This window comes from Caballeronia sp. Lep1P3 (assembly GCF_022879595.1).
Classification (GTDB): Bacteria; Pseudomonadota; Gammaproteobacteria; order Burkholderiales; family Burkholderiaceae; genus Caballeronia.
Map to the genome: position 1 here is coordinate 2443648 of NZ_CP084265.1, position 56253 is coordinate 2499900.

A 56253-nucleotide genomic window follows, 5' to 3' on the forward strand; every position below is an offset into this window, starting at 1 on the left:
CAACCGGGGGCCTCGACGCTACCTGTCGTCGATGCAGTTGATAAGGCTCTGCAGGAACTCGAACCCCAACTGCCCGGCGGCGCACGCTTCGTGCGAATTTACAGCCAGAGGCACATTGTCGGCGTGGTCGCCTCGGATTTGACCAGGAATCTGGCCATTGGGGCCGTGCTCGCGGTTGGGGTCCTGTTCTGGATGCTTGGCGCGAGTCGCGGAATATGGGCGCTCGCGCTGAGCATTCCGTTGTCGCTGCTGCTCGGTATCGCAGGGCTGTACCTGATGGGACAGACGCTGAATCTGCTGACGTTCGGCGCCCTGTCAGTCGCGGTGGGCCTGCTTGCCGACGACGCCATCATCGTGCTGGAAAGCATCTACCATCGCTGGGAAGCTGGTGATGGCCGGTGGGAAGGCGTTGCTCATGGCTTGCGCGACATAGCCGGTCCAGACATTTCAGGGACGATGACGACCGTCGCGGTATTCCTGCCGCTTGTGTTCGTGGGAGGCCTCGCCGGACTTTTCTTCGTCCCGTTCTCTCTTGCAATGACAGTGAGTCTCATTGCGTCACTACTTATTTCGTTGAGTCTGATTCCGCTTGTGCTGGGATTCATCGGACCGCATATCGGGAAGCGCGTCACATCTGGTTCGCGTGCGGTCGCATGGCTCAAGAGCCGCAACTTGCGCCTGTTCGAAGTTGCGCTGCGTCATCCGCGTGTTTCGCTGTGGTCCTGCATCGCCATTTTCGTGGTCTCGGTGGCTGGGCTTGTGCTGGTGCCCGTCGATTTCCTGCCGCTTCCGAACGAGGCCGTGCTACTCGAAAGTTTTACGCTGCCGCCTGGAACTTCATTACATGACGCCCAGGACGCATCGGACCGCATCACGCAACGATTGATGGGCCTCCCGCCTGTCGCGCACGTGTTTTCCCGCGTCGGGTCTGCTTTGGGAACCTCATACACCGAGCCTGCCTATGCAGGCGAGATTCAGATTGCGCTAAAACCTGATGTGAACGCGAGCAGTCTCGACCGAGTCGGCAAGCAGGTTCTGGATGCTTCAAAGCTCCCGGCGGTCCAGACAGTCATTGGGACACCGACGCTCGAACGGGTGGGTGAAACGCTGTCCGGCCTGCCGCAACCGTTTGTCATCGATGTCTACGGCGATTCGATTGAAGCATTGCAGTCACTGTCGAACGAGGTTACGCGTCGGCTCTCAGGCGTATCCGACCTCTCGGACGTCTTCAACAACGATGCCTATCCCGTAACAGAGTTGCAAATCACGCCCAATCCCGATGGTCTCGCGCTCCACGGCATTACGCCGGCGGCGCTTTTTTCCCAGTTGCACATCCTTCTGGCGGGACAAACGGTCGCCACCGTTCCAGAAGGCAATGGTCACCTGGATGTGTTCGTGAGACTCGCCGACCCCACGCATCTGTCCATCGAGCAGCTCAACCAGCTTCCTGTAATGGCCAATAGGTGGGTTGCGTTGAAAGACGTGGCGTACGTCCGCATGGCGACCGGACCCAACGTCATACGGCATCTGAACGGACTGCGGGCGGTCGAGATTCTGGCGACGCCCACTGCGCCGCTCGGCCAGGTCATTTCAGCGTCAAAGAAGGCCCTCGCGACGCTTCCCTTACCGGCGGGATACGAGGTGAGGTTTGGTGGCCTGTATCCGCAACTCGAACATGCCGCGCTCAATGTTGGCGTGGCAGCCGTAGTTGCTCTCGCGCTGATGCTAGGTATCCTGACACTGCAGTTCGATGGCCTCCTCGTGCCCGGTCTGCTTCTGCTGCAGATGCCGTTGGCGTTCTCCGGGGGAGCTATTGCCCTGGTGGTGAGTGGTGTCGGTCTCAACGCCATCGGTTTGATTGCGTTTCTTACCCTGATTGGAGTGAGCCTGAACCACGGCATCGTCTTGCTGCAGTTGGTAAAGCGAAACGAAGCGCAGGGACTCCCGGTGGTCGAAGCCGTGCGCGGCGCTGTTGACGTGCGCTTCCGGCCGATTCTCCTGACTGTGCTGACAGCCTCACTGGGCCTGCTGCCGACCGCACTCGGTTTCGGTAAAGGCGCCGCCCCTGAACAGGGCCTGGCCATTGTTACGCTGGGCGGTCTGGTCTGGAGCGGTCTGCTAAGTACAAACCTGTTACCGGCGCTTTATGTGTATAGGCGTGAGAAGCAGCGTCGGAAGGTAACCTAGACCAGCTCAGGGCGGAACAACGTCCGATACCATCGGTAGCACTTCATATTGATTTAGCCCCGACGTGCGACCATACCGCCATCGAACCGGACGATTACAGAATCAAAAAGAATGCAGACTAACCTCAAGCCTCGCGCACGCACGCTCAGCCAGATTCCCCATGGCGTCTGGATGCTCGGCTTCGTCAGCATGTTCATGGACATCTCGTCGGAGATTATCCACAGCCTCCTACCGATGTTCCTCGTGACGAGCCTAGGGGCGAGCGCCATGATGGTTGGACTCATTGAAGGTGTCGCGGAAGCGACCGCGCCCATCGTGAAAATATTTTCCGGTGCATTGAGCGACTATCTTGGCAACAGGAAATGGCTCGCTGTCATTGGCTACGGCATGGGTGCGCTCAGCAAGCCGCTTTTTGCACTTGCGCCTACGGCGGGGATTGTCCTGACCGCGCGCGTTGTGGACCGGGTCGGGAAGGGTCTGCGGGGGGCGCCGCGCGACGCGCTAGTGGCGGATATCACTCCGCCGCATCTGCGCGGTGCCGCGTATGGCCTGCGCCAGTCGCTGGACACCGTCGGCGCCTTCATCGGTCCGTTGCTGGGCGTCGTTCTGATGCTGCTTTGGGCAAACGACTTCCGCAGGATATTCTGGGTGGCCGTGATTCCAGGCATCGCCGCCGTGACATTGCTTGTGTTCGGCGTGAGGGAGCCGGAGCGTCAGTCAGGTGCGAAACGCGTCAATCCGTTGAGGCTCGAAAACCTGAAGAAGCTCAGCAAGCCGTACTGGTGGGTTGTATTTGTCGGTGCGGCGTTCACACTCGCACGGTTCAGTGAGGCGTTTCTCGTCCTGCGCGCCATGCAGGGCGGCGTACCCGTGGCGCTGGTGCCGCTCGTCATGGTCGTGATGAACCTGGTGTATGCGGCCTCGGCTTACCCCTTTGGCAAGCTCGCTGACTCGATGAGTCACACCAGACTGCTAGCCATCGGTCTCGTCGTGCTGATTGTGTCGGATGTCGTGCTTGCGCACGGAAGTCACTGGCCAATCGTGCTGCTCGGCGTCGTTCTGTGGGGCCTGCACATGGGGCTCACACAAGGTCTGCTGGCGACCATGGTCGCGCAAGTGGCACCACCCGAACTGAAAGGGACAGCGTTTGGCTTCTTCAATCTCACGACCGGATTGGCAATGCTTGTGGCAAGCCTCGTCGCCGGCGAGCTCTGGGACCGGTTTGGAGCAGGCACAACGTTCTATGCAGGCGCTGGATTCTGTATCGCGACGCTGATTGCGCTCGTCGCGAGGACAACGACGTCTGGCGGTGAAGCATGAACTGGCCTTTGCTCTTCAAGCGCATCGGAATCCGCAACCTGCTCGTTGCTGGCGTACTAGCTGTCGGTGGTACGTGGCTTTTCCTTGGCGTGCTGGAGGATGTCGTTAGCGGGGACCCGCTTGTTACGGTCGACGTCAGGATTCACGCGGCGCTCCAATCTATCCGTTTCCCGCTACTCGACTCGATTATGGTCGCCGCCTCGGAACTGGGCGATGCTGCCGTCACCGTCCCGGTGATTCTCGTCGTCCTTGCGTGGCTCGTTTGGCAAAGGCGGCTGCGGAGCGCCACTTACTGGATACTGGCGACAATGCTTGCACAGGCCTTCGTCGTAACACTGAAGTTTGCCATGCGCCGTGCGCGACCGTCATCAATGTATGAGGGCCTGCAGGGATTTTCCTTTCCCAGTAATCATGCAACGCTGAGCGTGGTCACCTACGGTTTTCTGGCGTTTTTCGTTGCGCGCGCGTGGGGCAGCGCCGCACGGCTGCGTATTGCGACTGCCACCGCGCTGTTTATTCTCCTGATTTCGTTCTCGCGCCTTTATCTCGGCGTGCACTGGTTTTCTGATGTGCTCGCCGGAATCAGCTTCGGTGTGGCGTGGATAGCAACGGCAACTGTGCTACATCACGTAGGTGATGCAAGCCAAAGGGACGCTTCTTCACTCGGCGTGGCGTCCTTCGTCACGTTTGTCATCAGCGCGACGGTGCACATCATCATGCAACACGGTGTGGACATGGCCCTCTACGCCCCCGGGTAGCGTGTGTTGACAACCCTCTTGTTGTCACCGCTTGCGTCGATGCCAGAAGAGCGCATCGTGTGCAGTGCGATTCGAACGTGGTTAATGTCACGCTGAAAGGTTGAGCGTTCAATGCGAGGCGGGGCGCAGCCGTTGGTGAATCAGTCGTCATCGTCAGAGTGGCGATGGCGTTCCCATCCGCGGTGGCGGCCGTGGTCATGCCACCGGCGCCCGTCGCCGTAATCCTCGTCATAGCGGTATCCATAGCCATAGACCGGGGCGGGTGCGTAGACCACTGGCGGCGGAGCCTCGTACACAACAGGCGGCGCAGCATAAACTGACCCTGGCACGCCCAGAAACACGCCGATGTCCGCGTGCGCGAAAGCCGCGCTGGATACGCATGCAGCGGAAATGCCCACTGCCAGAAAAAGGGTAGCGCGTCTCATGGTGTTCTCCTGTCCTGCCCACTTCCGACGGACGCCAGACAATGGTGAAAGGATGCGGATTCTAGGTGTGGCGCGCGGCCGCAGGTGCGGCTGAAATGTCAATTCTGTAACCGGCAGTAACCTGCTTCGGATACTGCCGGTTCCGGCCGCGATTACGATGTGCTCAGCAAGTCGCCCGAGACATGGACGCGCTGTCCGACCTGAACCGGCGGCTGCGTCGAATAATTGAAATTCCGGTAGCTGCCGTCCTGCATTCTTACCTGCACCTGGTAGCTGGTCGCCTTACGCACCGCATGCTCGATGCCGTTACCCGCAAGTCCGCCGCCAACCGCTCCTGCAATCGTGGTCAGAACGCGACCGCGTCCTCCCCCGACCTGATTTCCCAACAGGCCACCAGCGACGGCTCCACCCACGGCTCCCAGCCCCGTTGTTGGTTCGGCTTCCTGAACTGTATTGACGGCGACAACTTCGCCTGCATTCGGGTCGACGGCGACCGGTCTTGGTGCGGGTTGTGCCGGGTTTTGATAGGTATTGTCGTTCTCATACCTCGGAGCCTGTTCGACCGTCGAGCTACGGTGATGATGGACGCGTGGTTGCGCTGACGCGTCCTCATGCGTGACGCGTTGCTCCGTGGCAGCTTGCGGTGAAGTCGCTGGGGCGCTCGAAACTTGAGCGGTCACTGGCGCAGTTGGCGTCGGAGGCGAGGTCGTTGCGCGTGACGTTGGCAGAATGCCCGTCATCGCCGCGATACCCGTAGCGCTGGCCAGGATGACGGCTACGGCAGCACCTGCAACCAGCGGATGGATACGGCTACGTTGCGGTGAACTGGAAGTCAGGTTGGTGCTCATGTCGCGCTCCGTTGAGTGTGTCAGCAAGAACGCCGCAGCCGACAGAACGGTGCACCGGGCCCGTGTGAGATTTGTAAGCAGGTGTAGCGCGTGCCGACGGTTTCCTGGTCAGGGCTCTCTTCGAAGCATCTACTCTGGCAGCATCCGGCGCTCAAGCCACCGCGCCGAACAGAGCGCCGACGCCTGATGACACGCCCATTGCCAGAGCACTCCAGAAGACCACGCGGATAACGCCCGGCCAAACTTTCGCCCCACCAGCTTTCGCTGCCAGGCCGCCCAGGAAAGCCAGGGAAACAAGGGCAGAGACTACGATAGCCGGCAGCAGTACCGAATCGGGCGCGACTGCAGCAACGATAGCCGGCAACGCGGCACCGACCGCAAAGCTGCCGGCAGAAGCCATTGCGGCTTGTAGAGGTCGCGCGGCCGTCACCTCGGAGATGCCAAGCTCATCGCGAGCATGAGCACCGAGAGCGTCATGCACCATCAGCTTTTCGGCAACCTGCCTGGCAAGCGGCAAATCCAGGCCCCTTCGCACATAGATGGCTGCTAGTTCCTGATGCTCGCGCGAGAAGTCGGTATCGAGCTCAGCCCGTTCCTGGGCCAGCGCCGCCTTCTCCGTGTCCGCCTGCGAGGAGACCGACACATATTCCCCTGTCGCCATCGACATGGCTCCCGCAGCTAACCCGGCCACGGCAGTAAGCACTATGCTTCCATGAGCAGTATGTGCGGAGGCTACACCAGCAACGAGGCTCGCCGTTGAAACAATCCCGTCATTGGCGCCCAGTACGGCGGCACGCAACCAGCTGATGGATTCGAGACGGTGCTGTTCCTTGTGTCGCCCTGGCATAGCTCCTCCACGTTTGAAATGTTAATTCACTGACCCACAACGATAGACGCAGAAGCAGCTTGCCTGTGTCGCGACGAGCGCGGCATCAGAGAGGTCTGCCTTGCACAGGTTCGCTTGGCTTATAGGGCATCGTGTGCGCAACAGTTTCCAACCCGTACACCGGGCTCGCCATGAATTCTAAATACGTCGAAGCCCGGCGAGTTGACTGCCACGAGTCAGGCCGTCGCCTTCGATGGCTGCACTTCCACCGTGAGATGCGACAATCCCTTGAAGCGTCCGAGCACCGAATGATAGAAGCGCGAGTCTCGCTCAGGCTCGCCGGTCGAAACCGACACCACCGCACTCATGTGGCCCGGTCCGACCCGCCAGACATGTAGGTCGACAACCTTGTCGCCACGGTCCTCGACGGCGTGACGCACGTTTTCCGCCATGCGCCGGTCCGGATTGATGTCGAGCAGAATTGCACCGGTGTCGCGCATAAGTCCGTAAGACCAGTTGGCTATCACCAGTGCCCCGATGATGCCCGCCAGCGGGTCCATCCAGAGCCAGCCGAAGGAGCGCGCCAGTACAAGACCCAGAATCGCCAGTACGGATACCGCCGCGTCCGCCATTACATGCATATAGGCGGAACGGATATTATGGTCCCTACTTACAGCCTCATGCGTATCGTGGTCGTGTGCATGCTCGGCGAACTCGACGTGGTGGTCACCATCAGGCAAACGCACAATGGCCTGGAATGAGTGCGGCTCCGGGATGTCATCTTTAGATTCCAGGTAGCCATCACGGTCCGCCATGGCAAAGACCTGACGCGCCCCATCTGGCCGGACGGTCGTGATAGTCGTCGTTGATGCGACCATGCGCGAGCCCGGTGATTCCTGCGTAATCCGGAAGACGGGCGGCACGCCGTCCTCAAAAATTGAGACGGCGAATACGCCGGAAGGGGCGACAATCTTCTGCCCTTCTTCTTCGTGAGCGTGGTCGTCATGGCCATGCCCATGTCCATGGTTATGGCCGTGGCTATGGCCGTGATGGTCGCCGCTCAGAAGCCAGACACTCGCGAGGTTGACCAGCAAGCCGACCACTGCGATGGGAATCGCCTCGCCGAAATGGATAGGAATCGGCGCAAGAAATCGGGAGACCGCCTCGTAACCAATCAGCAGGGCAATCATTGCCAGTACGATGGCGCTGGTAAATCCGGCCAGGTCGCCGAGCTTGCCCGTGCCGAACACGAAGCGCGAATCAGTGGCATGTCTGCGCGCGTATGTGTAGGCAAGTGCTGCAATCAGCATCGCGCCCGCATGCGTCGACATATGCAGTCCATCGGCGACGAGCGCAAGCGACCCGAACATACTGCCGCCAACGATTTCAACCAGCATCATGGCACTGCACAGCGCAATCACGGCCCACGTCTTTCGCTCGTTCTTTTCGTGACCAGCGCCAAGGAAGATGTGGTCGTGCCCTGCGCCGAACGCGGCGTCTTCGAAATCATTCATTTCCAACCCAGTTACTTGAAATAGCTGTGAACAACTTCGATGAGTTGTTCCATGGCGCTCTCGCCGTGTTCCCCGCCGTTTTCAGCATCGACAAGGTGGTTCCGGATGTGGTCTTCCAACACAACTGCCAACAGGCCGTTCATGGCTCCCCTACAACTCGTAATCCGCTGCAGGACGTCTGCGCAACCGTGTTCTTCCTCCAGTGCCCGCTCGATGGCTTCAACCTGCCCCTTGATACGGCGAACCCTGTTGAGAAGCTTATGTTTTTCCTGAACCGTGTGACTCATTGCGCTCTCTCCCTACCCCCACCGGGTATATTAGCGTCCACGTTACCATAGGGGGGTGGGGTATTGTCCGGGCCACCGCTCACGCGGTCAACTACCGAAGGGATACGGCGCAAAGGGCCAGCGCGCGGTGACCGCAGTACGCATCAATGCACACCGGGAGAAGCCGAAGTCCCAGCGCAAGTCGTGAGCCATCGAGGCCCGACATTGCCGCGTTCGTCGTCGACTTGAAAGCGGCCCTTGGCGCGCGGCAAAGCGACGAAGCCATCCGCTGCGGTAAGGCTGGAGACCCAAGGTCCCACGTATGCGAAAATGGCCATACCGTTGGCACAGCGAGCTCGCTGACTTCAAATGCATGGCTCGTCACCGGGAGCCATTCGGGACCGCCACTGTTGCGCCGGCTGTGACAGAGGGTGCATGAATCAGGCGATGGCTCGCAAACAGTGGCAGCAGCGAGAAGCAGGAAAGTGCAAATCGTGAGAAAACTTGGACTTGCGTTACTGACCGCGGCATTGGCGCCGGCGGCTTTCGGGGCCGGCACATATTCGGAAGTGTGGAATCCGCCTGAGGCGCGCGCGACTGCCCCGCATAGGGCCGGTACTCCACACAGGCTCGCAGTACGACGTCACGTGGCCTTGCACGCGAAGAAGCTCCATTCGCCGCGCGCGTTAGCAACTGCTCCACGGCTCGTGGCGAAGCAGGGCAACACGCAGAAGACCTTGCTGAAGGACGAACCGGACATGTCTGGGATTCCGCGGCAAACCACGCCGGAAGGCAACGTGCTTCGCGTGAGAGGCCACGCGGCATCCGTACAGGTTATCCGCTGATGCAGTCGCAAAGCTACCACGGCTACGATGTCTGGGGGCACGCCATCCCAGAGCAGGAGGGCATCCTGCAGCCGGAGCGCTATGCAGCGAGCGGAACCATCACGCTTGGCGGTAAGTTAATCCATGCTTCGGGTGTCCTTGGTCACTTTGGAAGTGAAGAGGAAGCCGAGCTAGCAGGCCTGGACTGGGCCCTCGCATGGGTCGATGCGCACACCTAGAGTCGCCGCCTGCTCTGCGCTCCGTAATGCGTTGTACCGTGCGAGGGTCGAGCTAGTTTCTCGCTGTGCATGAGGCTTCCTTTGAGCATCCGCAGGATGCGATTGCCTGACCCAAAAAGAGTCCCGTCCATAGAATGGCTTGAATGTCCGAAGAGACTCTTCGATGATACGAATGAGTAAAGACATATCTAGCGAATGAGGTTTTAACCTTTGTCTGGCGCCTTGGCTTTAGGTGAGCGCCATCTCTTTGCACTTCGGCTCGCCAATGCCCCGGACTTCGCGATAGCACAGCGCAGGAAGCTCGCCTACGGGGTTCCCTCGTGCATGGTCGCCCCCCAAAGGCAAAAAATGCAGAAAGCGTCGCGTGAACCTGGCTTAAACGCGCGTTCACCAGCATCCAGCGTCGGACAGATGTGTGAGGCAGTGCTGATAGATTTGTCGTGCAACGGGCGACCGGAAATCGAGGCGCAGGTTTTCGCAGAACAGCGCCTTCACCGATTTGAGCGTCACGGCGGAGCCTAGCGTCGTTTCCAGGTGTCGGGCGATATTGTGAGCGCGGGCAGAAAGCATCACCCGCTGCATGACGTCAGCTCCTCCGCCATTTGTACTGAGCCAAAGCATCGTCGACTCAACCACATGCTCGACGGACAGCCACTCGCCCGTCATGTGCCGCGCAAGTAGGTGCGATGCGACGAGGTAGGCGAGCAATTCGGCGCGAGCGCGCAGGTCCAGATTAAGTGGGTTGCTCATCGCGGAGACGTACCTCCGACACATCGATGTGACATTGTAGACCGGCCACTTGGCGCACGACCATCTTGCACGAAGAGCCAGACCATTGACGGTCGCCGTTCTCAAGCACCGGGCTTGCATTGCCGCGCGTGCAGCGCTTCCCTTGTATTTATAGCGCGACGCACGGCCAACGCTTCCTGTCTTCGGCAATCATCTATATGCGGGGTCCTTGCAATTATTGGCAGCGGAGAACTCGCTCGTCGTCCGTTCCATTCGCCAGATTGCCTTGCCCGCACGTTTCGGATGTTCCGCAAAGTACCGGTTGCGCTCTGAGAAATAACGGTCAATAGCCGCCTTCGCAGCATCGGTGGACGCATAGTCACTGTTGTGGATGATGGCGCGCGCCATCCCACTGAAGACTGACTCGATGACGTTGAGAAACTGGGCACTCGCAGGCAAAGGTGCGAGTTCAAGAATCGGCTGATGACGCAATTGCGCTGACTCATTGAGCTCAGCGATGAACGCCGACAGTTTCTTTGAAAGGTGCCATGAAGCGGCGTCCCACGAGAGATACAGCTTGTGCACATCACCGTACTTTTCGAGCAGGACAGTTGCCATGCGAATCATCTCGTCGGTGTTCTTGGCCCCGGAGTAGAAATGCGTCACCTGGTTGGACGAAAGTTCAAGCGCGGCCGTACAAATCAGACAACCCTTCGATTTCTGCCATTGTGGAACGCTCGGCTGAACATCAGGAGCAGTTAGTGCGCGCCCCGGCTTCATAGTGACGGAGAACGGCCCGAATTCGTCGATGGAGAAGAACCGTTCGTCGGGCTGGAGATTCGCTAGCGTCGACCGGATGTGGTCCAGCTTTTCCTGGTACTTCGAGTCGGTACTCGTGAGAATGACCTTGGCGGATTTCCAGCGATAGCCAGCGCGCCGCATTATAGAGCGGATGGCATCCTTACCAGCATGATGGCCTCGCTCTGCCAGAACGCGGCGCAGGTCGTCCATCTTCCATGTGGTTCGGTTAATGTCCGAAGCAGAGGGCGGCTCGTGCAGAAGCGTGAAGACTGCGCTCTGCAGCGCCTCGCTATCGTCAATGCGGGACCGACTCGCTTTCGCGAACAGCGATTCACATCCGCCAGCTTTGTACGCACGTAGGTAAGTGCTAACAGCCCCGCGGCTGATGGCCAGATGCGTTGCGATTTGACGCGCAGAAAAGCCGGCTTCGTGGGCGAGCGCGGTAAGGGATTTATGGCGCTGGCTTTTTCGCACCGGCAAAAGCATCGTCATCAGTTTGTCCTGTCGCACGCCGTCCCCGCCTTCGGGCGCATAGACGACACCCTGCTCGACCCGGTACATCCAGTTCTGCCATCGCTGCCGGCTTCGCGCCTCGGAATCTGTCGCCGGAGTTTCGATGCCCCACATGCGCAGTCGGCGCCCGACAGCTTCCTCGAACCTGTCATTGCCATCTGCCGCAAACATGTCACGCAAAAACCGCGCTGCCTGGCGTTCGGTGAGCGAACGTACGACGCGTTGAACGCAGGTCCACGGAGCGGTAATTGGCTGGTCGATGACAGGCTGTCGTTCGTTGACGCACTTCCGATGGTAGCCCGGAGGAAATTCGAGACGAACCATTTTGCGAACTGTGTTCCGGCTTATGGCTTCGGCATTGGCGACGTGCCGAACAGATTCACTCTTGATGAGGACGCGCGCGCGTATTCGCGTCCATTCTTTAGTGTCTGAATACATTAGCCGCTTCCTTGCAACGGACGAAACGCCGTACGTCACAATCTTGCGCCTTTGTCCTGCGCTACGTCTACGTCTACGCCGTACGTCACTCTACAGAGCGTTAAAATGAAAGAGCAAAGGGATAGATAGCGAACGGCCCCGACGTTTGCTCGCGCCCGCGTTTTCGAAGGCCAGGAACCGTCGGGCTGACCGCGATGCAGTGGCGGGAGCGGAAGATTGGCGCCGGTTGACAGCGTCTAGTGTCTTCCCCATCATCGGGCACAGCACGAGGAAATCCGCTCATTCCGCACGGCGCTGATGAGATGAACCAGACTGTCCAAAATTCCCGCCCCCGTTTTGTCACCCGGCGTTCGCCGGTGCATGGACGCGGGCTGTTCGCCAACCGCGCCCTCGCCGCTGGAGAACTCATCTGCGAATACAAAGGCGCGCGTGTCGGTTGGCGTGAAGTGCTGCGCCGGTGTGCCCGCGACACCTCAGAATCAGACCATACGTTTTACTTCGATTTGGGCTATGGCACCGTCATCGACGGCGGCGAAGGCGGCAATAACGCACGGTGTGGCTCAATCACGGATGCGTGCCGAATTGCGAAGCCGAAATCCTGGACGGCGAGTGTTTTTCCGCGCGCTGCGGGATATATCGCCGGGTGAAGAGCTGACCATCGACTACGCGCTGTTCGTCGAAGCCCGACACACCGCCGAAATCCGGGAGCGCTTCCGGTGTCACTGCGCCGCACCCGGCTGTCGTGGCACGATGCTGCAGAAACAAATAACCGGCCGCCGGGAGGCTGTGGGATGAATCAGCTCGCTGTACCTTGCACGCAACCACCTGACGACAACTGACCTGAATGGGTGACGCTCCCGCGACGAGTTCACGGGATTGCGCAGGACGTAGTGCACATAGACAATGTCCAACCGACTGCCATTATTCCGGTGCGGCTTTTCACCGACACGATGACCGTCAACTATGCGGATTCACTGGTCGCGATAATATTGCACAGATGTCTGCAGGCGGCATAAGCCGACAGCGACGATTAACCCAGTGCTCCCAGCAGCTTCATGAAGTTGCGCTTGGCGCGATACGTCTGCCGAACGGTCTCGAGTTCATCGGCAAACACAACCTGCTCGTTCAGCTCGGCCCGCAACTTCCCGATGGTGCGCACGATGCCGAACGCTTCGTCATATCGGGCGTTTCGTGTTCCGCTCTCCGCTGCGATTGGGAGCAGGCGGTGATACAGCGCAATAGCGTCGCGCGGATGGGTCTTACCGCGCACGGCCGCCATCGTTGCCCACATGTTTACCGCCACTGGACCTCCGCAAAACGCCTCCCACGCGGTCTCGCTGTCGCGCTCGGCAAGAAAGACCTTGACCAGTTCGGTGCGGCTCGGCGTTTGCCAGTGGCTGGGCTTTGCTTTGGTCGGCGCCTCTTCAGCGCGAACGAGACTCCATAGATGATTGAGCGCGCGCTCACGCGTCGCCTCAAGCCGGGCCGTGGTCCTGGCGACATCCATTAGCGCCGCAAACGCTTCCGCAACGGGGCGCATCTCGAAGCGTTGCCACGCGAATGCATCAGCTTTCGCGTATTCATTGCGACGCAGGTACTCTTGAATGCAGAAATCAAGCAGACGCTGGTCCAGGTTCTGTCCGGATTCCTTGAGACCGCGCTCGCCCCACGCAAGACCATCGTCGTGACGCCCGTGCTTTGCACAAAGCTCTGCGACCAGCAAAAAGCGGTAGGGACTCGACAGGTCCTTCGACCGAATGACAATCAGTGCATCGACATCACCGTCATTTTCCGCGAGCCTCTCCATCGCCCGCTCCAGTCGCATCCGCAGCGGGTCGAACGAGCTACGGAATTCTTTGCTCGGAGCCAGTGGCGGCAGCGCGTCCCACCCCCTCTCAACGAGTTCGCGGTACCTCCGCAGTCCGGTATCGCCTAACGGTTCGACATAAGCTGGCAATACGTCGTAGAACGTGTCCCATACTCCTTCGGTCTGGAAGTGAAAGAGGCGCTCGGCGAGCTTCGTTGGGTCTGGCCGGGTTTGCCGACACGCTTCCAGGTGTACGGCCGCTAGCTCAAGAATCCCTGGCATCACATCCCCGCCAGAATCGTCTATCTGTTCAAGACTCTTCTCCGCGCCGGAAATCGCCAACTCTGCGAGGTCGACCACCTGGGCAGCCTGAGGACCGCCGAGCCGCTGCCGCAGCATGTCCGCGAGCGACATCAGGCCATCGCCATATGCGCCGGCCTCTCGCCAGTCGAGAGGCCGCGAAACGCGCGTCGCCTGACGGACCGCTGTCTTCATGCTCGGCAGGTCACTGGCCGCCGCGGCGCGCGCAGCAAAGAGCAGTCTGTCGCGTAGCGCCATGTCGCGCTCGACTGCTTCCAGCAGGAGTTCGCGCAAGGAGCCTTCGTTCAGCGTCGCAACGTATTCCTGAATCTGCTCCTCGTACGTCTTGCGCTTCTTGCGGGGTTTCGCAGGCTCGACGTCGTTGGCGTGGAACACTTCCTCACCCGTGTTCTCCAGCCACGAAAGTGCGACTGCGACGGCATGCTTGCAGAACATGCCGTCCGCGCCGACCGGGCAGTCGCATTCGTACGTCAGCTCGCCGTCGTCACCTACGGCAAGCTCAACGCTGTACCGATGCGTGCCACGGACATTGGCTCGAAGGACGCCATCTCGCTCCTCGAGGCGCGATACGGCGCCCTCGTGGAAGTACGCCTTGCCGCGAGCGAACGCTTTCGTGTCCACGAGCGACTGGATTTCTTCGAGGGTAAGGACATCGTGAAGCGGAGAAGTGTTGGGCATCGTGCGCCTCTATCGACCTGTGCTACTGACCATTCTAGCCTGACAGCCAAAGCGTCCTTGTTGTAGAACGTCTATGCAGCACCGTGCGTGCTGGAGTCAACGGACGTCGTGTTTTCATCGGACAGTGATTGCGCGCGAAGAAAAAAGCCCTTGTTTTAAGGACTTTTCCGCTTGCGTTGACTGCGAACCGTTGATACGCTTGCCGCCAGCTTAAGTCGACGCATGTGTCGAGCGCTTCGCCTCGAGGTGTTTCGTCTTAAGCGGCTAACCATCCCAAAAAAGGAAACCACATGGCAACAAAGACCGCGAAAGCCCCGGCCAAAAAGGCTGCGACGAAGACCGTAGCGAAGAAGGCTACCGCACCGGTAAAGAAAGCTACTGCCGGGAGCAGCAGCCTGAAGCCGCTGAAGGACACGTTCACGAAGGCGTCGCTAGCGACCCACGTCGCTACGCAAGCAGGCGTCGAGCCGAAGCAGGCAAAGGCCGTCCTGGCAGCACTGGAAGACACTATTCTCGGCGCTGTTCACAAAAAGGGCGCCGGTGAGTTTACGCTGTCGGGCCTTCTTAAAATCGGTGTCCAGCAAGTGCCAGCAAAGAAGAGGCGCTTTGGCAAGGACCCATTCACGGGTGAAGACCGCTGGTTTGATGCCAAGCCGGCGACAGTGCGTTTGAAAGTGCGCCCGCTCAAAAAGCTGAAGGATGCGGCAGCTTAACGACTACGTCGCTGCTTACAGAAGCCCGCTTTCATGCGGGCTTTTTGATGGCATCTCCGACGTAACGCGGTCCGAGCTCGCTACGGTACCTGTGCCCCAATGGCAACCCAACGCCTGCGTGTTCCCCATTGCTGACTGAGCCTTCCGACGTCCGGGACTGCGGTAGGTCAAACGCATACCGCAGCATTGGGTTCACACCTATACTTTCGATGACTTCAACGAATTGAAGTGCGTACCAAATGTCGAATCTTGCCATCAGTTCGCTTCCGCAGGTACAGGCTCGTGCACATCTCATCGCCGACCGGATTGACCTCAAGAACTTCAAAATCACGGATTCACTCGCCACCACGCCTCTGACCGTAACGGTAGGGGGCACTGACGGCATCGCCGTTCTTTTCAGGTACGGCGTCGTCGTGCTTTTTGGTGTGTCGCTTGGTGATGAACAACGGTTTCTCTCCTCGTTAGCTCAGTTGCTGTACAACGCCTACCGGCGACCTCAGCTCGAAGAAATCGCCATCCAGAGCGGCAAGACGAACGTTGGTGTGCAAGGCGGTGCAGTCTGGCTCGACGCGCTGACGTTGGAAAAGGCTCAGGTGATAGCGGACAGCCTCAGTAAAAGCCTTGTGCTGTCGATGTACGAAGACAAGACCGCGAGCGAGTTCGATAGCATCATTCCGTTGGCATCGGAACTGGCAAGAACAGGAAAGGTGAGCGCGGACGCCAAAACGCTACTCTCAAAAATTGGCGGGATGCTCCTAATCGAACACCGCATGGTCGGCCGGGCTGAAATCGGTGACAAGCCGGAGACTCTTTGGGAACACCCGGAGCTCGGCGGCCTCTATGCACTATTGGAGGACGAATACGAACTGCACGAGCGACAAGCCGCGCTTGAACGCAAGCTGCAGCTCATTTCTGGAACTGCGCAAACCCTGGCAGAAATCGCGGAAACCAAGCACGTTCATCGCCTCGAATGGTATGTCATAGGGCTTATTGCCCTTGAAATCGTGATTGGTTTGGCGGACCTGGCGCATAAGTTCTTTTTCTGAGCCATCCACTTGTCTTTCTTCCGCCTTTCTTTCTTTGCGCGTTGAAAGAGTTAGGCCAAGCAATGCTATTCGCTCTGCTTAGCGAATCATGTTGACTTCGGTTTAAAGCAACACATAAAATTCGCGCATCTTCACAAAAGGGGCCGACGCCTTGGAATTCTGTAGTAGTCGACTTTCGAACAGTTTCGCTGCCTGACCGGCAGGACGCCCGCGCTCTCATTCTTAGCCGCCGTCTTGCCAGCAGGCAAACGGTGCGCGCCGCAGTTATCCATCCCGTGTACCTAGACTAGCGCCATTCAGTCGCAGCGATTACGCGCGCCCGTGCAGCACCGCGTTGCGCGCGTGAGCTCGCGGGGAGCGTTCGTTCCCTGTTGTAAGAGAAGCCGTGTCGCCCACCGGTCCATCAGACTGGCAGGGACGACTCGCGCAGGACGGCTCGCGAGACTAAGCCGGACCTCATCCAGTCTTGTGCGCATGCGATGCTCAGCCCGTTTCCAAACCAGGCGTGTCGCCGTCGGCACAACTCGAATCAGCAAACATGACTCTCGATTTCTCCCTCCGGCTGCTCGCCGCCTTTGTGTGTGGCGTGGTCATCGGCTTTGAGCGCCAGATGCGCCAGCGCACTGCCGGTCTGCGGACCATCACGCTTGTGGCTAGTGGCTCCTGCCTCTTCGTTACGCTCGGGGCACTGACCGGAAACGGAACCACGGGACTGACGCAGATTGCCGCTTATGTCGTCTCGGGCGTTGGCTTTCTAGGAGGCGGCGTCATCATGCGTGACAAAGGCTCGATACAAGGAATCAATACGGCCGCCACGCTCTGGTGTTCCGCTGCCGTCGGCGTCCTGTGCGGTTCAGGACATTTTGGGCCAGCGTTAGCCGGCACCGGCGTAGTGCTGCTCACCAACACCGTCCTGCGCGAAGTCAGCCGAGCCATCAACACGGCTCCGGTCTCGGCGGCGGACCTCGTGCGGCAATACACCATTACGGTGGTCTGCCGCGAAGCCGACGAAGTTCATATCCGGGCGGCCCTGTCGAACTCAATGTCTTCCGCGCCGCTGTCCTTCCAGAGCCTGACGAGCCGGGACTACGAGGATGACCCGCAGCGTATTGAGGTTACGGCGACATTGAAGCTCCATCCGAAAGACCAGCCCAAACTTGAACAGATTGCCAGTCGGCTGAGCATGGAAAAAAGCGTATCGAGCGTCAGCTGGGCAGGACTTGAAGCCGAACCGACGCCGGAGTGAGCATGACTTCGCGACTTCATCGATGGTCATGCTTGGACTCCGTTAAAAACTGGCAACTGAACGAGCACTCAGCGGTCACTTATGTCTGTTCTAGACGTCGGCATCTTTGGAGACTCGCGTAAGGTCTTCGAGTGCGCTGCGGCCGCACCCCCTTTGCTCTCAAGCGATAGGCTTCCACGTGTTCACGTGCAACGGTGTGTGCCGTCCGCATATGCGCTCGCGGGCAGGTTACCGTCGTGATTAGCTTGCGGACTTAAGTAGACGTCGCATTCGACGATGTCTGCCGTCGCAATAATCGCCGCCCCTCACTCACGTCCGCCCGGACATCTGACCGTCGCGCGCAGCATTACTCGCCTGCAGTGACTTTGTGAACGCGCTCCGCGAGCGCCACCGCCTCGCTTGGCGACATGGGCAGCGGCCCACGCGGCGCTACGTTCATGACCCAGTCGGCCAGCCGGCCCACTAGCGAGACATCGTCCGCGTTCACACCCTGCACCGCCAACGACTGCACCAACGATTCTAGCTGCGGAGAGCAGCAATAAATGGCATCAAAAGCGGCACGTACGCGCGTTGACTCGGTGAGCTCGCCATCGCGTGCGTCGGCAATCAGATTCTCGTATTGCATGTCGGCTCCAGTTTTGATTTAAGTTCCGCGAGCACCCCGGGCTTGCTCACACCGAGGAGGTAGGTCCTGCACACCAGGTTTTCGCGGCATCAAGCGGAGCAGTGAAGATAGTCATCATCTAGCGTGAGCGGGGAAGCGGGGTCGCGGCACAGCACCTCATCCCGTTTCTCATCTCAGAGCCCAGGCGGTTCCGTGTCTTCAGTCTGGCTGTCGAGATATCGTCTTGCCCTTTCGTCCCACTCTCGCCGGTAACGCATGACGGACCCATTATCGACGATGTACTCACCGTCGTCGCCGAGCGCGCCGTGAAGGTCTCCGTTTTCCAGCAGACGTCTAACGTGGGACCGGCTCACGAATAGCAACCTCGCGACTTCGGCGATGGTCATACGTAGCCTCCACTACAGGCACCACAGAAGCGCACTCGGCAGTCACCCTTGTTTGCCATAGATGCCCGCTTCCTGCGAAACGCGTGCGAGTTCTTCGAGCGCCTTGCGACCACGCCGTTTTGCATTCAAGCGGTACGCCTCCGCATCCCGCCGGGCGACCGTGTGTGTGCCATCCGTATTCGCGCTTGCGGGCAGCTTGCCGTCGCGGATTAGCTTCACTACATACTTTGGCGTCACGTTCAACAACGCTGCGACTTCGGCGACGGTCATCGGTTGGCTCATGTCTCCTCCAATAGGAACAGTGGGCGAACCGGCGCGATTAGCGCCTTTGAGCCCTGTGACAATGCCTTCGAGCGACATGGCATGCATCGCAGGCGTCAAGCCGTAAGCTGCTACCAGTCCAACAGCGTCCGCAACCGCTCAATGAGCCAATCTGGCTCGACAACGCTAGTCCATCCTTTACATCCGACGGCTTGCTTTATCCGTTGCAGAGTTACCGCTCGCGAACGGAAATTTTCAAGCTAGATGTCGCCTCAGCGATTCAATTCAGGGGGCTTTTTGCTCCTGTTGATGGGGGTGTGAGATGGGTTCAGAGTTGTTGGTCTGATCGGGATTGAGATAGACCGTGTGTACGCGCTTCCAGTTTCGCGTAGGGCCTTTCCATCGTAGCGGATTGCGCTGCCTTGCCGCCTCATAGAGCGTCGCGCGACGATCCAGAATCTGCTGGTCTAGGTTGGCGTGCCGCTCTGCCGGCGTGACGAAGCGGATCGCGCTGTGACGATGCTGGTGGTTGTACCAGCGCACCAGCCCGGTGACCCAGGTGCGTGCGGCAAACAGGGTGTCAAACGCCTGCAAAGGAAAGGCCGGTCGGTACTTCAGTGTTTTGAACAGCGATTCCGAATACGGATTGTCGTTGCTCACGCCCGGTCGACTCAATGACGGCATGACACCCAAAGCCTGCAGGGTGGCGAGCATCGTCGCACCTTTCATCGGACTACCGTTATCCGAATGCAGAATCACCTGGTCGGGCTGTATCGCTTCGCGTGCGCAAAGGTCCCTGAGGACTTCGCTGGCCAGCACGCTGCTTTCCTCCGCATAGACCTGCCAGCCGACGATCATCCGGCTGAATACGTCCATGAACAGATAGAGATAGAAATACTGCCCACGAACCGTCGTCGGCAAGTAGGTGATGTCCCAGCTAAACAGCTGATTGGGCGCGTCGGCACATAACGCGCGTGGCTTGCTGCGGGCGCGGGCCGGTCGTTCACTGCGCCGGTGGGCGAGCTGCTTCTCTTCGCGCAGCACCCGGTAAAACGTCGATTCAGAGGCGATGTAGCGGCCCTGGTCGGCCAGGCGCGGCACGATCTGGCTCGGCGGCAGATGACCGAATTCGACAGAGTTGGCCACCGCCAGCAGTTCAGCGCGCTCCTCGGTCGACAACTTGTGAACAGCATCATGACGGCATAACGTGCGCCCATCCACTGCTTCAGGACCGCCGCCTTGCCAGCGCTGCACGGTGCGCGCGCTTAGCCCGAGCACGGCACATGCGCGGGCCTGACGAGCCCCGGCTGTCGTCGCCTCACCGATCAGCTCCCGCAATGTCGCGCGCTCTTCGGGGGAGCTCATTCGTCCTCGTCCCCGAACAGCGCCTGATACTTTTTTGAAAGTACCAGCAACGCGGCCGCCTCCGCTAACGCCTTTTCCTTGCGTTTCAGTTCGCGCTGCAATTGCTCATTAGCATGTTTCAGCTCGCGCAGCTCTGGAGCGTTTGCACGTGCGCTGCCCGCGGTGCCGGCCGAGCAGAACTGGGCGCGCCACTGGTCCAGATGATGGGCAAACAGACCCCGTTCGCGACACCACGCGTTCAGTGGCTCGTCGCTCAGTCCATGGCTCTGCTGCAATGCCAGCAGGCGCTCTTCCAAAGACCATTCTTCCGGGCGCCGTGCATCGACTGGCCCCGGGTTGCGGTTTGCGGCGTTAGACACCCGGATCCACTTCCTCAAGGTTAATACGTTCATATTCAGTTCCGAGGCAACCGTTTCTACGGACCGGTTGCCTCGTTGCAGGACCTTTGCCAGCGCCTGCTCCCTGAATTCAACAGAATACGTCTGTTTGGCCTTCAACCTGCACCTCCGAGTTCTTCAAACTAAGAAAATTCAGAGGCGACATCTATTGTGACGCAGGGGGCGAATGATGCGGATACTTCGCTGCATCTTTCTGAGCCTTTGCCACGAGCTGCTGCGCGAGGTCCTCACATACCGCCCGTCGCTCGTGCCGTTCATCGTCCGTCTGCTCAGCGATAAACTTGCCGTCAATGAGGCGCGCGGCCAGTTTGCGCTCCAGACAGCGACGCTAGTGTCACGTCTCGAGGGAAGTCATCAGGCACGTGTGGCATTGGTGAGATAAGCGATGACGCGCTTTGCGATGTCGATAAGGCTACGGTGATTGCCCGCAGGCATGGTCTCTGTCCTCAGCGTCGTGCCGGACGCCGCAACGACGCAAATGCGAATATCTTCCCCGTCGACGGAAATCTGCACGCAGGCCTCGGGCGTCAGCGCCGCATCTCCAGTTGTTTGCCGCTCGATGAAGAGGGTGAAAGGCCGAGAGTTTGGGTACGGACCGAGCGGCCAGTGATATCCGTACGCGTGCAGCGCCTCGGACGCGCGCTCCCACAACGGACGGTGCGGGTCGATTTCCGCGCTCGCTGTGTGCAAAGGAAAGACGTCAATCGGCTTCGTCTCGTGCACACCGTCATAAAGTCTCGCGGCGGTCCGCGACCATTCAGCGGCCCAAGCCTCAGCGACTCGCTCGAGCACCTTGTAATCACCGTCATCGTCAAGCATCTCGAGCGGAGTGCGGTGGTCAAGAGTGCCGTTCTGTGTCGTCAAAAAATCGAGGCGGCTCAGCGGCGGCGCCGGCATGATGATTTGGCAGATTGCTTGCAGACGCTTACGGTTCAGGGACGGGTCGGACAAGAATGCGGGGACGTATTGAACTCCGTCGACCTCGACTGCAAAGACGCTGTAGTTGTCTAGCAGCTGCGTAAGTCGCTTCTCAGTCACGCCGGTGCGCTTACGGAAGTCAGTCGTCGATAATAGTTCTCCGTTTGCAACCATCTCACGACGACCTTCGAGCGCTTGCTGCCAAAGGTGCTCGCGCAAGATGTCACCGGCAACGTCTTCGTCGGCATCTAGGTACGCGTGGCGCACGATTTGTTCGATGCGGCCAATGACCTCGTCGGGCAACGGCTGATACCTGGCTCGGTCTGTTGCTGGGAGCCGGAACTTGTTTGCAGCGATTCTGCGGAATAGCGCTGACGCCACAAACTGGGGCAAATCGAATTCGGAATCAATGCGACGCATCGCGATGTCCCAACCGGTGCTAGCCATGCTGCGCCTCGTGCACCGCTGACATGATAACCCGAGCGATGCGCAGTGGTTCGTCGTCGGTGAATACGGGACGGACGGAGTTGCGCGGCCGGATTGCGATAATCGGCGAGCGCATGATGATGTGCGGTAGCGTGAGCTGCGTCGTGCGTGCTGTTGGCAAGTGCAAATCTGCGCCGGCGTCGTGCTTGGCAATCGTCTCTTCGCCCTCGAGGAGGTCATTGTCCGTAGGCACGCCCTCGAGTTCAAACTCCGCGACGCGAACGGGCTTATGGTTACAGACAGGGGCTTTTCCAGCGACCCGCTCTTGCTCCTCTTCTGCGGCCACCTTGTGAACAGCTTCATCCCGTTGTGCGTGCGCCGTCGCTACAACCGCCGAACGCATAGCTTCGACCTTAGCTTCTCGCTCAGCGTCGATTTTTGCGTCCAGCTGCGCGATGTAGCGGATTTCCACTGATTGCAAACGCTCTGTCTGACGGAAAATGGCGTTGCCAGCAATAGTTGCGAGCGTCGCGAGCCAAGTCCGGTCGGTGACCCGGCGGACGAAGCCCTCGCGGGTATCTTCTTCGGCGTTGTCAGACACTCCCATCGCAGCTGTGAAGAGGTTTTTCATCTCGGCCGCGTCCAGCGGGCTGTGCGCCGAGAGCCATGCGCGCAGCAACGCCGGGGTGAACGCGTGCAGCACATCTGTATCCAGGTCGACCATTGCGAGGATGTCGTCGAAGGTGTAAGTGACAAATTCGACAGCGTCGAACGTGTATTCAGTGGTCGTCATTGGAGCACCGCGGTAGAACAATTTATCAAATGTATACGGCGACGCCTTTAAACCTGCGTCGTGTAGCGAGACGAGCCAGAATGCGCGGCTCGCGGCGAGCTTCATGTGGGCAACCTCCACCCGTCGCCTGAGGCCGCCAATGAAGACGTATTCACAACCCAGTCGAACTGGAATGCTTCGCCGTATTCGAAGGCGAGCGGTACGAAAGCACTGCGCTGCGCTCCAGAATCGCGCTCCTTTTTCCAGTTGCGCACGAACGCTGACACACGGTCGTAGCTACCGTCATATGCGACGGTGCGCAAATCCTCATACATGTGAGTCGGGGAGCGTCGCTCTCGCCTCGTACGCTTGGCGTCGGCGACCAGCCACAGCCGCAGTTGTTCGGACCGCGGGTCGACGACGCTGTTGTTGACGCATTTAGCGTATTCCGGCTCGCCAGTCGACGCCTCGCGCAGCCACCGCCCGATAGTGTTTCTCGAAAGGCCCGTCTTTCTTCCAATGTCCCGAAGCGGGACGCCATCGCGGAAATGCATACGCCGAATCTTGGCCAACATGCTCGCGGTTTCCGGCATGCGTCAAGGGACTGTCGACGTGTCCTACGTTGGAGAGGAGCTACGAAGCGGCGACTGGGAGACTTTTGCTTATATCCTGCGGTTTGCTGCCGCCGTGCCGCTTGGCCAGCGCCTGCCCCTGATTCGCGTCGTCGAAATGCTGAAGGCCATGGGCCGCGGCACCAGCACGCCTGACCGGAAACATTTGGCGAGGCAGCTCCAACGCCTGCGCAATGCCGAGCTGCGCGTTTGGACGAATGACGTCGCGATTGTGGAAAGTTGGAAGGCACTGTTCCCGAATGAGCCGCTGTTCAAACGAGGCGATATCCCGGGCGTTCGGACCAGCTGCAAGCTGCTCGGGGACCTGGTCGAAGCCAAGACCGAAAAGGGCAACACCGTTGAATTTACGACGGAGCTCAGCCGCTACGTCCGTGCATTTTTCGGTCAAAAGCTGTCGAGTTGGTATTCGGAAAGCATGTACCAGCGGCTCACCGGCGACCTCGCAAAACGTCTTTTTCTGTTTTATCAGTCGCACGATGGTCGCTTCGACTTCACTTTTGATGAGCTGGTCGAGTACCTCGGCGCAAGCACGGACCGCGAGCAGTTCCGTCGTTCACTTAGGCAAGCGCACGACAAACTGACCGAAGCCTGCTTTTTGAAGGGGTGGTCGCTCAAGGATTCGGCCCGGCGCAACGGCCAGATGGCTTATGTGCTGCAAGGCCTCACTATCGGAAAAAGAGACCAGGGTCGACGACAAAGAATACGACCTCAACTAAGCACGAAGCGCCCCCATGCGACGTTGACTGTGGGTGCTACTTACGGCAACTACCACGAGCAAACCGACGGCTCCGGTAAAGATATATCCCGCGACGTCTGCTTCTTCTCCGTTCGACCATCAGCTTTAGCATCAAGATGGCGAAGGCATCAAAAGCACCGTCGATGCCCATTGCACTACGCTATGCAGTAACCACGACTATTCAAGAAAACTTGTTTTTTCCGGGGAGCCGCTCATCGACGCGGTCCGAACCGGTGTGACGAACCTCGTGCACGTTGGTGGCCGCACTGACTTGCCGACGACTATCGAGACTGCAAGTATGGTTCCAGCGGCATTCGTGGTGTACGTCGGCTTCGCTCGCGGCAGAGCGATGCCCAGGTGCAGCGCGAAGCGCGCAATATTGGACCGTCGCCGTTCTTGTTCGCTAGGCGACGTGGCGGTCATGCTGCGGCGCGCGCAAGATAATATGCTTCTAGCCCAGGTCAACGCCGAGTTGCTTGGTCTTCGCCCCGACGGCTGCAAGCCGCTCCTGCTATATGAGAGCCCAACGGGCAGGCTGTTTTCTACCTCAAATATCAGCTGGAGGTCCGCTCAAGGCATCCCGTGACCGGGCGAAATACACCAAGCTGAGCAAATTATTTGCTCCCCGGCGCGTCGAAATACGTATGTACTTATCCGTGTACCAACGCGTGTATTTACCTGTGTATTGACCGAGAAGAAATCTCCGCAGCATCATCGACTTGACCCCTTCTTAACATATAACAGATAACTGTTAGCAAGGGGTGGCCATAGGCCACCCCTAAGCGTACCCGGCCACAGTTTAGACTCCGCATCGTGCCGTAGCGCTATGTCAACGGCGCGTCCGCGCTGAGCGTTCCTCTCGAGCCCCGTATTGGTGATTAACGCGCCACGGCAAGCGGCAACTAGACGCAGTGACTTTCCCTTCCTGCGCTTTTCATGCCGTTCACTCCTGCCACCGCGACGTCGTCCGCCGGTATCGACATGCTGTCCTCGTGGGAGCGTTTTGTACTTTCCCACTACAAATACGCCACGTATCTGGACAATCGGCGCCGGTCACGCGATACCCAGCAACATCGGCATCCACCGTCTGACGCTCGACTAAAGTAAAGCGCAGCCCCCGCACGACCTTACTCGATGCTACCGCGAGGTCTTGCCCGCCCTTCCTGCCGGTCTTTCTCAGACGGAATTCGCTGCGCTCGTGCACTTCTCTTTCAGCACCAGGGTCACCGCTTTCGGCATCGACGCCCCTCCAGAAGCTGAGCGGCAGCGACCCCGCGGGAGCAATTGCGGAGTTCGCCCGTTGCAACAATGCGGGCGGCGTTTGTCACAGGGCTCATGACGCGGCGAGCTGCCGAGTGCAACCCGTTCCAATCCGAAGACTACGCGCTCAAGTAGTGATGTGTATTTCGCCCGGGTCCGAGATTCGAATCAATCCGCTCGATGCGTTGTGCAAAAAACTGGTTCTTTGCATCGCCTGTTGAGCCCCCTGTTTATTGGGCATCTAACAGGGGGCTATCACAGGCCCGCCATCGTCTCAGCCTTGCCGCGCAATGAGTTCCGGCCATTCGGTGCGCATTCCACTCCGCCCGTTTCGCCGGGGAGCCACTTCGCCGGAATCCACCCGGAAAACTTGAGGGCTGGGCGCCCGTCCGTGCTTTCATTTAGGCCCCTCGCATGCCATGTATTTTGCGCGGACTCCGATTTCTAGCAGGACCCAAAGTCCCTCGGGAATGACTTAAAACTGCTCGCTATATGTCGTATGCGGAACTCACCCGCCCCGCCTCTGCTATCCATCCACACAACAAAGGTCCACCATGTCCGCTGCCGCTACCATCGAACTCGCAAAGCATTTGCCCGTCGTTTTGAACGACGGTTCACGTACCTCTGTGAGCATCCCCGCCTCTGTCTATCACGCTTTCATGATTCAAGTTAGCGGCGACCGAGCTCAATTTAATGAGCACCTCAAGGCAGCCGCGTTGATTGCGCGTCCGCGCCCGGGTGTGTCGCGCTCGTTAGCTATCCGGTTCGCTTTGGAAACAGTGCTAGGAGAAGTAACTGCAACGGCGCGGGCTGAAGCCTAAACAACCGGCTACATCAATAACGGAGGCTCCCTCTGACAACAAAAAATGCTATATCGATGTGCTCACTGTGAAGGCCGACCGTACGTCCGGCGTGTACCTTCAAGGCGGAGTTAAAGAAGAGGCGGTGTACCTGCCGCTCACCCAGAAGGCGCCCGCCGGCTCCCGGACGACCTCGCGAAAGCGGCGCAAGCCTTCGACGCGCGGAGACAAGCTACTTACTGACGCGCTCCGCGCTATTAACACCTGCCGCTCTTCGAGCGGCTTTTTTGTTGGCAGCGAGCGGGGCTCGCTGTGGTATTGCGGCGTGTCGGTATGCGCCGGCGGAGTGCGCGGCAGCGCCGCAAAACCATCGCTCGCCCTAGAGATAGCCGCGAGTACCCGGAAAACCCATTTTCCGTACCCCGTGGCGCGGTATCCCGCCGGGGCGCAGGCACAAGGCAAAAGTCTTTGACGCGCAGGCTTCCGTTCAACGGCAACCCCACCCCATGCAAATCCCTGTGACGCGCAGGCTTTGGTCGAGCACCCCCGCTTGAGCCCTGAGCCCGCTTACGGTGTTCTCCGTTTTTGCAATCACAATGGGTCGCAGAACTCTTGCCTGCGCACGACGGAGTTACTTCCTTTGCCCACATCTATATTGATATCAAAGCCGTTGGCGGAGCCTTGCCTGCGCACGAAGGACTCTTTTGAATGCGCTTCGCTGCGAACAGATGCGGCGCACGTCGAGTGCGCAGTCAAGACTCTTTGCAGGAGCGTGGAGACGCAGGCGGGGTGCTGCCAATTGCATGCAAGGGGTGACTTGATACGCGCTGGCATGTCTCGGTCAAAAGTAGCCAGATAGCGGCCCGGTGGGCCACACTTGATAGCAGATGGGAACCCGGCACTCCCGCGCCAGTCGCGCGCTCGCGCCCACGAGCTGCTCAAGCAGCTCGCACGTGCCAAGGTCGATGAGATGCAGTGGGTGTGGGGAGCCGTGTATGGCTGGTGCACGAGTCGTGTACCGCCCTTGTGCAGTGAGTGCCCAGAATATTATTTAGAGCGTTCACTCTAAAAAGCAGAGAAAAGGTTGGAATTCGGGCAAAAGGCGGGGGCTGTTTTTTTCGGGTTCGCTATAGGATGTACACCCGAAGCGAGCAGCACATGAGCAAAGGGTGAAAACAACCACTCTCACGGAGGCTCTCATGCCCGCTCTCAAAAAATTCACAGTTGTCGACCCGACCGAACGCCTGAACGTAAGTCTGAAACTCTCGACCCGTACTTCGATTGAGCAATACCGCGTGTTCTATCAGCAAGCGTACGAGACGCCAGTGGAACGTGGCGAACTCATCGAAGAAGTCCTGCGTTGTTTCTTCGAAGCGGACGGCGATTTTCTCAAGTTCCTGAAGCGCATGACGGCGGCGGACAAGGCCTCAGTCGACAAGGCACTAGGAATCGAGGGCGGCACGTACACTCCGCGTCGCATGAACGGGGGCATCAGCGACACGCTCATAGAGGAGCACGTGTAACCTTTCCCTCACCGCCCGATGCACTGCCCCGCCACCCGGCGGGGTTTGTCTTTTACTCTTCCTCTGTTTGACTGGAGAGCCAAGCTTTGGCCGCAGCGAGTTGCCGCTCCTTGTACGTCAGCACGTCCGCTCGCCGGACGCGTTGCTCTCCGTCCACGCACTGGACTGCGAGCAAATCACGGCTGGCAATCAACTCTCGCACGTGTGGCCGCGTCACAAAAAGCAGTTCTGCTGCCTCTGCAATGGAGATGAACTCGTCGGTGGTCATCGCTCCGCTCCACGGTGTAATCTCGTCACCCAATAATGTACTGCCCGCCGGGTACACTACGCGCATCAAAATCGAAGCGGATAACCTTTCGTGGCAGACGGCTTGATAACCATTGGGGCAGCGGTCATTGCCGCGAGCGGGGCGCTTGCGGTTGCGTACGCCAGCAATTTTCTTGCGGAGCAGTATCGTCGACACTTAGACAGCACCTCGTGGGCTAGCGCTCTCGCGGGTGAACTCGAGTCGCATGCCAGTGCGTTCTACCTGCTAAAGGCCGGGCTGCACGGGATGGTGCTGACCGCGAGACAAGGCAAGCCACTTCCCCTGTACAGCATGCCGATGCCCACGGACCCAATTTTTGACAGCGCGCCTGCCAAGGTGGGAGTCCTCGGCCCTGAACTAGCCGGTGAATGTGCTTACTCGTACGAGCAGTTGCGCGCGTTCCGAATCGGTATGCAGGTCATCGCCGAGCATCAGGAAAAGATGGACCCTGACCAGATAGCTAACCGCCTGCTTTATCTGCTGCAAGTCATCGAAACCAATGAGCAGCGGCTGACCACGTTGATTCAAGCACTTTACGCATACTCAAGCGTGCGCTTTACCGAAACGCCGTCAATGGGCTGGTGGCGCACCGTGCGCCTCCGGGTCAGCGGGCGGCGTTAGTCGTCGCCCTCGTCTTCTTCATCTGCGGACGAGGGAGCGCCTGTCGTCAACTCGAACTCGAACATCTCGGCGCCCAGCCGGTCTGCCGCGAGGTCGTTCTCGTCAGGCTCCGGAGCGAGCACGTCGAGTGCTCGCGTATCGAGCATTGCATCGACCTCTTCCAGCGTCACGGTCTGCTGACGAACGTCGGCGTGCTCGTCAAGCACCACCTGCTTGACCTTTTCCGACATCGGCAACTCCCCGGCCAGCTGCCTGATGATGCTGCAGTACGCTTCCGCGTATCGGCGAAGCATTCGAGTGCTCGCCTTCGTGTAATAGCCTGTTGCCGGCGCGTCACGCATCGCGACCTTGACGCGGTGGTTCAAGAAACGTTGCGTGATGAGCGTGGTGCCGAAAAAAGATTCGGTGAAAGTTGCGCGCGTGCGACGGAATACGTACGTCGACAAGTGCGTCCCAATCTGCTTACCGATTTTCTGGTATGTCCCGCGCACGTTGTCCATCGGTCGACTCGCGTCGACACGATTCGGAAAAATGTAGGGGCTCTTGTCGTGATAAAGAGCGTGCCGACGACGGAGCACGTTTTCGATAAGCCACACTGGTAGCGGGTAATCGACAGCAGGTCCGTTTTTGAAGCCCTCGGCTTTTTCCGCGATGCGGTACACGCACTTTTCCAGGTCGAGATACTTCCACTCCATAAAGCGGATTGCTCGATGTCGGAAGCCCGTAAAAAGGAGCGTGAACATGGCATCCCGCGGCAACGGCCGTGCGTCCTGAACGGCGTACCAAACCTGCTTAATCTCGCTCGCCTCTAGCACCGCCTTTTTGTGCACCTGGGGTGGCGCAGAGACACGCACGTAGTGCCACGGATTGGGGATGATGTGGTTGTATTCAAATATGGCCTGGAGGTATCGCTTCATCAAGTTTGCTTGCGAAGGAACACCCTGCTTGTCTTTGCCGCCATTGCGAAAAACGTCTTCATATATGAACCGGCACTCTTCGTAGCCAAAAGAATTCATTAGCCGGTCAAGGTACGGACCGAAATACGCGTTTATGCACTTTTTCATCGACTTGACCGTCTCATCGCTGAGACTGTCGATTTTCACGTACTCGCCCAGTGCCCACCGCACGGTCTTCGCTGCATGTGCGGTCTTGCCGGTGCGATGCGCTGACAGCCACCGCTCGGCGAGTTCGCGTGCCGCTTTCGCGGTGTAGCCGCCCGGCCCTGCCCGCCCAATCTTTTCCTGCGTCTGCTTCGGCTTTTTCAGCTTCCCGCTCTCGTCATACTCCGGCACACCGGACTTCGCTTCGGCGATGAACGTCTTCAGCCCGGTCTTTGACACGCGCAGTGCGAAACCGACCAGCTCATTGTCGCGATATATGTAGCTCGTTTGCTCGCAATCCGGCGGAAAAATCGCGCGCTCGACGAAAGTCTCGTTGATGTCATGAAATCTGCCGACCGGAACTACCTTTTTGCGACCCATGGTGGGAGAGCTGAGATTAAAGAGGCGTTCAGTTTATCAGCCAAAATCTCCTGCGTCCACGCCTCGGGCGGTGTGCGCGTTTTATTTCTTCTCAGCCTTCTCAGCATATTCTCAGCGAGGACCTGGGCATGTACCTCAAAAACTTTGCCCAACGTATAAACATCTCCCGCGTTGAACACTGGCCAAATGCTTAATGACTCTTATTTTTTACATGAAATCAGACACTTATATTCTCGCATTTTGATAACGCATCTCAACGAAAACACTGTCAAATTAGACGCAGGAGACTCAAAATCCCCCGCCGCAAGGCGTGCCGGTTCGATTCCGGCCCTGGGCACCAGAGATTCATGCAAAAAAGCCGCTCCTCGGAGCGGCTTTTTTGCGTTTGGGCGCTCGGCTGCGTCGAACGGTTCGGCCAGAACGACAGTGTGTAGTACATCGAAGCGCTTTGCACTGAGCCGAGCCGCGCAGAGCCGCAACTTCGTCGCAGAACGAAGAATGATGAAAGTGTCCGATCGTGCTGGCAACGGCGGCTATCGCCCGGGCAAAATTCGACTTCACGCGAAAAATGCGTTCGTTCGGTCAAAAGCAAGCCGCCAGAGCGTTTCGCCCGACGAGATGGTTGCGCGAATGTGCGTAATCGCGTAAACGTGTTTCATCGCGCATCGAAAAAATGGGTTGCCAGCGACGCTGGAAATCCCGGCGCCGGGAGCGCACACGAGGACGCTTGCCCGCGCGACAGCCGAAGCTCGGCTGTTGATGGACTGACGGTGTCGCGATTTTGCTCTGCGCGTTGCGCGAGCCATAATTCGAAACGGGTGCGACATGATGCAATCCCAACGTTCGCTGTCGCCGGATGCCGTTATTTGCCGCCGCTGTCACGCCATCTCGCCGGCCGACGAGGAAATCTGTCCATACTGCGGAGCCGACCGTCAGGGCGCGCTCTCCACGCGCGTGACGGACGCCGCCGCTATCGCGCCGTACCGCGACCCGCGACATCTCGTCGATCTGCGCGATTCCGGCTGGCTCACGCGGCTCGCCCGGCGCAAGACGATCGACGCATATCCCACCCTGCCCGAACCGTCCGACGCGCATCGCGAGAACGCGCCGGAGCCGAAGCCGAAACTCAATCGCAAGCGATTCGTCGTGATTGCGAGCGGCGCGGTCGTCGCCGTCGTGGCGGGCGGCTATCTGGTCGAACAGTCGAGCGTGGATTCCGGTGCGACGAGGGGAGTCACCGCGACCGGCGCGATAGGCAACCGCACGCCGGCGATACAGGGGCGCGGCGGCGCGACCGGCGACGAAGCCGCCGCGAATGCGCTGGCGCAAGCGCCACTGGCTGCATCGTCCGCGCTGCGTTCGACCGACGCGCTGCCGATGGCCTCGACTCAAGGCTCGCTGGACGTTACGAAACCGAAGTCGACGGAAAAAGAACGCGCTGCCACCGCCGCAGTCGCCACGCGGTCGAACGGCGACACGGTTGCCGGACCGGTTGTTTCACAGGCGCCGTCGCTTGCGGTTCAGTCTGCGGCTGCGGTTGTCGCACAGAACTTTGCGCCGGACAGGAGTCGGGAAGCGTCCGCGGCGGTTCAATTGAAGGAACCATCGAAAGGCGCATCGGGATCGTTGGCGGCGAGTGGCGCGTCTGGGGCGCAAAGCCTCGCGAGCGCGAGCAAGCGGGAGGCATTCGCGACGGCCCGATTGCCAGATTCATTGAAAGGCGCGTCGGGCGCGAGCGGCGCGTCTGGGGCACAAAGCCTCGCGAGCGCCGGCAATCGTGAAGCATTCACGGTGGTTCACTCGCCCAATTCATCGAAGAACGCGACTGAATCGTCGGCGGCGAGCGGCGGGTCTGCTGCACAAAGCCTCGCGAGCGCCGGCAAGCGGGAGGCGTTCGTGGCGGCTCAATTGCCCGATTCATTGAAGCCCGCGTCGGAATCGTTGGCGACGAATGGCGCGTCTGGGGCGCAAAGCCTCGCGAGCGCGAGCAAGCGGGAGGCATTCGCGACGGCCCGATTGCCAGATTCATTGAAAGGCGCGTCGGACGCAAGCGGCGCGTCTGGGGCACAAAGCCTCGCGAGCGCCGGCAATCGTGAAGCATTCACAGTGGTTCACTCGCCCAATTTATCGAAGAACGCGACTGAATCGTCGGCGGCGAATGGCGCGTCTGCTGCACAAAGCCTTGCGAGTGCCAGCAAGCGGGAAGCGTCCACGGCGGCTCAATCGCCGGAACCATCGAAAGCCGCGTCCGAATCGTCGGCGGCTCGCGGCGCGTCTGCGGGACGAAGCCTCGCGAGCGCAAGCAAGCAGGAAGCGTTCACGGCGGCTCGCTCGCCCGATTCATCGAAAAACGCGTCCGAATCGTCGGTGGCGAGCGGCGCGTCTGCTGCACAAAGCCTCGCGAGCGCCAGCAAGCGGGAAGCGTCCACGGCGGTTCGCTCGCCAGATTCATTGAAAGCCGCGTCTGAATCATCGGCGGGGAGCACCGCGTCTGCTGCACAAAACCTCGCAAGCGCCACTAACCGGAACGCGTCCGCGGCGGTTCGCCCGTCCGAATCGAAGTCCGCATCGAAGGCAATAGAGCCATCGAACGCGTCGGCTACCAGCGTAGCGGGCGGCGCGGCACCCGCCACCCAACGCATCGCGAGCGCCGCGCCGTCAGGCAAGGCGTCACCGGCAACGCCGAAAGACACGCCGAAGTCATCGACGGCAAGCGCCCCGCCTCAACGCGCGACGCCGGCCGTATCACGCGGCATCGTCGCGGTTCGGCAGGCGCTTGCGAGTCACGACCTCGCCGCCGCCCGCCGCCACTTGCGCGGCCTGAGCGCCAGCCAGCCGCACAATCCCGAAATTCAGCAACTCGCCGCCGATGTCACCCGCGAGGAGCGCGCGCGCGATGCAGCGATGACCACCGCGCGCACCTGCGCGGTCAGCCGCGATCCGACATGCGCCGTGCGCAACGCACGCCACGCGGTCGCGCTCGATCCTCGCAATGCGCAGGCGCAGGCGCTGCTGCGCCACACGATGTCCGCGCAAAACGACGTCAACACCACGTATTTCCGTCAAACCAGCGCGATGCCCGCGCCGCCCGTTCCGTCGATGACATTCGACGGCCGCTGGAGCGTCGCGACAAGGCACCCGCCCGCGAACAACCGCAACGACTCGTCGCGGTTCACGATTTTCGGCTGGGGCGTGCCGACGGTGTCGAAAGGACGCGGAGACGCGCATTAGGCAGCGCGCGGTGACGGCGCATCGGCAAGCGGGACGCCTCGCGTCATCGCCTTGCTAGAATGCGCGCCTCAACTCCGCTCATCCGATGGACCTCGAAACCCTCCTCTTCTCCCAAGGCTTCGGGTCGCGCCGCCAATGTCGCGGCCTCGTCGCCGAAGGCCGCGTGCGTATCGGCGGCGAGCCTTGCACCGATCCCCGCGCCGACATCCCGCTGCTCACGCCGCCGCCCGCGTTCGAAGTCGACGGCCACGCGTGGACGTATCGCGAAAAGGCGTATGTCGCGCTGAACAAGCCGGCGGGCTACGAATGCTCGCGCGATCCGCAGCATCATCTGAGCGTGTTTCATCTACTTCCGCCGCAGCTTGGCGAACGCGGCGTGCAGTCGGTCGGGCGGCTCGATCAGGACACGACTGGCCTGCTTCTCCTTTCCGACGACGGCGCCTTCGTCCACGCGTTCACTTCGCCAAAACGCAAAGTGCCGAAGGTGTATCTCGCGACCGTGCGCCATCCACTCGACGACGATCAGCTCGCGCGCCTGCGCGAAGGCGTGCTCCTGCACGGCGAAACGAAACCGAGCGCGGCGCTCGCCGCCCATCGGCGCGACGAGCGGCTGCTGGAACTCACCGTCCTCGAAGGCAAGTATCACCAGGTCAAGCGGATGGTCGCGGCGGCGGGAAACCGCGTGGAGAAGCTGCATCGCGAGCGCATCGGCGGATATGCGCTGCCCGCATCGCTCGCAGAAGGCGAATGGCGCTGGCTCGACGAGAACGACCTCGCCGCGCTGCGCATGAAAGACGGTCGCGCCGAGTAAGCGAGTAACCGACCAAAGCGCCGGGAACACCCGCGCGCTGCGCCGCAGCATGCGTTCTGCGCGCGGCGCTCATATACTCGTCTTACGGAACCCAAAATCACTAAAAAAAAGCAGGAGGCGTCATGGTTTCCCACTCGAGCGTCGCGCTGATCGCGTTCGTGGCATTGAGCGCGTTCTTTATCGGGGTGCTGGGCGTCGTCATGCACCGGCGTCACAAATATTCGCCGAACCTCATCGGCGCGTTGATCGGCGCGCTGCTGTGCTTCGTCCTGCTGGAGACGATTCCGTCGCTGATTTAGCGTGACGTCGGCGCCGTGCGCGTCCGAAGGAATTCGTCGATGGTCGGATAACGAAGCACGTAGCGCAGTTCGCGCTTCAGCCGCGCGTTGCAGAGACGGCGCGATTCGCGCATGAACGAGAGCGTGACCGGTTCGAGGCGCGCTTCGGCTTCCTCTCGCGCGATGCGCGGTACGCGCGGCAATCCGAACGCGTCGGCGACGCGATCGAAATAGTCGGCCATGCGCAAGTCCGTATCGTCCGATGCGTTCACCACGCGCTGCGGCCGTCCCCGCGCGAGCGCGCGAACGAGAATCGCGGCGAGATCGTCGGCGTGAATGTGGTTCGTATAGACGTCGTCGCGTTCGATGAGCGCGGGCATCGCCCGTTCGATGCGCGCAAGCGGCAGCCGGTTGTCTGCGTAGATGCCGGGAATGCGGACGATGGACACGCGCCAGCCGCTTTGCACGCCCGCGCGCCGCAATTGTCTTTCCGCCGACACGCGCCGCTGCGCCCGCCCGTTCTGCGGCCGCGCGGGCCGCGTCTCGTCGATGAGCGCGCCGCCGCAATCGCCGTAGACGCCTGTGGTGCTTGCATAGACGAAGCGCAGCGGGACATCGCGCGATGTGGTTCGCGATGTGGTTCGCGATGTGGCTCGCGATGTGGTTCGCGATGTGGCTCGATTAAGGCCCTCGGGTACAATGAAAGGCAATGCACGCCGCGTCCGGTGCTTGCCAACGGCAGCCTGAACGCCCCGCGCGACCGACCGGCGGCGCGCACGCAATGCAGCGAGCAAGGCCCGCGTGCGCAGGTCCGAATCGCCGTCGCGCTGAGGCGGCGCGAGATGGATCACGCGTTCGGCGATGCCCGCGAGCCTGCGCAAGCTGCGGCGCACGTCGAGATCGCCGGCGACCGGCAGCGCGCCCGCCGCGCGCAGTTGCTCCGCGCGTTCGGGATGATGCGTGAGCGCGATCACGCGCGGCGCCGCCGCCCGCGCATGCAAGAGCGGCAGCGCGCGCAGCCCGACATCGCCGCAACCGACGATCAGCACGCGCGCGCGGCGCAGGATTCGAGTGGCGATCATCCGATGCATTGTATCCGCCGCTCACGAGGCGCGTTCCGCGCGTCATCGGGAAAACACCTTCACACCATCGCACGATATCGATCTATGGCATTCAACGTAACGCTCCGGCAAAGCGGCCGGCAGTTTCAGGTGGAACCCGACGAACCGGTGCTGACCGCGGCGCTGCGCCAGGGCATCGGCCTGCCCTACGGCTGCAAGAACGGCGCATGCGGCTCGTGCAAGGGCGCGGTCGTCGAGGGCGAAGTCGAGCAGGCGCCGCATTCCTCGTCGGCGCTCTCCAACGACGAAAAAACCCGCGGCATGGCGCTCTTCTGCTGCGCGACTGCGCAGAGCGACCTGACCATCGACGTGCGCGAAGTCGCGGGCGTCGGCGACGTGCAGGTCAAGAAGCTGCCCTGCCGCGTCAATGCGATGCAGCGCAAGGCCGACGACGTCATCGAACTGAAGCTGCAGTTGCCCGCCAACGAGCGTCTGCAATATCTCGCGGGCCAGTACATCGAGTTCATTCTGAAGGACGGCAAGCGCCGCAGCTATTCGATGGCGAGCCCGCCGCATCACGAAGGCCCGCTCGAACTGCATATCCGCCACATGCCGGGCGGCGCGTTCACGGACCACGTCTTCGGCGCGATGAAAGAGCGCGACATCCTGCGCTTCGAAGGTCCGCTCGGCACCTTCTTTCTGCGCGACGAATCCGACAAGCCGATCGTGCTGCTCGCATCGGGTACGGGCTTCGCGCCGATCAAGGCGATCATCGAGCATGCGGTGTTCAAGAACCTCAATCGCCCGATGACGCTCTACTGGGGCGGCCGCCGCAAGAAAGACCTGTACATGATGGACCTCGCCGAGCAATGGGCGAAGGAAGTGCCGAACTTCAAGTTCGTCCCTGTGCTCTCGGAGCCGGATTTGCACGACGGATGGACGGGGCGCACGGGCTTCGTTCATCGCGCTGTCATCGAGGATCTGCCAGACTTGAGCGCGTATCAGGTCTACGCGTGCGGCGCGCCGGTGATGGTGGAATCGGCGCAGCGCGATTTCACGCAGCATCACCGCTTGCCGGAGGACGAGTTCTACGCGGATTCGTTCACGAGCGCAGCCGATCTCGCGCATCCGGTCTGACGCGCCGAACCGCGATGCCGCCGGCGCGACGAGAAATTCGCCCCGGCGGTTTACACGCGGGAACGTCATAACGTATCCTTCGCGAATGATCCGAATCCTGAACGCACTTCGACGCCGCCGCTCGCCGCTTCCCTAGGGATGCCGCTGGCTCGTCATGCATTCGCGCTCGTTATGTTCGGTTCAAGCGCCAAGAATGAAGCCACGGAAATACCGTGGCTTTTTGTTTTTTGCGCGTCGTTTTTTCACCTGAGTCATCGTCCCGGAGCCCGCTGTCATGAATTTCAATGAGTACCCCGTCGATTCGCTGATGTACATCACGAACCGCCCCGAGATCGTGTTCACGCACGGCAAGGGTTCCTGGCTCCACGACAACACGGGCAAGCGCTATCTCGACTTCATTCAGGGCTGGGCGGTCAACTCGCTCGGCCATTGCAACGACGGCATGATCGAGGCGCTGGACAAGCAGGCGCGCACGCTCATCAATCCGTCGCCGGCCTTTTACAACGAGCCGATGGCGAAGCTCGCGGGTCTTCTCACGAAGCACAGCTGCTTCGACAAGGTCTTCTTCGCCAACAGCGGCGCGGAGGCGAATGAAGGCGCGATCAAGCTCGCGCGCAAGTGGGGCCGCAAGTTCCGCAACGGCGCATACGAGATCATCACCTTCGATCACAGCTTCCACGGCCGCACGCTCGCGACCATGTCCGCGAGCGGCAAGGCTGGCTGGGACACCATTTACGCGCCGCAGGTGCCGGGCTTTCCGAAGGCGGACCTGAACGATATCGCGTCGGTCGAGAAGCTCATCAACGAGAAGACGGTCGCCGTGATGCTGGAGCCGATTCAGGGCGAAGGCGGCGTGATTCCCGCGACGCGCGAGTTCATGCAGCAACTGCGCGCGCTCACGAAGCGGCACAACCTGCTTCTGATCGTCGATGAAGTGCAGAGCGGCTGCGGCCGCGCGGGAACGCTCTTCGCGTATGAACTGTCGGGCGTGGACCCGGACATCATGACGCTCGGCAAGGGCATCGGCGGTGGCGTGCCGCTCGCGGCGTTGCTGTCGACGGCCGATGTCGCGTGCTTCGAAGCGGGCGATCAGGGCGGCACGTACAACGGCAATCCGCTGATGACGGCGGTCGGCTATTCGGTGATTTCGCAACTGACCGCGCCGGGCTTCCTCGAGGGCGTGCGCGAGAGCGGCGAATATCTGCGCTCGGAATTGCTGAAGCTGTCGGACGAGCGCGGCTTCAACGGCGAGCGTGGCGAGGGCCTTCTGCGCGCGTTGCTGCTCGATAGCGACAAGGGACCGCAGATCGTCGAGAAGGCGCGTCTCATGCAGCCCGACGGGCTGTTGTTGAACGCGGCGCGTCCTAACCTGCTGCGCTTCATGCCGGCGTTGAACGTGACCAAGGACGAAATCGATCTGATGCTTTCGATGCTGCGATCGGTGCTCGATTCGCTGTGATTTTCCGCGCGTGCGATGCGGCTATCGTGGTGCTGTGATTTGCCGTATTTTGTTTTGTTCGTTTTTTCGTGGCGGTCGATTGGGCTGCCCCTTCTCGGGGCGGCAGTCACTTTTCTTATTATCGTGTCGGTCTATTAGCTCGCCCCTCCCCGGGGCGGCAGTCACCTTTCTTATTCTCGTGTCGGTCTATGCGGCTGCCCCTTCTCGGGGCGGCAGTCACTTTTCTTATTCTCGTGTCGGTCTATTAGCTCGCCCCTGTGCGGGGCGGCAGTTACTTAAACCGACACGAAATCTAAGCAAGCCCACCCGGAAAGGGAGACAAAAACAAACCCTCACTCCCCAAGATAAGCCGCCCGAACCTTAGGATCATCGAGCATGACCTTCGCGTCGCCCGACATAGTGACGGTCCCCGAATCCATCACATACCCGCGATTCGCGGCCTGCAACGCCAACCGTGCATTCTGCTCGACGAGCAGCACCGTCAGCCCTTCGCTCGAAATCTCCCGCACCACTTCGAAGATCTTCTCGACCATGATCGGCGAGAGTCCCATCGACGGTTCGTCGAGCAAAAGCAGCTTAGGCCGCGAAAGAAGCGCCCGCGCCATGGCAAGCATCTGCTGCTCGCCGCCCGACAACGTACCCGCATACTGCGATGCACGTTCCTTCAACCGCGGAAAGAAGCCGAACATCCGTTCGGTATCCTTCTGAATGCCATCGCTGTCATTGCGCAGATACGCGCCCATCTGCATGTTCTCGAGAATCGACATGCGCGCGAAGATGCCGCGACCTTCCGGCACCATCGCGAGGCCGCGCTTCAGAAGCTCGTGCGTCGGCACGCCCTTGATCGACTGGCCCATGTACTCGATATCGCCCGCGGAAAACGGCTTCAGACCGGTGATGGCCTTCATCGTCGTGGTCTTGCCCGCGCCGTTCGCGCCGATCAGCGTCACCAACTCGCCCTGGCCCACTTCGAGATCGACACCCTTCACCGCCTGGATGCCGCCGTAATTCACCTGCAGACCCTTGACCTTCAACATCGCATTCGTGGTCGCCATTTAGTGCACCCCCGCACCCAGATATGCCTCGATCACCTTCGGGTCCTTCTGCACGTCCTGCGGCAGACCCTCGGCGATCACCTTGCCGTAATCGAGCACCGTCATGCGGTTGCACAATCCCATCACGAGCTTCACGTCGTGTTCGATCAAAAGAATCGTCTTGCCGTCCGCGCGGATCTTGTCCAGCAGACGCGTCAGTTCGACCTTCTCCGTCGCGTTCATGCCGGCCGCCGGCTCGTCGAGCGCGAGCAGCTTCGGGTCCGTCGCCAATGCGCGCGCGATTTCCAGACGACGCTGATGCCCATACGACAGATTGCGCGACGTGTAGTCCGCGTATTGCAGCACGCCCACGTATTCCAGCAGTTCCAGCGCGCGCTCCTTGATCTCGCGCTCCTCACGGCGCTCGGCGGGCGTCTGGAACACCGCGCCGATCAACCCGTGCTTCGTGCGCACGTGACGCCCGACCATCACGTTCTCCAGCGCAGTCATGCCGCCGAAAAGACGAATGTTCTGGAACGTGCGCGCGATGCCCGCCTTCGCCACCTGATACACCGCGGTCGGCGTGTACGCTTCGCCGTCGAGCCGGAACTCGCCCGAGTCCGGCGTGTAGAGGCCGGTAATGACGTTGAAGAACGTCGTCTTGCCCGCGCCGTTCGGACCGATCAGGCCGTAAATCTCGCCTTCCTTGATTTCGAGGCCCACTTCCGAAAGTGCCTGCAGGCCGCCGAAGCGCTTGTTCACGCCCTTCACGGACAATCGAGTACGTTTGTCGCTCATTTCCAAATCCCCCGCTTAGGCGCGCACCGGCTTCTTGCCGCTGCGCTTCGCGATCTTCGCGATCTTGTCTTCGTGCTTCGCGGCGGGCCACAGGCCTTCCGAGCGATACAACATGATGAGCACCATCGCCAGGCCGTACAGCAACTGGCGGATGACTTCCGTATCCACGATCTGATGGCCGAAGATGGCGTTTTGCAGCGGACCCATCGTCGAGCGCAGGAATTCGGGGAACACCGCGAGCAGCACCGCGCCGAGAATCACGCCGGGAATGTGGCCCATGCCGCCGAGCACCACGCACGCCAGCACGACGATCGATTCCCAGAACGTGAACGATTCCGGCGACACGAAGCCCTGGAACGCACCGAACATCGCGCCCGACAGGCCGCCGAACGACGCGCCCATCGCGAACGCGAGCAGCTTCACGTTGCGCGTGTTGATGCCCATCGCTTTCGCGGCGATTTCGTCTTCGCGGATCGCGGCCCACGCGCGCCCGATGCGCGAGTGCTGCAAACGCGTACAGACCCAGATCACGAGCAGCGCGCCGAGGACGAACAGGTAGTAATACATGTACACCGACGGGAACTTCACGCCGAAGAACTCGTGCGTCTGCGACAGGTTGAAGCCCGCCACCGTCACCGGATCGATGCCCGTGATGCCCTTCGGACCGTTCGTGATGTTGATCGGACGATCGAGGTTGTTCATGAAGATCCGCACGATTTCACCGAAACCGAGCGTCACGATCGCGAGGTAGTCGCCGCGCAGACGCAGCGTCGGTGCGCCGAGCAGCACGCCGAAGGTCGCGGCGAGCGCCATCGCGATCGGCACGATGAGGAGAAACGGCACATGCAATCCGCCGGGCGCGAGGTGCGCGATCCATTCGAATTGCGAGGTCAATTGCGGCGATGACAGAAGCGCCGCGACATACGCGCCGACCGCGTAGAACGCGATATAGCCCAGGTCGAGCAGGCCGGCGAAGCCGACCACGACGTTCAGGCCGAGCGCGAGCATCACATAGAGCATCGCGAAATCGAGCACGCGCACCCAGTAGTTGCCGCCGGCTGCGCCGATCACCATCGGCGCGGCGATCACGAATACCGCGACGAGAATGCCGACGACGAAGGTTTTCGTCGCGTTCTTCTCGGGGATGAGCGTCGTCGACGGCTCAATCGGTTGAATCGAAGTCATTTTTCTAGCTCCTCACGCGAGTCTTTAAGCGCGGTCCGCGACACGTTCGCCGAGCAAACCCGACGGACGGAACACGAGCACGATGATCAGCACGATGAAGGCGAACACGTCCTGATAATTGCTGCCGAAGACGCCGCCCGTCAGATTGCCGATGTAACCGGCGCCCAACTGTTCGATCAGCCCGAGAAGCACGCCGCCGACCATCGCGCCGCCCAGGTTGCCGATGCCGCCCAGCACCGCCGCCGTGAACGCCTTGAGCCCCGGGATGAAGCCCATGTAGAAGTGCGCGTTGCCGTATTCGGAAGCGATCATGACGCCCGCGAGCGCAGCAAGCGCCGAGCCGATCATGAAGGTGGCCGAGATCACGAAGTTCGGATTCACGCCCATCAGCGACGCGACGCCGGGGTTTTCGGCGATGGCGCGCATCGCGCGGCCGAGCTTGGTCTTGTGCACGAGCAGCAGCAGGCCGCCCATCACGAGGAACGCGACGACGATGATGACGATTTCGGTCATCGAGATGACGGCGCCGGGGCGCGTCTCGGTCGCGGTGATGACGTTGATCGGATCGGTCGGCAGAAGCTGCGGGAACGCGAGCGGATTGCGGCCCCAGATCATCATCGCGACGGTCTGAAGGAGGATCGACACGCCGATCGCGGTAATGAGCGGCGCGAGGCGCGGCGCGCGGCGCAGTGGCCGGTAAGCGACGCGTTCGATCGTGTAGCCGACCACCGCGCAGACGACCGCCGCGACGACGAGCGCGATCGTCAGCATGATCGGCCCGGGCATGTTCGGAAAGTGATTCTGCATGACGCCGATCGCGGAGAGCGCGACCATCGCGCCGACCATCAGCACGTCGCCGTGCGCGAAGTTGATGATGCCGAGAATGCCGTACACCATCGTGTAACCCAACGCGATGATGGCGTAGACGCTGCCAAGCACCAGACCGTTGAGAATCTGCTGGATGAAAATATCCATTTAAAGCTCCTTAGCCCCGTGCGACCGGATCACGCTTTATCGCCGGCCGATAAGCCGGTGTGAAGCGAAATCTGGAGCGGCACTGCGCGTACTTTTAAAAAAACCGGTAAAGGTCGATAACCTGCATTGCGCCTGCCTTCACGCCCGCCTCCGGATAGGTGCGGGCATCCGCCAGACGGCTGCGAAACGGCGCGTTCGGTCAGGCGCCGCAAGACTGCTAACGCCCGCTGCTACTGCTTCACGACGTCGAGCACGTCCTTCTTTTTGTCCTTGAAGTCGTAAAGCGTGATGGTGCCGGCCTTCAGGTCGCCCTTGTCGTCGAAAGCGATATGTCCCGTCAGGCCGTTGAAGTCCGTCGTGGGCATCGCCGCCAGCACTCTGGCCGCTTCGATGGAATTGGCGCGCTTCATTGCGTCGACGATCACGTACATCGCGTCATACGTGAACGGCGCGTAAATCTGCACCGGCGTGTGAAAACGTGCTTCGTACCTCTGCGCGAAGTCCGCGCCCTTGTCCATATTCGCGAGCGCCGGCCCCGCTTCCGAGCACACGACATTCGCCGCCGCGTCGCCCGCGAGTTCCGGCAACTGCTGGGTGCAGACGCCGTCGCCTGCAAGGATCTTCGCCTTGATGCCGAGCGCGGCCGCTTCCTTCGCGAACGGGCCGCCCGTCACGTCCATGCCGCCGTACATCACGGCGTCCGGCTGGATGCGCCTGATCTTCGTCAGAATCGCCTTGAAATTGCGCGCTTTCTCCGTGGTCGACTCGCGCGCCGCGACCTTCGCGCCGCCCGCCTGCAGCGTCTTCGCGAACTCGTCGGCGAGACCGCGGCCATAGGCAGTGGCGTCATCGACGATCACGACTTTCTTCGCGTGCAGCGTCTTCATCGCGTAGTTGGCGAGCACGGGGCCTTGCAGCGCGTCGGTCGCCACGAGGCGAAACGTCGTCTTGTACCCTTGCTTCGTGTATTGCGGGTTGGTCGTCGACGGCGAAATCTCCGCGATGCCCGCATCGCTATAGATTTTCGACGCCGGAATCGACACGCCCGAGTTCATATGGCCGATGACCGCGACCACATGGTCGTCCACGAGACGCTGCGCGGCTTCTTCGCCGGTGCGCGGATCGGCTGCGTCGTCCTGGCTATCCAGTTCGAGACGAATGGAACGCCCGTCGATAGTGAGCCCCTGCGCGCTGATCTCTTCCAGAGCGAGCCGCGCGCCGTTCTCGTTGTCCTTGCCCAGGTGTGCCTGCGTTCCGGATAACGGCGCGACGTGGCCGATCTTTACCACCGTCGCTTCGCTCGCTGGCGCGCTCGCCGTCGCGGCGACCGCCGCGCTCGCCGCTGGCGCCGCCCCGCTCGCTCCGCCTTCGTCCTTCTTGCCGCATGCCGTTGCCATTGCAACCGCAGCCGCGATGGACACGGCATGAGCAAACTTGAATCGCATCAAACAGGTCTCCTGCGCCTATCAAAACCGTTGCCAGAAGCCCTTCCAGGCTCAGAACGCGCGAATTGTAACGCTAAATATGAGACGAGCAATATTCTTGCGTGGCGGGGTTTTCCAGCATTGCAACCCGCATTTTTCGACGATTTTTCGCCCAAAGCGCAACCGGGTTGCGATCGCGATCAGTGCAGCAGTTGCACCACAATGAACGAGCGGGTTTCCGCGAAAGCGGCGCGATTACGTTTGCGTGCGCCGTCGAGGGAAATCCCTAACGTCTAAAAGGTGCGTCGAGCGCGCCCCAAAACGGGGAATTCGATTAGCTGGAACGGCATGGTGCTCGGAGAAAGGAGCCGAAAAAAAAGCGCCTGGAGGCGCTTTCTTTTCGAAGAATCCATCTAATCACTGAGGCAACGACAACCCGCGCGGCAACGGAAACGAGATGGTTTCCTCGATTCCTTCCAGCGAGCGCACGCTGCGCACGCCAAGGTCGCGCAAACGCGCGATCACCGCCTGCGCGAGCACTTCCGGCGCCGATGCGCCCGCCGTCACGCCGATGCGCTTCTTGCCTTGCACCCACGCCGGATCGATCTGGGTCGGCGAATCGACCATATAGGCGGGAATGCCGCTGCGCTCGGCCACTTCGCGCAGACGGCTGGAGTTCGAGCTGTTCGGGCTGCCGACCACGATCACGACATCGCACTGCGGCGCGAGAAACTTGACCGCATCCTGACGGTTTTGCGTCGCGTAACAGATGTCCTGCTTCTTCGGCTCCTTGACAGCGGGATATTTGTTCTTGAGCGCCTCGATGATGGCCGAGGCGTCGTCGACGGAAAGCGTCGTCTGCGTGACATACGCAATGCGGCTCGGGTCGCGCAGGTCAAGCTTCAGCACGTCGTCGATATCTTCGACGAGATGCATGCCCTCGCCCGACTGCCCCATCGTGCCTTCCACTTCGGGGTGTCCCTTGTGGCCGATCATCACGATGTCGAAGCCTTCCTGACGCATCTTCGCCACTTCCATGTGCACCTTGGTCACGAGCGGGCACGTCGCGTCGAACACGCGCAGGCCGCGCGTTTGCGCTTCGGCGCGCACCGCCTTCGAGACGCCGTGCGCGCTGAAGATCAGCGTGCTGCCTTCCGGCACGTCCGACAATTCCTCGATGAAGATCGCGCCCTTCTTGCGCAGGTCCGCGACGACATACGCGTTGTGGACGATCTCGTGGCGCACGTAAATGGGCGCGCCGAAGAGCTTGATCGCGCGCTCGACGATCTCGATGGCGCGGTCGACGCCCGCGCAGAAACCGCGCGGCTGCGCGAGCAGGATTTCGATGTCGGTCTCGATATCGGTGAGGCTTTCGATCAGGCTCATGGCTACAGGATTCCGATGATTTTCACTTCGAAGGCGAGCGCCTGGCCGGCGAGCGGGTGATTGAAGTCGAAAAGCGCCGAGGTCTCGCCCACTTCCTTGAGCACGCCCGCATAGCGTCCGCCGTTGGGCGCGTTGAATTCGACGAGATCGCCGGGAGAAAAATCCTCGCCGACCATGCTGTTTTCGCGCAGCGTCGCGAGCGACACGCGTTGCAGCAGTTCCGGATTGCGCGGCCCGAACGCCTGCTCCGGCGTTAGCCGAAAGGTCGAATGGTGCCCGACCTTGAGCCCGATCAGAATGTCTTCGAGCGGCGGCGCGAGTTGGCCCGCGCCGAGCAGGAGCGTCGCGGGCTTGTCGGTGAAGGTGTTGACGATGTCGGCGCCGTCGGCCAGTGCCAGCCGGTAATGGAGCGTGACGTGGGAACCGGGCTTGACCTCGGAGATATCGATGATGCTCATGAGTATTGGATGTGGCGGTTCAGTCGAAAGCGCGGCGTGGGCCGGGCGAGCGGCGGCTCGTCGGCGCGAGGCTGCGAACCGCGAGGCGCGTGGCATGTGCCCGCGCCAAAACCGCTATTGTAAGACAGAGTGGCAGGACGCCGCGCCGGGCGCGCGTGTCGTGCGTGCGCCGGCGCTCGCAGCGCATGGCGCACGGAGCACGCGATGACGGCGGCCGTTCGCCTGATCGCGGCGCCCCTATCCGCCCTCTCGATTCCGCAATGGGACGAGGCCGACCGGCCGCGCGAGCGCTTGCTCAGGGACGGCCCCGCGACGCTGTCCGACGCGGAACTGCTCGCTCTTTTCCTGCGCACCGGCGTGCCGGGGCTGACCGCCGTCGATGTCGCCCGCTCGCTCCTTCGGCGTTTCGGCTCGCTGCGCGCGGTGCTCGACGCCCCCGCAGCGGCCTTGCAAGACGAGCGCGGCATCGGCGAGGCGCGCGCGGCCACGCTGATCGCCGTATCGGAACTGTGCCGGCGTGCGCTCGCCGAGAAGGCGCGCGAGCGCATCGCGCTGAATTCACCGAGCGCGGTGGAGGATTTCCTGCGGCTGAAGATCGGCACGCGCCAGAACGAAGTGTTCGTCTGCATCTATCTGGACGCGCGCCATCAGGTGCTCGACATCTTCGAGGAGGCGCATGGCTCGCTCACGCGGGTGGCGGTGTATCCGCGCGAGATCGTCAAGCGCTCGCTCGCGCTCAATGCGGCCGGGCTGATCGTCGCGCATAATCATCCGTCGGGCGGAGTGGCGCCGAGCGCCAGCGACCGCAACCTCACGCGCACGCTTCAGGATTCGCTCGCCCTCATCGACGTGAAGCTGCTCGATCACATGGTCGTCGCGGCAAACGACATTTTCTCGTTCGCGCGCGAAGGCTGGCTGTAGCGATGGATACGGCATCCGGCAGAGTGGGAACGAAGCTCAAACGGCTTGATATTCCACGGTTTTTCCTGCTAGAATTCACGTTTGCTTTTCTCAACCCACCTGTTTCGAGCTTACGCCGTCCTCATTGGCATAACCGTGCTGCCAACTCCCCGGTCAAGGCAATCGGGCGAATTTGAGGCATCGACCAGGGTTCTTGCCCAAAATCGAGCGTCTGTACTCGGACTCAATGTGTATTAGGAGTGTCCTCATGGCACGCGTATGCCAAGTAACTGGGAAAGGCCCGATGTCGGGCAACAACGTTTCCCACGCAAACAACAAGACCAAGCGCCGTTTCCTGCCGAACTTGCAGAACCGCCGTTTCTTCGTTGAAAGCGAAAACCGCTGGGTGCGTCTGCGCGTCTCGAACGCCGGCCTGCGCCTGATCGACAAGAACGGTATCGACGCCGTGCTCGCAGACTTGCGCGCACGCGGTGAAATCTAAGGAGCACGCAAATGGCCAAGGGCGCACGCGACAAGATCAAGCTGGAATCGACCGCAGGCACGGGTCACTTCTACACGACCACCAAGAACAAGCGCAACATGCCGGAAAAGATGGCGATCAAGAAGTTCGATCCCGTCGTCCGCAAGCACGTTGAGTACAAGGAAACCAAGATCAAGTAATCGCTTGATCTTGAGTGCCTGACGAAGACAGCAAAAAGCCCCGCAAATGCGGGGCTTTTTGTTTCTCCGGCGCGGTTTTCGCACGCATTGCACACGTCCGCGCGCGGGTTTTCGCTGTTGCCGCCGCGCCGTGCACGCTATCCTTGCCGGCTATCGACAAGAACACGTACCGGAGAAACGGCGGCATGAACTTCGATGTGGCGATCGTGGGAAGCGGGCTCGCGGGCTTGAGCGTTGCGTTGAATCTGGCGAGAACGCGCCGCGTCGCCATCATCGCGAAGCGTGCGGCGAGCGAAGGCGCGAGCGGCTGGGCGCAGGGCGGCATCGCGGCCGTGCTGGATTCGGCCGACAGCGTCGACGCGCATGTCGCCGATACGCTCGTCGCGGGCGGCGGCCTCTGCGATGAAGCCGCGACGCGCTTCATCGTCGAAAATGGGCGCGCGGCGATCGAATGGCTGATCGACGAAGGCGTGCCCTTCACGCGCGATGCCGCCGCCGAACTCGGCTTCCATCTGACGCGCGAAGGCGGTCACAGCCATCGCCGCATCATCCACGCGGCGGATGCGACGGGCCACGCGGTCGTGACGACGCTCAACGAGCGCGTGCGCAATCACCCGAACATCACCGTCCTCGAGGACCATTACGCAATCGACCTCATCACGTCGGACCGGCTCGGGCTGCCCGGCCATCGCTGCCACGGGCTCTACGCGCTCGACCTGAAAACGGGCCGCACCGTGACCATCGAGGCCCCGCACACCGTCCTCGCGACGGGCGGCGCGGGCAAGGTCTATCTCTACACGACCAATCCCGACACCGCGACCGGCGACGGTATCGCGATGGCGTGGCGCGCGGGCTGCCGCGTCGCGAACATGGAGTTCATCCAGTTCCATCCGACGTGCCTCTTTCACCCTTACGCGAAGTCGTTCCTGATTTCCGAAGCCGTGCGCGGCGAAGGCGGCATTCTGCGCCTGCCGGACGGCACGCGCTTCATGCCCGCCCACGATGAGCGCGCCGAACTCGCGCCCCGCGACATCGTCGCGCGGGCCATCGACTTCGAGATCAAGAAGCGCGGCATCGACTACGTGTATCTGGACATCACCCACCAGCCGCGCGCGTTTCTCGAAGAACACTTCCCGACGATCCTCGCGCGCTGCCGCGAATTCGGCATCGATATCGCGAAGGAGCCGATTCCCGTCGTGCCCGCCGCGCACTATACATGCGGCGGCGTCGTCACCGATCTCGCGGGGCGCACGGACCGGCCAGGGCTTTACGCGGTCGGAGAGACGTCGTGCACGGGGCTGCATGGCGCGAACCGCCTCGCGAGCAACTCGCTTCTGGAGTGCATCGTGATCGGCCGGACGGCGGCGCGCGCAATCGAAGCGGACGGGTTTTCCGCCAACTGTCACGCGCCCTTGCCCGATTGGGACGAAAGCCGCGTCTCCGATCCGGACGAAGAAGTGGTCGTCGCGCACAACTGGGACGAGTTGCGCCGCCTGATGTGGAACTACGTCGGCATCGTGCGCACCGACAAGCGGCTCGCGCGTGCGCGGCATCGCATCGCCCTTTTGCGCGACGAGATCCACGAGTACTACGCGAATTTCAAGGTAAGCCGCGATCTGCTGGAACTGCGCAATCTCGTCGATGTGGCTTCGCTGATCGTCGAAAGCGCGTGTTCGCGGCGCGAGAGCCGCGGCCTGCATTACAGCCGCGACTGGCCCGACACAATGCCGAAGGCGCTGCCGACGGTGCTCACGCCGCCCGCTGCGCGCCGGCGGGCGGTCTAGCGCTAGACGATACGCATCGAAAAATCGGTGGCGCGCACGTCCTTCGTGAGCGCGCCGATAGAAATGCGATCGACGCCCGTTTCGGCGATCGCGCGCACCGTTTCGAAGTTCACGCCGCCCGAGACTTCGAGCAACGCGCGTCCGGCCGCGATGCCAACGGCGTCGCGCATGGCGTCGAGCGCGAAGTTATCCAGCAGAATCGACTGCGCGCGATGCGCAAGCGCCGTTTCGAGCTGGGCGAGCGTCTCGACTTCGATCTGGATCGGCACGCCCGCGTCGAGCGCGAGCGCGGCGTCCATCGCCGCGCCCACGCCGCCCGCCGCCGCGATGTGGTTTTCCTTGATGAGAATGCCGTCGTAAAGCGCGAGCCGCTGATTCGCGCCGCCGCCAACGCGCACCGCGTATTTCTGCGCGAGCCGCAGACCGGGCAGCGTCTTGCGCGTATCGAGAATGCGCGCGCGCGTGCCTTCGATGGCATCGGCGTAACGGCGCGTCGCGCTCGCCACGCCCGAAAGCAGTTGCAGGAAGTTGAGGCCGTTGCGCTCGGCGGTCAGCAGCGCGCGCGCCGGGCCATGCAGCACGACGACCGGCGTACCGGCGCCCATGCGCTGCCCTTCGCGGTACTGCCATTGGACGTCGATGGACGGATCGACGCGGCGCATCACCTCGTCGAACCACGGCGCGCCGCACAGCACCGCCTCTTCTCGCACGATGATTCGCGCCGTGCGCCGCGCGTCGGCGGGAACCAGACGGCCGGTGACGTCGCCGCTGCCGATATCTTCGGCGAGCGCATCGGCGACATTGCGGGCGAGCGCGGCGTCGAACGCTTCGCCGTACTGCGCGCGGACTTCGTCGTAAATCGGCGAATAGCGCATCACGCGGCTCCCACGTTGGCGAATAGCGCGGCGTCTTTCGCCAGATCGCCGCTCGTCTGCACGCGCTTCTTCTGCCGCGCCGCGAAATCCAGCATGCGGTCGATGGGCACGCGCGCGCGCTGCGCGATGGCGGCATCGACGTGAATCTCGTTGTGACCGCGCTCCAGCACGTCCGCGAGATTCGCGAGGCCGTTCATCGCCATCCACGGGCAATGCGCGCAGCTCTTGCACGTCGCGCTGTTGCCGGCCGTGGGCGCCTCGATGAACGTCTTGCCGGGAGCCGCGAGCCGCATCTTGTGCAAAATGCCGAGGTCGGTCGCGACGATGAAGCGCGGCGCGTCGAGGCGCACGGCGGCGTCGATGAGTTGCGTGGTCGAGCCGACGACATCGGCGAGTTTCACGACCGCTTCCGGCGACTCGGGATGCACGAGAATCTTCGCGTCAGGATATTGGGCGCGCAGCAGGTCCAGTTCGATGCCCTTGAACTCGTCGTGCACGAGACACGATCCTTGCCACAGAAGCATGTCCGCGCCCGTCTTCTTCTGGATGTAGCCGCCGAGATGACGGTCCGGCGCCCACAGAATTTTCTCGCCGCGCGCATGAAGATCCGCGACGATCTCGAGGCCGATCGACGACGTGACCATCCAGTCGGCACGCGCCTTCACGGCCGCGCTCGTGTTCGCGTAGACGACGACGGTACGGTCCGGGTGCGCGTCGCAAAACGCGGCGAATTCGTCGGCCGGGCAGCCGAGATCGAGGGAGCAGGTGGCGTCGAGATCGGGCATCAGCACGCGCTTATCCGGGCTCAGGATCTTCGCGGTCTCGCCCATGAAACGCACGCCCGCGACGACCAGCGTCCGCGCCGCATGATCGCGGCCGAAGCGCGCCATTTCGAGCGAATCCGCGACGCAGCCGCCGGTTTCGTCGGCGAGTTCCTGCAGTTCGGCATCGACGTAATAATGCGCGACGAGCACCGCCTTCTCGCGCCGCAACAGCGCGCGGATGCGCTCCTTGAGCGCGTGCTTTTCTTCCTGCGACGGCGCATCGGGCACGCGCGCCCACGCCTCGCCCACGCCGCACGTCAGGCCTTGCGGCCGGTCATACTCGACGTTCCTGATCGCTTGCATGTCCCCTGTCTCCTGCCGTCCACAGCGAAAATCCGTCGCACAAAAAGAAAGACCCCGCCAGAGCGGGGTCTTGTGACGTCCTCGAAGTTTAGCGGATATCGCTCACAGGGCGTAGCGGCGCAGACGCATGGCGAAATCCTGCAACGCCTTGATGCCGCTCTGTTCCGCGCGATGGCACCAGTCCTGCAATTGCGCCAGCAGTTGCTCGCGCGACGCGTTCGAGCGGTCCCACATCGCTGCGAGATCCTTGCGCAGCTCGATATACGTGCGCAGCTTCTGATTGTCCGAGAACAGTTCCGGCAACTGCTTGCGCTGCGGTTCGTTCAGGCCGTCCTCTTCCTTGTGGAACCACGTGCGCGCGCCGCGCATCAGTTGGTACTTCTCGCGCGCGCCCGCTTCCTTCAGCTTCGCGAGTTCCTGACGATACGCGCGCTTGAGCGCCTTGCCGTAACGCGCCATCACTTCGTAGCGGTTGGCGAGCACGGCCTGCAGCGTGTCGTGATCCGGCACCGACTTGCTTTCCGAAAGACGCGGCGTGGGCGCGAGCTTCTTTACCTTGGCGAGTCCGACCGCCGACATGATGCGGATATATAGCCAGCCGATGTCGAACTCGTACCACTTGCTCGACAGCTTTGCCGACGTGGCGTAAGTGTGGTGGTTGTTATGCAGTTCTTCGCCGCCGATCAGGATGCCGAGCGGGAAGATGTTCGTGCTCGCATCGGCCGAATTGAAGTTGCGATAACCCCAGAAGTGCGCGAGCCCGTTGACGACGCCCGCTGCCCAGAACGGAATCCAGATCATCTGCACCGCCCAGACCGACAGCCCGACGATGCCGAAGAGCGCGACGTCGATGACCATCATCACGCTGATGCCGAGGATCGGGTAGCGCGTGTAGACGTTGCGCTCCATCCAGTCGTTCGGCGTGCCGTGGCTGAAGCGGCGCAGCGTTTCTTCGTTCTTCGCTTCGGCGCGGTACAACTCCGCGCCTTCCAGCAGCACCTTCCAGATGCCGCGCGTCTGCGGGCTGTGCGGATCTTCTTCGGTCTCGCATTTCGCGTGGTGCTTGCGGTGGATCGCCGCCCACTGGCCGGTCAGCATGCCGGTGGTCATCCAGAGCCAGAAGCGGAAAAAATGGCTCGCGATGGGATGCATGTCTAGCGCGCGATGCGCCTGGCAGCGATGCAAGTAGATAGTGACGCCGGCGATGGTGACGTGCGTCATCGCGAGCGTGAACAGCAGAATCTGCCACCAGGAGAAGTTCAGCAATCCGTTGGCTAGAAATTCGAGGGAGGAATTCAGCAAGGCATTTACCCGTATAGCTGTGAAATTCGGAAAAAATGGCCGATGGCAGCCGCTCGTAACAGCTTGATCGCGGCGTGTCGGGCGCGTGAAAGGTACGCGCGCAAGTTCGATCGCATTCTACTTCAAGCGTTCCAAGTCGTTGTCGTAAAGGTGAATTTTTTTGAATCGGCCCAAAACAAGGAAAAACTCACGCAGCCTTTTGAGGCTGGCGGCTTTCGAAAACGGAAGGAATGACGCAGCGCGCGACGCTCGCGGCGCGCTTCATGGCGCCGAAGCGCCCTCTTCGCGATCCAACGCGGCAAGTCCTACCGATTCGCCACCCGGATTCACGATCCGCACTTCCCGTTGCGCGTAAGGAATCTCGATCCCGTGCTCGCAGAATAACCGCCACACGCTGCGGTTGACTTGCGACTTAACGCCGCTCGTGCCTTTGGCCGCGTCCTCGATCCAGAAGCTCAGTTCGAGGTTGATGCCGTTTTCGCCGAAGCTCGCGAGCAGCGCAGCCGGCGCCGGGTCCTGCAGCACGCGCTCGATGCCCTGCGCCGCTTCGACGAGCAATTGCATCGCGCGTTCCACGTCGCAGCGGTAACTGACCTGCACCGCAATTTTCGCGTTGCCGCGCGTCAGATACGACGAGTGGTTCTGCACGACATCGGTGATGAGCTTTTCGTTCGGAATCAGCGTCTCGATGCCGTCGAGTCCGCGCCCGACCGTGTATCGCGTGCGGATTTGCGTGACCGTGCCCTGATAGCCGCTCACGTTGATCATGTCGCCGAGCCGCAGCGCCCGGTCGAGCAGGATGATGAAGCCCGACACGTAATTGCTCGCGATCTTCTGCAAGCCGAAGCCGAGGCCCACGCCGAGCGCGCCGCCGAACACGCCGAGCACGGTGACGTCGATGCCGACGATCGACAGGCTCACGAGCACGGCCGCCAGAATCATCAGCGCCCGCGCGACGCGCGAGAGCACGACTTTGAGATTGGCGTCGAGCGAGCGCGAGCGCATCAGGCGGTCGTCGAGCAGCGCGCCCGCCCACATCGCGACGATCAGCGTCACGCAGACCCAAAGCACACCCGAGGCGAGCGAGAGCAGCGTCATGTGCGCGTTCGCGGCATTGAAATGCACGCTCGCCATCCAGCGGACGACGTCGTCCTGAATGCCCGTCACGGTGAGCAGCATCGCGATCCAGACGATCACCGTCACGAGCTTTTCGAAGAGGAACAAGAGCGCGCCGGCCTCGTGTTCCGCGCCGCCGCTCGCGCTTCTGCTAAACACGCGCCGCACGACGTAGAACATCATGTAGATGACGGCGATGCCGAAAAGCGGCACGAGCGCGAGCCGCAGCAGCGCCGTGTGGATAAACGGCGCGAGCGCGAATTGCGCGATCGTCACGAAGACGGTGCCGAGCAGCGGAAAGAGCGCCTTGTCGAGGCTTTCCGCGCCGAAGCGCACCGCTTCGAAACGCGACTGGCGGCGTGCGTCGAGCGTCTTTCGCGCGACGCGCGCGGACCACCATGCGAGCCCGAGCAGCGCGATCAGCGCGCCCGCCTGCCAGAGCGCTTCCGGCTCGCCGAAGTCCCGGACGAGCCGCTCCGAAAGATGCGTCAGAAAGCGGTTCTGCATCGGCGCGCGTGCGCCTTCAGGCGCTTTCGTCCGCCGTCTTCTGCGCCTTCGGGTCCGGCACGCGTTCGAGCACGGCGGCGAAGAAACCGTCGGTGCCGTGCTTGTGCGGCCACAGCGAGAGATATTCGCCCGTATCGAGATCGATGCGCTGTTCCGCGAGGACGTCGCGCGCCGGCACGACGCGGAAGTTCGGATGCGTTTCGAGGAACTGCGCCACGACGCCTTCGTTTTCCGCTTCGAGCATGCTGCACGTCGCGTAGACGAGGCGGCCGCCGGTCTTCACGAGCCGCGCGGCGCTCGCGAGAATCGACACCTGCTTGGGCGTCAGTTCCGCGACGGTCGCGGGCGATTGCCGCCACTTGAGGTCGGGATTGCGGCGCAACGTGCCGAGACCGGAGCACGGCGCATCGACGAGCACGCGGTCGATCTTGCCCGCGAGCCGCTTGATCTTCGCGTCGTGCTCGCTGTCGATCAGCACCGGATTCACGTTCGACAGGCCGCTGCGCGCGAGACGCGGCTTGAGCTTCGCGAGACGCCGGTCGGACACGTCGAACGCGTAGAGCCGGCCCGAGGAGCGCATCATCGCGCCGAGTGCGAGCGTCTTGCCGCCCGCGCCCGCGCAGAAGTCCACGATCATCTCGCCGCGGCGGGGCGCGACGAGCGAGCACAGCAGCTGGCTGCCCTCGTCCTGCACCTCGATCCAGCCTTCCTGGAACGGCGCGAGACGCGTGAGCGCAGGCTTGCCGTCCACGCGGATGCCGAACGGCGCGAACGGCATTTCACCCGCGTCGATGCCGGCGTCGACCAGCGCCTTCAGCGCGACGTCGCGGCTCGCCTTGATCGGGTTCGCGCGCAAGTCGAGTGGCGCGGGATAGTTGAGCGCGGCGGCGAGCTGCGCAAGCTCCTCGGGCGCGAAGCGCTTCGCCATCGCGTCGTGAATCCACTGCGGCAGGTTCGTGCGCACGCGCACCGGCAAGCTCGCCGGATCGATCTTCGATACTTGCGACAGCCATTGGTACTCGTCGGCCGAAACGTGCTGCTTGAGCGCCGTGAGACCGGCGGTCTGCATCAGCCCGAGCAGCGCGAGACGCCGCGCCTGGTTGCCGCTGCCGCTTTCCGCCAGATGCGAAAACTCCATCTTCCGCCGCAGCACGGCGAACACCGCTTCCGCGATCACGCCGCGCTCGCCGTGGCCGAGCTTCGGATGCGCGCGGAAAAAGCGGCTCGTCGCGGCATCGGCGGGACCGGCGAAGCGCAGCACGTCCGCCAGCAGCGTTTCAGTTTGACCAATCAGAAATCCATGCAGCCTCATACGCCCTCCCCGGCAATGTCGGCAAAGAGCCATTGCGGCTCAGACGGCGTGAGAGCGACACGTTCGCCCTCGATTGAAAGACGCCCTTCGATAAACCAGCGCACCGCGCGCGGGTAGATGATGTGTTCGACGGCCAGCACGCGCGCCGCGAGCGCGGCCGCGTCGTCGCCGGCGATGACCGGCACCGCGCCCTGCGCAATGATCGGCCCGTGATCGAGCTTCGCCGTCACGACATGCACGCTTGCGCCATGCACGCGCACGCCGGCGTCGAGCGCCTGCTGATGCGTGCGCAGGCCTGGAAAGCTCGGCAGCAGCGACGGATGGACATTGAGCATGCGACCGGCGTAGCGTTCCACGAAGGCATCGGTGAGCACGCGCATGAAGCCCGCCAGCACGACGACATCGGGTTCGAAGCGGTCGATCGCGCGCGCGAGCGCCGCGTCGAATGCCTCGCGGCCCTCGTATTCGCGATGATCGACCACGACCGTTTCGATGCCATTCGCCGCCGCAAAGCCGAGTCCCGCGGCATCCGGCCGGTTTGACACGACCGCACGGACGCGCGCCGGCCAGCCTTCGCGCGCGCAGGCGCGCACGACGGCCTCCATGTTGCTCCCGCGTCCGGAGATCAGAATGACGATTTTTTTCATCCGCGGATTTTATCATTCCGGCGACGGCGAAAATCGTGCCAGTGCAGCCGACGCAAGCCCGCCGCTCATGCCGGCGGCCCGCGCACGTCTGTGCTTGCGCGCGATGCGTTTATAATCGAACGCTTTGCGGCATCAGCCCTCCCACCGACCAACGCCTATCGTGAGAGTCTTCCGCGGCCTCCCCAATGCTGAAAGCCGGGCGCCCTGCGCACTGACCATCGGCAACTTCGATGGTGTCCATCGCGGCCACCAGGCGCTGCTGGCGCGCGTCCGTGCCGCCGCCGACGCGCGCGGGCTGCCGGTCTGCGTGATGACCTTCGAGCCGCATCCGCGTGAATTCTTCAATCCGGCCGGCGCGCCGCCGCGCATCGCGATGCTGCGCGACAAGCTCGAAGCGCTGCGCACGAACGGCGTGGATCGCGTGGTCGTCGAGCATTTCAATCACACGTTCGCGAGCCAGTCGCCGGATACGTTCGTGAAGAACGTCATCGTCGACGGCCTGCACGCGCGCTGGGTCATGGTCGGCGACGACTTCTGCTACGGCGCGAAGCGCGCGGGCAACTTCGCGTCGCTCAAAAGCGCGGGCGATCATTACGGCTTCGAAGTCGAACAGATGGCGACCGTCGCGCATCCGGACGGCTCGCGCATTTCGTCGTCGTCGGTGCGCGCGTCGCTCGTCGCGGGAAATCTCGACGCCGCCAACGTCGCGCTCGGGCGTCCGTACATCATCAGCGGCCATGTCGTGCACGGCGCGA

General features: G+C 61.5%; 53 protein-coding genes (2 of these 53 cut by a window edge). 22 read left to right on the forward strand and 31 right to left on the reverse strand.

The genetic code is table 11. The features are described 5' to 3' along the window. The 3 genes from LDZ27_RS11490 to LDZ27_RS11500 all read left to right on the forward strand — a co-directional run. Window positions 1-2187: the 3' portion of an efflux RND transporter permease subunit gene (locus LDZ27_RS11490; protein ID WP_244814200.1), read on the forward strand. The gene continues 849 nt to the left of window position 1, outside the view; 2187 of the gene's 3036 nt are visible here — the last part of the coding sequence; the start codon falls outside the window, past its left edge; the stop codon is at window positions 2185-2187. 111 nt (window positions 2188-2298) lie between these two features. Further along, a complete protein-coding gene (locus LDZ27_RS11495) occupies window positions 2299-3507 on the forward strand; it encodes an MFS transporter (protein ID WP_244814201.1) in 1209 nt (402 codons plus the stop codon). Further along, complete coding sequence (locus LDZ27_RS11500; RefSeq protein WP_244814202.1) at window positions 3504-4265, forward strand: phosphatase PAP2 family protein; 762 nt, start codon at window positions 3504-3506, stop codon at window positions 4263-4265. Before LDZ27_RS11495 ends, LDZ27_RS11500 begins: the two co-directional genes overlap by 4 nt. A gap of 140 nt (window positions 4266-4405) precedes the next feature. On the opposite strand, the gene LDZ27_RS11505 is transcribed toward LDZ27_RS11500, so the two are convergent. The 5 genes from LDZ27_RS11505 to LDZ27_RS11525 all read right to left on the reverse strand — a co-directional run bounded on the left by LDZ27_RS11505 (window position 4406) and on the right by LDZ27_RS11525 (window position 8165). Then, a complete protein-coding gene (locus tag LDZ27_RS11505; RefSeq protein WP_244814203.1) occupies window positions 4406-4690 on the reverse strand; it encodes a hypothetical protein in 285 nt (94 codons plus the stop codon). Window positions 4691-4842: 152 nt separating this feature from the next. Then, on the reverse strand, window positions 4843-5538 hold the full coding sequence (locus tag LDZ27_RS11510) for a glycine zipper 2TM domain-containing protein (protein ID WP_244814204.1): 696 nt from the start codon (window positions 5536-5538) through the stop codon (window positions 4843-4845). Between the two features lie 151 nt (window positions 5539-5689). After that, a complete protein-coding gene (locus LDZ27_RS11515; protein ID WP_244814205.1) occupies window positions 5690-6385 on the reverse strand; it encodes a VIT family protein in 696 nt (231 codons plus the stop codon). Between the two features lie 215 nt (window positions 6386-6600). Further along, the gene (dmeF, locus tag LDZ27_RS11520; RefSeq protein WP_244814206.1) at window positions 6601-7878 is read right to left on the reverse strand and encodes a CDF family Co(II)/Ni(II) efflux transporter DmeF; all 1278 of its coding nucleotides are present in this window, start codon (window positions 7876-7878) and stop codon (window positions 6601-6603) included. Window positions 7879-7889: 11 nt separating this feature from the next. Beyond that, window positions 7890-8165 (reverse strand): metal/formaldehyde-sensitive transcriptional repressor, encoded by a 276-nt coding sequence (locus LDZ27_RS11525; RefSeq protein WP_244814207.1) that lies wholly within the window; start codon window positions 8163-8165, stop codon window positions 7890-7892. 823 nt (window positions 8166-8988) lie between these two features. On the opposite strand from LDZ27_RS11525, the gene LDZ27_RS11530 reads away from it, so the two are divergent. Next, window positions 8989-9207, forward strand: a complete 219-nt coding sequence (locus LDZ27_RS11530; protein WP_244814208.1) for a hypothetical protein — start codon at window positions 8989-8991, stop codon at window positions 9205-9207. A 387-nt stretch (window positions 9208-9594) separates the two neighbouring features. On the opposite strand, the gene LDZ27_RS11535 is transcribed toward LDZ27_RS11530, so the two are convergent. Next, a complete protein-coding gene (locus LDZ27_RS11535) occupies window positions 9595-9957 on the reverse strand; it encodes a hypothetical protein (protein ID WP_244814209.1) in 363 nt (120 codons plus the stop codon). A gap of 189 nt (window positions 9958-10146) precedes the next feature. Beyond that, entirely contained in the window at window positions 10147-11688 is a 1542-nt protein-coding gene (locus LDZ27_RS11540) for an IS630 family transposase (RefSeq protein WP_244814210.1), read from the reverse strand. 302 nt (window positions 11689-11990) lie between these two features. Between LDZ27_RS11540 and LDZ27_RS11545 the strand changes: the two genes are divergently transcribed. Continuing rightward, entirely contained in the window at window positions 11991-12335 is a 345-nt protein-coding gene (locus LDZ27_RS11545) for an SET domain-containing protein (RefSeq protein ID WP_370653307.1), read from the forward strand. Beyond that, window positions 12259-12483 (forward strand): SET domain-containing protein-lysine N-methyltransferase, encoded by a 225-nt coding sequence (locus LDZ27_RS29015; protein ID WP_370653308.1) that lies wholly within the window; start codon window positions 12259-12261, stop codon window positions 12481-12483. The genes LDZ27_RS11545 and LDZ27_RS29015 overlap by 77 nt, the downstream gene beginning before the upstream one ends. A 235-nt stretch (window positions 12484-12718) precedes the next feature. On the opposite strand, the gene LDZ27_RS11550 is transcribed toward LDZ27_RS29015, so the two are convergent. Next, a complete protein-coding gene (locus LDZ27_RS11550) occupies window positions 12719-14494 on the reverse strand; it encodes an SWIM zinc finger domain-containing protein (RefSeq protein WP_244814211.1) in 1776 nt (591 codons plus the stop codon). A gap of 290 nt (window positions 14495-14784) precedes the next feature. On the opposite strand from LDZ27_RS11550, the gene LDZ27_RS11555 reads away from it, so the two are divergent. The 3 genes from LDZ27_RS11555 (at window position 14785) to LDZ27_RS11565 (ending at window position 17499) form a co-directional block, all read left to right on the forward strand. After that, entirely contained in the window at window positions 14785-15207 is a 423-nt protein-coding gene (locus tag LDZ27_RS11555; RefSeq protein WP_244814212.1) for an HU family DNA-binding protein, read from the forward strand. A gap of 239 nt (window positions 15208-15446) precedes the next feature. Then, complete coding sequence (locus tag LDZ27_RS11560) at window positions 15447-16253, forward strand: RMD1 family protein (protein ID WP_244814213.1); 807 nt, start codon at window positions 15447-15449, stop codon at window positions 16251-16253. A 538-nt stretch (window positions 16254-16791) separates the two neighbouring features. Beyond that, a complete protein-coding gene (locus LDZ27_RS11565; RefSeq protein WP_244814214.1) occupies window positions 16792-17499 on the forward strand; it encodes an MgtC/SapB family protein in 708 nt (235 codons plus the stop codon). Between the two features lie 346 nt (window positions 17500-17845). Here LDZ27_RS11565 and LDZ27_RS11570 read toward each other — a convergent pair whose 3' ends face one another. The 7 genes from LDZ27_RS11570 to LDZ27_RS11600 all read right to left on the reverse strand — a co-directional run bounded on the left by LDZ27_RS11570 (window position 17846) and on the right by LDZ27_RS11600 (window position 23225). Further along, window positions 17846-18124 carry a hypothetical protein gene (locus tag LDZ27_RS11570; protein WP_244814215.1) on the reverse strand — a complete coding sequence of 93 codons (279 nt, stop codon included), beginning with the start codon at window positions 18122-18124 and terminating at the stop codon, window positions 17846-17848. A 173-nt stretch (window positions 18125-18297) separates the two neighbouring features. Then, the gene (locus tag LDZ27_RS11575) at window positions 18298-18510 is read right to left on the reverse strand and encodes a helix-turn-helix domain-containing protein (protein ID WP_244814216.1); all 213 of its coding nucleotides are present in this window, start codon (window positions 18508-18510) and stop codon (window positions 18298-18300) included. A gap of 42 nt (window positions 18511-18552) precedes the next feature. Continuing rightward, window positions 18553-18792, reverse strand: coding sequence for a helix-turn-helix domain-containing protein (locus tag LDZ27_RS11580; RefSeq protein ID WP_244814217.1), 240 nt, complete (start codon window positions 18790-18792; stop codon window positions 18553-18555). A 264-nt stretch (window positions 18793-19056) separates the two neighbouring features. Beyond that, a protein-coding gene (locus LDZ27_RS11585) for an IS3 family transposase (protein WP_244814218.1) occupies window positions 19057-20633 on the reverse strand; the annotation gives its coding sequence in 2 pieces (ribosomal slippage) (window positions 19057-20174 and window positions 20174-20633; 1578 coding nt in all). A 255-nt stretch (window positions 20634-20888) separates the two neighbouring features. Further along, entirely contained in the window at window positions 20889-21899 is a 1011-nt protein-coding gene (locus LDZ27_RS11590; protein ID WP_244814219.1) for a hypothetical protein, read from the reverse strand. Then, window positions 21892-22776, reverse strand: coding sequence for a hypothetical protein (locus LDZ27_RS11595; protein ID WP_244814220.1), 885 nt, complete (start codon window positions 22774-22776; stop codon window positions 21892-21894). Before LDZ27_RS11595 ends, LDZ27_RS11590 begins: the two co-directional genes overlap by 8 nt. Then, window positions 22773-23225 (reverse strand): hypothetical protein, encoded by a 453-nt coding sequence (locus LDZ27_RS11600; protein WP_244814221.1) that lies wholly within the window; start codon window positions 23223-23225, stop codon window positions 22773-22775. The genes LDZ27_RS11595 and LDZ27_RS11600 overlap by 4 nt, the downstream gene beginning before the upstream one ends. Here LDZ27_RS11600 and LDZ27_RS11605 point away from each other — a divergent pair. After that, on the forward strand, window positions 23215-24189 hold the full coding sequence (locus LDZ27_RS11605) for a hypothetical protein (protein ID WP_244814222.1): 975 nt from the start codon (window positions 23215-23217) through the stop codon (window positions 24187-24189). The genes LDZ27_RS11600 and LDZ27_RS11605 overlap by 11 nt on opposite strands. A gap of 3088 nt (window positions 24190-27277) precedes the next feature. Further along, the gene (locus LDZ27_RS11610) at window positions 27278-27601 is read left to right on the forward strand and encodes a hypothetical protein (protein WP_244814223.1); all 324 of its coding nucleotides are present in this window, start codon (window positions 27278-27280) and stop codon (window positions 27599-27601) included. Between the two features lie 52 nt (window positions 27602-27653). Here the strand turns inward: LDZ27_RS11610 and LDZ27_RS11615 are convergent, their stop codons facing one another. After that, on the reverse strand, window positions 27654-27869 hold the full coding sequence (locus LDZ27_RS11615) for an excisionase family DNA-binding protein (protein ID WP_244814224.1): 216 nt from the start codon (window positions 27867-27869) through the stop codon (window positions 27654-27656). 90 nt (window positions 27870-27959) lie between these two features. On the opposite strand from LDZ27_RS11615, the gene LDZ27_RS11620 reads away from it, so the two are divergent. Next, window positions 27960-28529: a hypothetical protein gene (locus LDZ27_RS11620; protein WP_244814225.1), complete on the forward strand. Its 570-nt coding sequence runs from the start codon at window positions 27960-27962 to the stop codon at window positions 28527-28529. Here the strand turns inward: LDZ27_RS11620 and LDZ27_RS11625 are convergent. Then, window positions 28526-30010 carry a hypothetical protein gene (locus tag LDZ27_RS11625; protein WP_244814226.1) on the reverse strand — a complete coding sequence of 495 codons (1485 nt, stop codon included), beginning with the start codon at window positions 30008-30010 and terminating at the stop codon, window positions 28526-28528. The genes LDZ27_RS11620 and LDZ27_RS11625 overlap by 4 nt on opposite strands. A gap of 825 nt (window positions 30011-30835) precedes the next feature. Here LDZ27_RS11625 and LDZ27_RS11630 point away from each other — a divergent pair. The 3 genes from LDZ27_RS11630 (at window position 30836) to LDZ27_RS11640 (ending at window position 34351) form a co-directional block, all read left to right on the forward strand. After that, window positions 30836-33241 carry a hypothetical protein gene (locus tag LDZ27_RS11630; RefSeq protein WP_244814227.1) on the forward strand — a complete coding sequence of 802 codons (2406 nt, stop codon included), beginning with the start codon at window positions 30836-30838 and terminating at the stop codon, window positions 33239-33241. A gap of 85 nt (window positions 33242-33326) precedes the next feature. Next, window positions 33327-34052: a pseudouridine synthase gene (locus LDZ27_RS11635; protein WP_244814228.1), complete on the forward strand. Its 726-nt coding sequence runs from the start codon at window positions 33327-33329 to the stop codon at window positions 34050-34052. Between the two features lie 122 nt (window positions 34053-34174). Continuing rightward, entirely contained in the window at window positions 34175-34351 is a 177-nt protein-coding gene (locus LDZ27_RS11640; RefSeq protein ID WP_244814229.1) for a hypothetical protein, read from the forward strand. On the opposite strand, the gene LDZ27_RS11645 is transcribed toward LDZ27_RS11640, so the two are convergent. Beyond that, window positions 34348-35412 (reverse strand): NAD-dependent epimerase/dehydratase family protein, encoded by a 1065-nt coding sequence (locus tag LDZ27_RS11645; RefSeq protein WP_244814230.1) that lies wholly within the window; start codon window positions 35410-35412, stop codon window positions 34348-34350. The genes LDZ27_RS11640 and LDZ27_RS11645 overlap by 4 nt on opposite strands. Before the next feature lie 84 nt (window positions 35413-35496). Between LDZ27_RS11645 and LDZ27_RS11650 the strand changes: the two genes are divergently transcribed. Beyond that, window positions 35497-36528, forward strand: coding sequence for a CDP-6-deoxy-delta-3,4-glucoseen reductase (locus tag LDZ27_RS11650; RefSeq protein ID WP_244814231.1), 1032 nt, complete (start codon window positions 35497-35499; stop codon window positions 36526-36528). A gap of 274 nt (window positions 36529-36802) precedes the next feature. Then, the gene (locus LDZ27_RS11655) at window positions 36803-37987 is read left to right on the forward strand and encodes an acetylornithine transaminase (protein WP_244814232.1); all 1185 of its coding nucleotides are present in this window, start codon (window positions 36803-36805) and stop codon (window positions 37985-37987) included. Between the two features lie 332 nt (window positions 37988-38319). Here the strand turns inward: LDZ27_RS11655 and LDZ27_RS11660 are convergent, their stop codons facing one another. The 7 genes from LDZ27_RS11660 to LDZ27_RS11690 all read right to left on the reverse strand — a co-directional run bounded on the left by LDZ27_RS11660 (window position 38320) and on the right by LDZ27_RS11690 (window position 45247). Next, on the reverse strand, window positions 38320-39042 hold the full coding sequence (locus LDZ27_RS11660) for an ABC transporter ATP-binding protein (protein WP_244814233.1): 723 nt from the start codon (window positions 39040-39042) through the stop codon (window positions 38320-38322). Then, window positions 39043-39819, reverse strand: a complete 777-nt coding sequence (locus LDZ27_RS11665; RefSeq protein ID WP_244814234.1) for an ABC transporter ATP-binding protein — start codon at window positions 39817-39819, stop codon at window positions 39043-39045. It abuts the gene before it with no gap. A gap of 15 nt (window positions 39820-39834) precedes the next feature. Further along, window positions 39835-41004: an ABC transporter ATP-binding protein gene (locus LDZ27_RS11670; protein ID WP_244814235.1), complete on the reverse strand. Its 1170-nt coding sequence runs from the start codon at window positions 41002-41004 to the stop codon at window positions 39835-39837. A gap of 24 nt (window positions 41005-41028) precedes the next feature. Next, the gene (locus LDZ27_RS11675; protein WP_244814236.1) at window positions 41029-41979 is read right to left on the reverse strand and encodes a branched-chain amino acid ABC transporter permease; all 951 of its coding nucleotides are present in this window, start codon (window positions 41977-41979) and stop codon (window positions 41029-41031) included. Between the two features lie 230 nt (window positions 41980-42209). Beyond that, on the reverse strand, window positions 42210-43424 hold the full coding sequence (locus LDZ27_RS11680) for a branched-chain amino acid ABC transporter substrate-binding protein (RefSeq protein ID WP_244814237.1): 1215 nt from the start codon (window positions 43422-43424) through the stop codon (window positions 42210-42212). Window positions 43425-43820: 396 nt separating this feature from the next. Beyond that, entirely contained in the window at window positions 43821-44789 is a 969-nt protein-coding gene (gene ispH / locus LDZ27_RS11685) for a 4-hydroxy-3-methylbut-2-enyl diphosphate reductase (protein ID WP_244814238.1), read from the reverse strand. 2 nt (window positions 44790-44791) lie between these two features. Next, entirely contained in the window at window positions 44792-45247 is a 456-nt protein-coding gene (locus tag LDZ27_RS11690) for a peptidylprolyl isomerase (RefSeq protein WP_244814239.1), read from the reverse strand. A gap of 204 nt (window positions 45248-45451) precedes the next feature. Here LDZ27_RS11690 and radC point away from each other — a divergent pair, with 204 nt between their 5' ends. From radC to nadB, 4 genes are all read left to right on the forward strand, one after another. Continuing rightward, window positions 45452-46168 carry a DNA repair protein RadC gene (radC, locus tag LDZ27_RS11695; RefSeq protein WP_244814240.1) on the forward strand — a complete coding sequence of 239 codons (717 nt, stop codon included), beginning with the start codon at window positions 45452-45454 and terminating at the stop codon, window positions 46166-46168. 247 nt (window positions 46169-46415) lie between these two features. Continuing rightward, window positions 46416-46649 (forward strand): 50S ribosomal protein L28, encoded by a 234-nt coding sequence (gene rpmB, locus LDZ27_RS11700; RefSeq protein WP_008351171.1) that lies wholly within the window; start codon window positions 46416-46418, stop codon window positions 46647-46649. A gap of 11 nt (window positions 46650-46660) precedes the next feature. Then, window positions 46661-46828 carry a 50S ribosomal protein L33 gene (gene rpmG, locus LDZ27_RS11705; RefSeq protein ID WP_006478046.1) on the forward strand — a complete coding sequence of 56 codons (168 nt, stop codon included), beginning with the start codon at window positions 46661-46663 and terminating at the stop codon, window positions 46826-46828. Between the two features lie 185 nt (window positions 46829-47013). Continuing rightward, the gene (nadB, locus tag LDZ27_RS11710; protein WP_244814241.1) at window positions 47014-48612 is read left to right on the forward strand and encodes an L-aspartate oxidase; all 1599 of its coding nucleotides are present in this window, start codon (window positions 47014-47016) and stop codon (window positions 48610-48612) included. Window positions 48613-48614: 2 nt separating this feature from the next. On the opposite strand, the gene nadC is transcribed toward nadB, so the two are convergent. The 6 genes from nadC to purN all read right to left on the reverse strand — a co-directional run bounded on the left by nadC (window position 48615) and on the right by purN (window position 55498). Next, entirely contained in the window at window positions 48615-49487 is an 873-nt protein-coding gene (gene nadC / locus LDZ27_RS11715; protein WP_244814242.1) for a carboxylating nicotinate-nucleotide diphosphorylase, read from the reverse strand. After that, window positions 49487-50614, reverse strand: a complete 1128-nt coding sequence (gene nadA, locus LDZ27_RS11720; protein WP_244814243.1) for a quinolinate synthase NadA — start codon at window positions 50612-50614, stop codon at window positions 49487-49489. Before nadA ends, nadC begins: the two co-directional genes overlap by 1 nt. Before the next feature lie 102 nt (window positions 50615-50716). Beyond that, window positions 50717-51916 (reverse strand): acyl-CoA desaturase, encoded by a 1200-nt coding sequence (locus tag LDZ27_RS11725; protein ID WP_244814244.1) that lies wholly within the window; start codon window positions 51914-51916, stop codon window positions 50717-50719. A 261-nt stretch (window positions 51917-52177) separates the two neighbouring features. Beyond that, the gene (locus LDZ27_RS11730; RefSeq protein ID WP_244814245.1) at window positions 52178-53539 is read right to left on the reverse strand and encodes a mechanosensitive ion channel family protein; all 1362 of its coding nucleotides are present in this window, start codon (window positions 53537-53539) and stop codon (window positions 52178-52180) included. 16 nt (window positions 53540-53555) lie between these two features. After that, window positions 53556-54851 carry an RsmB/NOP family class I SAM-dependent RNA methyltransferase gene (locus LDZ27_RS11735; RefSeq protein WP_244814246.1) on the reverse strand — a complete coding sequence of 432 codons (1296 nt, stop codon included), beginning with the start codon at window positions 54849-54851 and terminating at the stop codon, window positions 53556-53558. After that, window positions 54848-55498 (reverse strand): phosphoribosylglycinamide formyltransferase, encoded by a 651-nt coding sequence (gene purN / locus LDZ27_RS11740; RefSeq protein WP_244814247.1) that lies wholly within the window; start codon window positions 55496-55498, stop codon window positions 54848-54850. The genes LDZ27_RS11735 and purN overlap by 4 nt, the downstream gene beginning before the upstream one ends. A gap of 160 nt (window positions 55499-55658) precedes the next feature. Here purN and LDZ27_RS11745 point away from each other — a divergent pair, with 160 nt between their 5' ends. Next, window positions 55659-56253, forward strand: partial view of a bifunctional riboflavin kinase/FAD synthetase gene (locus tag LDZ27_RS11745; protein ID WP_244814248.1) — the 5' portion only. It continues 401 nt past the right edge of the window; 595 of the gene's 996 nt are visible here — the first part of the coding sequence; the start codon lies at window positions 55659-55661; its stop codon lies off the right edge, out of view.

Bases quoted from the DNA above. Each gene is read 5' to 3' on its own strand.
- nadA (WP_244814243.1), bottom strand. From the start codon at position 50,614: ATGCAAGCGATCAGGAACGTCGAGTATGACCGGCCGCAAGGCCTGACG.
- LDZ27_RS11540 (WP_244814210.1), bottom strand. From the start codon at position 11,688: ATGTATTCAGACACTAAAGAATGGACGCGAATACGCGCGCGCGTCCTC.
- LDZ27_RS11660 (WP_244814233.1), bottom strand. From the start codon at position 39,042: ATGGCGACCACGAATGCGATGTTGAAGGTCAAGGGTCTGCAGGTGAAT.
- LDZ27_RS11670 (WP_244814235.1), bottom strand. From the start codon at position 41,004: ATGACTTCGATTCAACCGATTGAGCCGTCGACGACGCTCATCCCCGAG.
- LDZ27_RS11515 (WP_244814205.1), bottom strand. From the start codon at position 6,385: ATGCCAGGGCGACACAAGGAACAGCACCGTCTCGAATCCATCAGCTGG.
- LDZ27_RS11505 (WP_244814203.1), bottom strand. From the start codon at position 4,690: ATGAGACGCGCTACCCTTTTTCTGGCAGTGGGCATTTCCGCTGCATGC.
- radC (WP_244814240.1), top strand. From the start codon at position 45,452: ATGACGGCGGCCGTTCGCCTGATCGCGGCGCCCCTATCCGCCCTCTCG.
- LDZ27_RS11580 (WP_244814217.1), bottom strand. From the start codon at position 18,792: ATGAGCCAACCGATGACCGTCGCCGAAGTCGCAGCGTTGTTGAACGTG.
- LDZ27_RS29015 (WP_370653308.1), top strand. From the start codon at position 12,259: ATGCGTGCCGAATTGCGAAGCCGAAATCCTGGACGGCGAGTGTTTTTC.
- purN (WP_244814247.1), bottom strand. From the start codon at position 55,498: ATGAAAAAAATCGTCATTCTGATCTCCGGACGCGGGAGCAACATGGAG.
- nadB (WP_244814241.1), top strand. From the start codon at position 47,014: ATGAACTTCGATGTGGCGATCGTGGGAAGCGGGCTCGCGGGCTTGAGC.
- LDZ27_RS11645 (WP_244814230.1), bottom strand. From the start codon at position 35,412: ATGATCGCCACTCGAATCCTGCGCCGCGCGCGCGTGCTGATCGTCGGT.
- LDZ27_RS11630 (WP_244814227.1), top strand. From the start codon at position 30,836: ATGATGCAATCCCAACGTTCGCTGTCGCCGGATGCCGTTATTTGCCGC.
- LDZ27_RS11545 (WP_370653307.1), top strand. From the start codon at position 11,991: ATGAACCAGACTGTCCAAAATTCCCGCCCCCGTTTTGTCACCCGGCGT.
- ispH (WP_244814238.1), bottom strand. From the start codon at position 44,789: ATGAGCCTGATCGAAAGCCTCACCGATATCGAGACCGACATCGAAATC.
- LDZ27_RS11665 (WP_244814234.1), bottom strand. From the start codon at position 39,819: ATGAGCGACAAACGTACTCGATTGTCCGTGAAGGGCGTGAACAAGCGC.
- LDZ27_RS11500 (WP_244814202.1), top strand. From the start codon at position 3,504: ATGAACTGGCCTTTGCTCTTCAAGCGCATCGGAATCCGCAACCTGCTC.
- LDZ27_RS11525 (WP_244814207.1), bottom strand. From the start codon at position 8,165: ATGAGTCACACGGTTCAGGAAAAACATAAGCTTCTCAACAGGGTTCGC.
- LDZ27_RS11635 (WP_244814228.1), top strand. From the start codon at position 33,327: ATGGACCTCGAAACCCTCCTCTTCTCCCAAGGCTTCGGGTCGCGCCGC.
- LDZ27_RS11675 (WP_244814236.1), bottom strand. From the start codon at position 41,979: ATGGATATTTTCATCCAGCAGATTCTCAACGGTCTGGTGCTTGGCAGC.
- LDZ27_RS11680 (WP_244814237.1), bottom strand. From the start codon at position 43,424: ATGCGATTCAAGTTTGCTCATGCCGTGTCCATCGCGGCTGCGGTTGCA.
- LDZ27_RS11650 (WP_244814231.1), top strand. From the start codon at position 35,497: ATGGCATTCAACGTAACGCTCCGGCAAAGCGGCCGGCAGTTTCAGGTG.
- LDZ27_RS11510 (WP_244814204.1), bottom strand. From the start codon at position 5,538: ATGAGCACCAACCTGACTTCCAGTTCACCGCAACGTAGCCGTATCCAT.
- LDZ27_RS11555 (WP_244814212.1), top strand. From the start codon at position 14,785: ATGGCAACAAAGACCGCGAAAGCCCCGGCCAAAAAGGCTGCGACGAAG.
- LDZ27_RS11625 (WP_244814226.1), bottom strand. From the start codon at position 30,010: ATGGGTCGCAAAAAGGTAGTTCCGGTCGGCAGATTTCATGACATCAAC.
- LDZ27_RS11495 (WP_244814201.1), top strand. From the start codon at position 2,299: ATGCAGACTAACCTCAAGCCTCGCGCACGCACGCTCAGCCAGATTCCC.
- nadC (WP_244814242.1), bottom strand. From the start codon at position 49,487: ATGCGCTATTCGCCGATTTACGACGAAGTCCGCGCGCAGTACGGCGAA.
- LDZ27_RS11565 (WP_244814214.1), top strand. From the start codon at position 16,792: ATGACTCTCGATTTCTCCCTCCGGCTGCTCGCCGCCTTTGTGTGTGGC.
- LDZ27_RS11535 (WP_244814209.1), bottom strand. From the start codon at position 9,957: ATGAGCAACCCACTTAATCTGGACCTGCGCGCTCGCGCCGAATTGCTC.
- LDZ27_RS11655 (WP_244814232.1), top strand. From the start codon at position 36,803: ATGAATTTCAATGAGTACCCCGTCGATTCGCTGATGTACATCACGAAC.
- LDZ27_RS11550 (WP_244814211.1), bottom strand. From the start codon at position 14,494: ATGCCCAACACTTCTCCGCTTCACGATGTCCTTACCCTCGAAGAAATC.
- LDZ27_RS11560 (WP_244814213.1), top strand. From the start codon at position 15,447: ATGTCGAATCTTGCCATCAGTTCGCTTCCGCAGGTACAGGCTCGTGCA.
- LDZ27_RS11640 (WP_244814229.1), top strand. From the start codon at position 34,175: ATGGTTTCCCACTCGAGCGTCGCGCTGATCGCGTTCGTGGCATTGAGC.
- LDZ27_RS11590 (WP_244814219.1), bottom strand. From the start codon at position 21,899: ATGGCTAGCACCGGTTGGGACATCGCGATGCGTCGCATTGATTCCGAA.
- LDZ27_RS11570 (WP_244814215.1), bottom strand. From the start codon at position 18,124: ATGCAATACGAGAATCTGATTGCCGACGCACGCGATGGCGAGCTCACC.
- LDZ27_RS11610 (WP_244814223.1), top strand. From the start codon at position 27,278: ATGCCCGCTCTCAAAAAATTCACAGTTGTCGACCCGACCGAACGCCTG.
- LDZ27_RS11595 (WP_244814220.1), bottom strand. From the start codon at position 22,776: ATGAAGCTCGCCGCGAGCCGCGCATTCTGGCTCGTCTCGCTACACGAC.
- LDZ27_RS11600 (WP_244814221.1), bottom strand. From the start codon at position 23,225: ATGTTGGCCAAGATTCGGCGTATGCATTTCCGCGATGGCGTCCCGCTT.
- LDZ27_RS11735 (WP_244814246.1), bottom strand. From the start codon at position 54,851: ATGAGGCTGCATGGATTTCTGATTGGTCAAACTGAAACGCTGCTGGCG.
- rpmG (WP_006478046.1), top strand. From the start codon at position 46,661: ATGGCCAAGGGCGCACGCGACAAGATCAAGCTGGAATCGACCGCAGGC.
- LDZ27_RS11690 (WP_244814239.1), bottom strand. From the start codon at position 45,247: ATGAGCATCATCGATATCTCCGAGGTCAAGCCCGGTTCCCACGTCACG.
- dmeF (WP_244814206.1), bottom strand. From the start codon at position 7,878: ATGAATGATTTCGAAGACGCCGCGTTCGGCGCAGGGCACGACCACATC.
- LDZ27_RS11530 (WP_244814208.1), top strand. From the start codon at position 8,989: ATGCAGTCGCAAAGCTACCACGGCTACGATGTCTGGGGGCACGCCATC.
- rpmB (WP_008351171.1), top strand. From the start codon at position 46,416: ATGGCACGCGTATGCCAAGTAACTGGGAAAGGCCCGATGTCGGGCAAC.
- LDZ27_RS11575 (WP_244814216.1), bottom strand. From the start codon at position 18,510: ATGACCATCGCCGAAGTCGCGAGGTTGCTATTCGTGAGCCGGTCCCAC.
- LDZ27_RS11615 (WP_244814224.1), bottom strand. From the start codon at position 27,869: ATGACCACCGACGAGTTCATCTCCATTGCAGAGGCAGCAGAACTGCTT.
- LDZ27_RS11730 (WP_244814245.1), bottom strand. From the start codon at position 53,539: ATGCAGAACCGCTTTCTGACGCATCTTTCGGAGCGGCTCGTCCGGGAC.